The sequence below is a fragment of the Umezawaea sp. genome (genome assembly GCF_057122925.1).
Map to the genome: position 1 here is coordinate 1 of NZ_DBNGPQ010000008.1, position 56,019 is coordinate 56,019.

Genomic DNA, 56,019 nt, shown 5'->3' on the forward strand with positions numbered 1-56,019 from the left:
GGCCAGCAGCACCTTCTGCTGGTTGCCGCCGGACAGCTCCGACACGAGCTGGTCGGGGTTGGACACCTTGATGCGCAGCCGCTTCACGAAGGTGTCGACGATCCGGTCCTGCTTCTCCCTGCTGACCACGCCGAAGCGGGACAGCTGGGGCAGCGCGGCGAGCACGATGTTCTCCCGCACGGACAGGTTGGGGATGATCCCCTCGGCCTTGCGGTCCTCGGCCAGCATGTTGATGCCCGCGCGCATCGCCGCGCCGACGTCACCGGCCTTCAGCGCCTTGCCGCCGACCAGGACCGTGCCGCCGTCGAGCGGCAGCGCGCCGACGATGGCCCGCGCGGTCTCGGTGCGGCCGGAGCCCAGCAGCCCGGCGAGGCCCACGACCTCGCCGGGCCGGATCGACACCGACACGTCGGTCAGCCGCACCCCGCTGGACAGGTTCTCCGCCCGCAGCAGCGGTTCCTTCCCGGCGTTGTGATCCTCGCCGAACGCGGTCGCGCCGTGCTCGCGGATGTCGCTGACGCTGCGGCCGAGCATCAGCGCCACCAGCTCGATGCGCGACAGGTCGTTCAGCGGTCCGGTGTGGACCATCTTCCCGTCCCGCAGCACGGTGACCCGGTCGCAGATCCGGTACAGCTCGTCCATCCGGTGGCTGACGTAGACGACCGCGATGCCCTTCTCGTGGAGCCGTTCGACGACCGAGAACAGCGTCTCGACCTCGCGCGGCTCCAACGACGACGTCGGCTCGTCCATGATCACCACGTCGGCGTCGGTCGAGACCGCCCGCACCAGCGCGACCATCTGCTGCTCGCCGACGCTGAGCGTCCCGAGTGGACGCTTCACGTCGGTGTCGATGCCGTAGCCCGACAGCAGCTCCTCGGCGTCGCGGTTCATCTTCGCCCAGTCCACGAGCCCGAACCGGGTCCGGGGCTCGCGGCCGAGGAACACGTTGCCCGCCACGCTGATCAGCGGGACGAGGTTGACCTCCTGGTAGATCGTGGAGATCCCTGCCTCCTGCGCCCGCACCGGGCGGTCGAAGGACACCACCTCGCCCCGCAGCCGGACCTCGCCGGAGTCGGGGCGGTGCACACCCGTGAGCACCTTGATCAGCGTGGACTTGCCCGCGCCGTTCTCCCCGACCAGGGCGTGCACCTCCCCCGGCCGCACCGTGAACGACACCCCGTCGAGCGCTCGCACGCCGACGAACTCCTTCACGACGTCCGTCACCTCCAGCACCGGTTCCACGTCAGTACGCGTTCCCGAGCTTCTGGCTCGCGTTGGTCTCGTCGTACTGGTCGTCGGAGATCACCACGTTCTCGCTGATCTCCTTGCCGTCGGCGAAGTCCTGGAGCACCTTGAACGACAGCGGGCCGAAGCGCGGGTTGGACTCGACGACCGCGTTGTAGCTGCCGTCGGCGACGAGCTGCACCGCGTTCTTGGTGCCGTCGATCGAGACGATCTTGACGTCCTTGCCGGGCGTCTTGCCCGCGCCCTTGAGCGCGGTGACGGCGCCGATGCCCATCTCGTCGTTCAACGCGTACACGGCGGTGATGTCCGGGTTGCTCTGGATGAGCTGCTCCATGACGGCCTGGCCCTTGGACCGGTCGAACTCGCCGGTCTGCTCCGCGACCACGGTCAGGCCGGGGGTCTTGGCCAGCTCGTCCTTGAAGCCCTTGGCGCGGTCGGTGGTCACGTTGTTGCCCGACGAGCCGAGCAGGATCGCGACCTTGCCCGTCCCGTTGGTCACGCGGGCCATCTCCACCGCGGCGCGCTTGCCCTGCTCGACGAAGTTGGAGCCGATGAACGTCAGGTAGTCGGTGCAGGGCGTGGAGGTCACCTTGCGGTCGATCGTCACGACCGGGACCTTCTTGGCCTTCGCCGCGTCGAGCGCGGGCTGGAGGCCGTCGGAGTTGAGCGGCGCCACGATCAGCAGCTGCGCACCCCGGTCCAACATGGACTTGATGTCGCTGATCTGCTTGTTCAGGTCGCTCTGCGCGTTGGTGACGAGCAGCTTGTCCTCGGGGATCCCCAGCTTCGCCGCCTCGTCCCTGATGGACTGGGTCTCGGCGGTGCGGAACGGGTTGGCCTCCTTCTCCGACTGGGAGAAGCCGACGATCGCGGACTTCACGTCCACCTTCGGGTAACCGGTCTTGTCGAGCGTGCAGCCGGGGCCCGATGCTTGGGACGCGGCGGCGGAGGCGGCGGGGCCGGCACTGGCCTGGCCGGTGGTCTCGGCTTCGCGGCTGGTGCAGGCCGTCAGCGCGACGGTGAGCGTGGTGACCGCGAGCAGGGCGGCTTTGGTGCGGCGCACGGGCGGCGTGGACATCGGTGGCTCCTCGGTCGGACGGCGTGAGCCCCGTCACGGAGACTGGGCGACAACAGATTTACATCGTTGGTACAACGTTGTAAAGACCCAGGTGAACCGGCTAGGATTCGTCGGGTCCCCAACTACCGACGCCGATGGGAGGCCGTTGTTGGCCACGCTCAAGGACGTCGCCAGGCTCGCCGGTGTGTCGGTCAAGACGGTGTCGAACGTGGTCAACGGCTACGAGTTCGTGAAACCGGACAACCGTCGCCGGGTCGAGGAAGCTCTGGCCACGACCGGCTACCGCCCGAACATCGGAGCGCGCAACCTGCGCCGCGGCCGGACCGGCTCCCTCGCGCTGGTGCTTCCCGAGCTGAGCATCCCGTACTTCGGCGAGATGGCGGGCCTGGTCCTGGAGGCCGCCGGGGAGCACGAGTGGAACGTCCTGATCGAACAGACCCTCGGCACCAGGGACCGCGAGCGAGCCACCCTCGCGGCACTGGGCCCGCACATGATCGACGCGGCCATCGTCAGCCCGGAAGCGCTGCACGCCAGGGACTTCGACCAGCTCGACCCCGGCATCCCGGTGGTCATGCTGGGTGAGCACTCGGTGGACGTGCCGATCGACCACGTGGGCATCGACAACGTCCTGGCGGCCACCGTCGCCACCCGCCACCTGGTGGAACTGGGCCGCAACCGCATCGCCGCCATCGGCGCCCACCCGTACCGCGGCACGGCCACCCAGCGCCTGGAGGGCTACCGGACGGCCCTGACGACGGCGGGCCTGCCGGTGCGCGAGGAGTACATCGTCCAGGCCCTGAACTACCACCGCCGCGACGGCGCGGACGCGATGGCCCACCTCCTGTCCCTGCCCACCCCGCCGGACGCGGTCTTCTGCTTCAACGACCTGCTGGCCATAGGCGCCCTGCGAGCGGCGGCGGAACACGGCGTCAGCGTGCCGAGGGACGTGGCGGTGGTCGGCTTCGACAACAACGAGGAGAGCGCCTACAGCATGCCCTCGTTGACCACGATCGCCCCGGACAAGGCGGCGATCGCCCACAGCGCGGTAGACCTGATCCGCCGCAGGCTCAAGGGCGGCCAGGACCTGGAACCGGAGGACGTGCAAACCCCGTTCTCCCTGGAGATCAGGGAAAGCACCAGGTAGCGGAACCAGCGGCGGAGCGGCCCCTCCGCCCCGCCTCCGCTCGCGAGCTCTCCCGGCGGCCGGCGCGGCCGAGCGCAGGCACGCACCCCACCCCCCGCTCCCGGCACCCAGGACCGCCCCGCGGCGCGCGTCCTCCCTTCGAAGCACCCGCACCATGTGACCCATGACACACTCTTCGGAGAACCTCCAGCCCGACCGGGGCGTCTAGCGGGGTGTGGGACCGATCAGGACCGAACCGACCGATGAGGAGCACCTCGTCAGGCTGGTCGCCAAGGGCGACCGGGCCGCCTTCGAGGAGCTCTACCGGAGAACCTCGCCGTGGATCGCGGTCCGCCTGCGCCGACGGTGCTCGGACGACCAGGTCGTCGCCGAGGTCATGCAGGAGACCTACCTCTCCGTCTGGCGGGCGGCGGGTGCCTTCGCGGGCGCGGGCGCCGGTGGCACCGCGGTCGGCTGGCTCTGGACGATCGCGGCCAGACGCCTGATCGACGCCTTCCGCAGACGCGCGCACCACGCCGTCCCGCCCGCCGCGGCGGCGCCGGAACCCGCCTCCGCCGCGGCGGAGGACGAGGTGCTCGCCCACGTCGTCGGCGACGAGGTCGGTGACGCGCTGCGGCGGCTCGCGCCGGAACTGCGGCAGGTGCTCCAGGCGATGGTGCTCGACGGGCTGACCGTGCGGGAGACCGCGGTCCTGCTCGGGGTGCCCGAGGGCACCGTCAAGACCCGCGCTCGGCGGGCACGGATCGCGATGCGGGAGGCGCTGACATGACCGTGGAACACCCCAGTGAGCGGCTCGTCGGCCGCTACGCGCGGGGCGAGGTGGACATCCCGGCCGACGAGGTGTGGGCCGTCGAATCGCACCTGGAGTCGTGCGCGGCGTGCCGGGCCCGGCTCGCGACCGCCGTCGAGGGGTCGACGTCCGCGCTGCTCGACGCCGTCTGGACGGACCTCGAACCGCGGCTCGTGCCGCAGCCCCGACCGAGGCGGCACCGGCTGCGCGGGCTCGCGGGCTGGATCAGCCCGACGATGGTGCCGTGGCTGGTGATGACGATGGCCGTCACGCTCCTGGCGGTGCTGCTCGACACCTTCGCCGGGTGGAACACCGGGCCGAGCGGCGACGAGCTCCCGCTGGTGCTGCTCGTCGCGCCGGTGCTGCCGGTGCTCGGCGTCGCGGCGGCGTGGGCCAAGGCGCTCGACCCGATGCACGAGGTGGTCGCGTCGACCCCCCGCGCGGGCCTGTACCTGCTGCTGCGGCGCACGGTCTCGGTGCTGGTGGTGGTGATCCCGACGCTGTTCGTCGCGGGGTGGGGCTCCTCCACCGCGCTCTGGCTCGTGCCGTGCCTGGCCTTCACCACCGGCACGCTCGCGCTCAGCGGCCTGGTCGGCATCACCCGCGCCGCCGCCGGGCTGATCGCGGTGTGGGCCGTCGTGATCGTCGCGCCCCCCGTGGCGCTGGACCAGCCGTCCGTCGTCCTGCACGAGAACGGACTTCCCGTGTGGGGCGCGCTCTTCGTGCTCGGGGGACTCGTCGTGGCCGTCCGCAGGGGCGCCTACGCGGACCTGGGCGCACACCGATGAAGGGGAACAGGATGACCAACGCGGTGGACACCGCACCCACGACCTACGCGTGGGAGATCAAGGCGACCGGGCTCGTGGTCCGCGCCGGGGCGCGCAAGGTCGCCGTCGACGGGCTCGACCTGTCGCTCGGGACCGGCGTGCACGGCCTGCTCGGCCCCAACGGCGCGGGCAAGACCACCCTGATCAGGGCACTGGCGACGGTGCTCCGCCCGGCCGGTGGCGCGCTCGAACTGCTCGGCACGGCCGTCGGGGGACGTGCCGACCAGCGCGAGGTGCGCCGCAGGCTCGGGTACCTGCCGCAGGAGTTCGGGTACTACAAGCGCTTCACGGTCCGCGAGTTCGTCGAGTACATGGCGTGGCTCAAGGAGATGCCGAAGCGGGACGTCGCCGCCGCGGTGCAGCGGGCCATCGAGCGGGTGGGCCTCGCCGACCGCGCCGACTCCAGGATGAAGACCCTGTCCGGGGGCATGGTGCGGCGGGCCGGGATCGCGCAGGCCATCGTCAACGACCCGACGGTCCTGCTGCTCGACGAGCCGACGGCGGGCCTCGACCCGGCGCAGCGGCTGCGGTTCCGCGAACTGCTCCAGGAACTCGGCACCGACAGCTGCGTCGTCGTGTCGACCCACCTGGTCGAGGACGTGGCCACCGCGTGCACCGACGTCGTGCTGTTCGCCGAGGGCAAGCTCGTCTTCCAGGGCACCCCGGCGCAGCTGGCCGCGGCGGGCACGTCCGAGCACGTCGGCGACAGCCCCATCGAACGCGGCTACACCGCGCTCCTCAACCAGGGAAGGGGTGGCTGGTGAACCGGCGGATCCTCGGTGTCGAACTGCGGCGCTCGGTGGCGCCGTGGATCAGCGCGCTCGTGCTGCTGCTCACGCTGGGCCTGTTCTACCTGCTCAGCGCGCCGTGGACGAAGGGCTCGGTGGCGTGGGACGAGCAGTTGTACGCCACCACCCGGTGGCTCCGGTTCATGCTGGTGTTCCTGTGGCCGCTGGCGGTCGGCGCGGGCGCCCTCCAGGGTTTGCGCGACCACCGCTCGCGCATGGTCGAACTGCTCACCTCCACCCCCCGACCCGCCCTGCACCGGACCGCCGGGACCGCGGGCGCGATCGGTCTGCTGCTGGCCACCGCGTACCTGCTGCTGACCGCGATCGGCGGCGTGCAGGCGCTCGCGGGTGACGGCTACCTCTCCGCCACCTGGGTGCCCACCGCGCTGGTGGGGGTGCTCGGCCTGGTCGCGGGGGCGTGGCTCGGCCTGGGCATCGGGCGGACGATCCCGTCGCCGCTGGTGCCGCCGCTGCTGTCCGTGGTCGCGCTGGTGGCGATGATCCCCCTGTCGATCGAGGACAACGGCATCCCCTACCGGGTCTCGCTGCTCTCCCCCTCGCTCGCTCCGTTGGACAACGTGTTCACCGCGGTCGCCCCGGCCGCGAACGCGGGCCAGGCCCTGTGGCTGGCCGGGCTGGCGGCGACCGGCGTCCTGCTGGCGACCGCCTCCACGGTGCGCACCCGCCTGGCGGCCCTGCTGCCGGTGGCGCTGAGCGCCGCGCTGGCGACCGCCGTGCTGCCGTCCACCGCCTCGGAGACCTACGTCGTCGACGCGGCGGCGGCCGAGCAGGTGTGCGACGGCGACGTGTGCGCGTCGCGGGTGCACGAGGCCCGGCTGCCGCTCCTGGCCGGACCGGGCGAGGACGCCCTGCGGCTGCTGGCGAAGCTCCCGGACGCGCCGACCACCGTCCGCGAGCACACCGGGGAGGTCCCCCGGATAGGCCCCCGTCCCCGCTCCGCCGACGCCGTGACCTACGTGTTCGACGAGTGGCGGTTCGCCAAGCCCACCGGCACCGACCTCACCCGCATCCTCGTGGCGGGCGCGGGCCTCCCCCCGTGCTACGGCCTGAACACCGCCGGGGTCGTCGTGCAGCGCGAGCACGTGGCGCGCCTCGTGACCGCGGCCTGGTTCACCGGCGAGCTGAAGCCGCTGGTGGGCAGCAACTACCTCAACGGCGGCGCGATGGCCGACGCCGAGCGGACGTGGGCCACCTTCCGCACCCTGCCCGGGACCGAGCAGCTGGCCCGCGTCCAGGCGGCCCGCCGGATCGGCGTCTCGTGCGAGGGCGACCAGTGGGAGGCGTTGACCGGATGAGGTGGCTGACCCTCTACGCCCGCTCCCGCCAGGTCCCGGCGACCCTGGTGGCCGCCCTGGTCACGACGTTCGCCGTGTGGGCCCTGGCCGACCCCCCGGACCCGCACCTGGCGGCACTGTCGCTGGTCGCCGCCGTCGCGGTCCTGGCCACCGGTCTCAGCGGCCAGGACCCGCACCTGGACCGCACGGCGGCGATCCGCTGGCTCCCCCGCCGCCTCGCGCACGTGGTCCTCATCGCCGCGGTGTCGGCCGCCCTCCTGCTGGTCTTCACCACCGACCTGGCCCCGGTGTCGTTCGTGCTCCGCGACAGCGCGGGCCTGGCGGGCCTGACCGCCCTGGCGGCGGCGGTGTTCGGCGGCCACCACGCCTGGACCCTCCCCCTGGGCTGGCTCGCCGTCGCCCTCTTCATCCCGCGGACCGACGACGTGGGCACGCGGGTGCTGACGTGGATGCTCCAGGAACCGGACACCCCGGTGGCCTCGTGGACGGCGGGTGTGCTGGCCGTGGTCGGCACGGCGACGTACGCGGTGCTCAGACCGAGGCGCTGAACTCGCGGCGGTGCCAGGCGAAGTACTGCTCCGACTCCGCCCGGTGGGCGGTGCACCGACGTCCGTGCAGGCGGCGGAGGTGCTCGCCGACGAGGCCGGTCAACTCGGTCTCGGCGGGCGTGGCCACCAGCGTGCCCGTGGCGTCGACCGTCACGTGGCCCGCCTCGTAGAGGTGGTCGCAGCCGAACACGCAGGCCAGCATCGCGACGTTCCGCACGTCCGCGCGCTCGGCGGGGGAGCACTCCGACCGGCGCTTGACGTGGGCCGCCACCAGGAACTCCGCCGGGACCAGGTGGCCGCAGAGGTCGCACGGCGCCTGGACCCGGTCGCCCAGGAGCGCCCGCCGCAGCCTGCCCTGCTCCCGGCGGTACGGCCGCAGGGCGACCCCGTCGAGGCCGTCCAGCCGCGGGTCGTCGGGAACGGGGACGTCGACGGGCCCGGTCAGGGTGATCCTGGCCGGGCGCGTCGACGCCGCGGCACCCGGCAGCGTGGCCAGCACGGCGCCGACGAACGCGCTGCGGTAGCCCAGCTCCCGCACGGTGACGCCGACGGAACCGTCGCGCCGCAGCAGGTCGAGCCCGTTCTGGACCATGAGCACCGGGACCGGTTCACCGTCCGGTGACGCGTCGGTGGCCACGACCGCCACCGAACCCCTCAGCGCCAGCACCCTGTTGGGGGCGCCGGTCACCGTCCGGATCTCCTGGCCGACCAGCGGTTCGATGATCTCCAACGCGGTCGGCAGCACCGAGTCGCAGCCCGACAGCCCCACCTCGGCCAGCAGCCCGTCGACGTCGACGACCACCGACCGGTCGCGGACCACGTCGACCACCTGCGCCCGCAGCACCCGGTTCCGCAGCAGACCGGCCACCCTCCGGGTGAACCCGGTCCCCTCCCACAGGTTCGCGCCCACGAGGCTCTGAACGGCCTCCTCGGGCGTGGCCCCGTCCGGGCCGAACCGGGCGAGCACCCTCCTCGCCCCACGGCGGAACTCCGCCGGGTCGAAGTGCCGGTCGTGTCCCACGACGAGTTGACCGACGGCCCACAGCAGGACCACCGATCCGACCGGCGTGAGGTCGTCGACGGACACCAACAGGCTCGGCACGACCACGTCGACCGCCGCATCCCCCGCTCGCACACCGCACACAGTGACACATGGTCAACAACCACGACACCGCCCACCGTCAACGACCATCCGGGTGACCCCCTCGCACGCCACCCGACAAAGCAAATCCCCCCGTCAACGAACAGACCACACAGTCCTTTCATTCACACCAGCCGGGACACGGCGTTTCCCGCGAGTGAGAAGAGATGGGCTGCTGGGTTCCGTTCGTCGACGTGGACGACGGCGCGCGTTCGCCGCACTGGCCTGCGCGGTGGTGGCCGGGTTCGGCACCGTCGTCGCGACCCCCTCCACCACGGCGGCCCCCGCACCGGCCGCGAGCCGGTGCGGCCCGCTGGACGTGGCGTTCGCGCTGGACGACACCGGCAGCACGGGCGGCACCATCGCCACCATCAAGACCGGCGTCAACAGCATCGTCAACGACGTCGTGGCGGCGTCGGGCGGCGACCACCAACTGGGCCTGGTGACGTTCGAGGACACCGTGTCGGTGGTGAACGACCCGGCGCCCGGCAACGCGGGCCCGGTCGTGCACCACGTGACCGACGTCCTCGCCGCGAGCGCGGGCGGCGGTGAGCCTGAGGCGTCGGACGAGGTCGTGAACACGACCAGGCGTCCGACAGCGGGGTCGAGCCGAACCCGAACGGGTCGGTGTGGAGCAGCCCGGACGCCAAGGTGTGCCCGACGGCGGCGGACTGCTCACCGCGGTGGCGGCGGGATCGACTCGATGCCGGGTGCCTGCTCCGGCCACACCAGCAGCACCGGGCACGGGGCGTGGTCGACGACGAAGCGCGTGGCGTGACCGAGGCTCCTCGGGCCGAGGCGGTCGCGGTCGCCGTCGCGGGCGACGATCAGCAGGCCCGCGCCCTCCGCCGCGGCGACGACCTCCTCCTCGGGGCGGCCGTGGCGGTTCACCGCGGTGGCGGGCAGCTCCAGCTCCGCGGCGGCCACGTCGAGCAGGTGCCGCGCGGCGACCTCGGCGAACTCCTCCACCTGGAGACCGGGATCGCGTTCGGGGTGGCCCCTGCCGAGCAGCCCCGCGAACGCGCCGTGCGCCGCACCCGGCACGTCCGGCGCGGTCACGTGCAGCAGCACGACCCGCGAGCCGGGCGGGGTGAGGTTCCGCGCGGCGTGCACGCAGGCCCGCCAGGTGCCCTCGACGACCCAGACGACGACGTCCACCTCAGCCTCCGATCACGGTCAGCCCCACCCAGAGTCCCAGGACGGAGAGCACGAGGGACACCGGCACGGTGAGCAGGCCGAGCCGGGTGAACTCGGCGAGGTCGGTGCTCGTGTCGTGCTGGTGCAGGATGCGGCGCCACAGCAGGGTCGCCAGCGACCCCACGTAGGTCAGGTTGGGGCCGATGTTGACGCCGATGAGGACGGCCAGCACCGCGCCCGTCCCGCCCGAGGCCGCCAGCGGCAGCAGCACCAGCACGGCGGGCAGGTTGTTGATCAGGTTGGCGAGGACCGCGGCGACGGCCGCCAGGCCGAGCAGCGCGAGCAGCGAGCCGCCGCTCGGGACGAGGTGGCCGACGGCGTCGGACAGCCCGTTGTCGACGACCGCGCGGACGACGATCCCCAGTGCCAGGACGAAGAGGAGGAACGGGACGCTCGTGGACCCGAGCAGCGCGCGGGGTGCGGTCGTGCGGCGCACGAGGGCGCGCACGGCCAGCACCAGCGCCCCGCCGAACGCCGCCCACGCCGGGTCGACGCCGAGCGGTGAGGTGACCGCGAACCCGATCAGGGTCAGCGCCAGCACGACGAGCACGAACCGCGGCGCGGGGCGGGCGGGCACCGGCAGGCCCGCGTCGGCGCCCGCCGCGAGGTCGGTGGCGAAGAACAGCCGGAACACCGCGTACTCCACGGCGATGGCGGCGAGCCACGGCAGCGCCATCAGCCCGGCGAAGCGGGTGAACGAGATGCCCGCCGCGGTGAAAGCCAGCAGGTTCGTCAGGTTCGACACCGGCAGCAGCAGCGACGCCGAGTTGGCCAGGTGCGTGCACGCGTACACGTGCGGCTTGGGCCGTGCGCCCAGCCTGGACGCGGTGGCGAACACCACGGGCGTCAGCAGCACGACCGTGGCGTCCAGGCTGAGCACGGCCGTGATGGCGGCGGCGACGCCGAACACGGAGCCCAGCAACCGCTTCGGGCTCCCCGCGCACAGCCGGGCCATGAGCGACCCGGCCGCCTCGAACAGCCCCTCGTCGGCGCACAGCCGGGCGAGCACCAGCACCGCGGCGAGGAAGCCGACGACCGGAGCCAGCCGTTCGACCTCCGCGACCGCGTGCGGCACCGAGATGGCGCCGGTCGCCAGCACCACGAGCGCCGCGGGCACCGCCGCCACCGCCTCGGGCCACCCCCTCGGCCGGACGACGGCGAACGCCAGCACCGCCACCAGCAGCACCACGGACACGACGGTGTTCAGCTCGCACCTCCCCGCACGACGGACATCATCCAGCGCGGGTGGCCGACCGGCAGATCAGCTGCCCCAGAAGGCGTCCTCGACGTCCTGGTCCGAACCGAACAGCCACGCCTCCGCGATCACGCCGTCGGCGATCCGCAGCAGGTCCACCCCGTCCAGCGCGAGCGACGCGCCGTCGCGCTCGGCCACGAAGTGGATGGTGGCGGCGACCAGGTCGCCGTTGCCCATGAGGTGGTCGACGCGGTCGATCCGGAAGGTGCCGCGGCTGCTCTCCACCATCCCGCCGATCATGGCGAAGACCTCGCCCGCGCCGGAGCGGGTGCCGGAGAAGCGGTTCGCGCCCGGCTGGTGCCAGACGACGTCCGGCGACAGCAGCGCGCCGACGGTGTCGAGGTCGCCCGCGGCGAGCGCGTCGAAGTACTTCCGGACGACGGCGGTGTTCTGGTCGGACATGTGGAGCCTCCCTGTTGTCGTTGCAGGGAGCTATGGTTTCTTTTGGTAATCAATTACCTCAAGGTAACCATTGGACGGATGCGAGCCATGTCACACACTCCGCGCTGGGACGTGCTGACCAGGACGTGCCCGTCGCGCACGTCCCTGGCCCGCATCGCGAACAAGTGGACGGCGATGGTCGTGATCACCCTGGCCGACGGGCCCCGGCGGTTCGGCGAGGTCCGCGAGGCCCTGGACGGCATCAGCGGCAAGGTCCTCACCTCGACGCTGCGCGACCTCGAACGCGACGGGCTGCTGCGGCGCACCGCCCACGCCGAGGTGCCGCCCAGGGTCGAGTACGAGCTGACCCCGCTCGGCCGCACGCTGCGCGGTCCGCTGGAGGCGCTCTGCCGCTGGGCGGAGGAGCACATCCCGGAGGTGCTGGAGGCGCGGGACGAGTTCGACGCTCAGGCGGACCGGGGGTAGAGCGCCGCCACGCCGCCCGAGAGCCGCGACTGGACGGCGCGGCTGCGGTCGTCGGCCACGATCTCGGGCTCCCCCGCCTCCACGCCGTCCAGCGCGAGGGCCGCGATGACGGCCGGGTCGCTCTTGGGCGCGTCGACGTGCCCGACCATGTCGGTGTCGAGGAACCCGACGTGCAGCGCGCTGACCCCCGTGCCCTGCCCGGCCAGTTCGATGCGCAGCGCGCTGGTGAGCGACCAGGCGGCCGACTTCGCCGCCGCGTAGGCGCTGAAACCGGGCCTGGTCACCCAGGACAGGACCGAGAGCACGTTCAGCACCGCGCTCTCGTCGTGCTCGGCGAGCTGCGGCGCGAACGCCCTGGTGACCAGCAGCGTGCCGAAGTAGTGGGTGTCCATCTCCAGCCTGATGTCCTCCAGCGAGCCGTCGGCCAGCGACGCCCCGGTGAACGACCCTGCGTTGTTGATCAGGATCGAGACTCCCGAGGTGGCGCGTGCCGCGGCGGCGACCGACTCGGGGTCGGTCACGTCGAGCGCGATCGGGACGGCTCCGGGGAGGTCGACGGACGCAGGGTTCCGAGCACCCGCGTAGACCGTGGCTCCCCTCTTGATCAGCTGTTCGGCGAAGTGCCGCCCGAGTCCGCGGTTGGCACCGGTGACGAGTGCGGTGCGGCCTGCGAGGTCCATGTCGACTCCCATCCGAGTTGGTGGTTCCACCGTACTCCCTGGATTGGAAGTTCCGACTCAGGTGTAGCCCGGATCTCACGCGAGCGGTGGGACGGGGTGCGTCAGCCCGCGGGCTGGTGCTGGTCGAGCAGCCGGTTCGTGATCAGCCGGACGGAGGGGAGCTTGAGCTCCTCCAGGATCGCCAGCGCCCGCAGCCACGCCTCCCGCGCCCCGGACCGGTCCCCCGCCTCCATCATCGTGTCGCCGAGCTCCACCAGCTCCTCGGCCTCGTACACCGGGATGTTCGCCTTCCGGTACAGCTCGACGGCCCGCCGCCGGTACGCGATGGCCCGGTCGAACCGGCCGCGCAGCCGGTAGGACTCGGCCAGCACGACCCAGCAGTTGCCCTCGCCGTTGCCGTCCTCCAGCTCCCGGAAGATCGTCATGGCCTTCCTGGCCAGCGCGACGGCCTCGCCGTGCTCCCCGAGGTGGCTGCGGGCCCAGGCGATGCCCTGCAACGAGTTCGCCTGGCCGTGCAGGTCGCCCGCCTCCGCGTAGAGCGCGAGGGCCAGCTCGTGGTGGTGGGCGGCCTCCGCGAGCCTGCGGCCGCGGGAGAGGATCGACCCGAGCCCGCTGTGCACGTGGGCCTGCTCGTAGGTCAGCCCGAGGAGGCGGAAGATCTCCTGGGTGCGGTTGAGCAGCGCGATGGCCTCGGCGGGCCGGTCGAGGTAGTGGCGGGCCCCGGCGAGGCTGCGCATGGCGAGGGCGCGGCCGAGCTGGTCGCCCTCGATCTCGGACACGGCCACCACGACGGACATGATCGAGTCCCACTCGTGCCACAGGCCCTGGTACTGGAGGTACTGCTGCATCGACAGGGCGAGACCCCTGGCGTAGGCGGGACGGCCCGTCGTGGCGGTGTGCCGGACGACGGCCATGAGCACCTGGTGCTCGGCGGCCATCCAGCGGGTCGCCCGGTCGTCGTCCTCGACGGGCTCCGGGCGCACGCCGGGCAGCGGTTCGCCGGGGCTCTCCGGGATCATCCTCGGCCTGAGCAGCACGTTGGCCCGGTGCGCGGTCTGCCGGTAGTGGTCGAGCAACCGGTCGAGCGCCTCCGCGCGGTCCGAGTCGGAGTCCAGCTCCCGGCTCAGCTCGGCGGCGTACACCTGGATGAGCTCGTGGGCGGCGTACCGGCGCGGCACGTGCTCGGTGACCAGCCTGCCGCGGACGAGTTCGTACAGCAGGCGGCGGGTCTCCCTGGCGTCCGCGCCGAGCAGGCTCGCGGCGGCGGCGAGCGAGACGTCCGGTCCGGGGTGCAGCGACAGCAGGCGGAACAGCCGCGCGGCGCGCTCGCCGAGCATCCGGTACGACCAGGAGAAGACGGTCCGCACGTCGCCGCTGCTGCCGTCGTCGAAGGCGTCCAGGCTGCCCTCGCTGTCCTTCAGCTCGTCGGCGATCGCGGCCAGCGGGAACTCCGGGCGGGCGGCGGCCCGCGCGGCGACGAGGCTGAGCGCGAGCGGCAGGCCCGCGCAGAACCGGACCACGTCGTCGACCGCGTGCGGTTCCGCGCCGACCCGGCGGGCGCCGATCCGGCGCACCAGGTTCTCCCTCGCCTCCGCGGCGCCCAGCACGTCGAGCGACACGAGGTGCGCCCCGTCGGTCGCCATCAGCCCGGTCAGCCTGTCGCGGCTGGTGATGACCACCAGGCAGGTCGCCGAGCCGGGCAGCAGGGGGCGGACCTGGTTGGCGTCGCGCGCGTTGTCCAGCACCACGAGCATCCGCCTGCCCGCAGTGAGGCTGCGGTACAGGCCCGTCTGCTCGTCCACGGTGGACGGCATCCTGGTCGGCGGCACGTCGAGCGCGCCCAGGAACCCGCGCAGCGCCTCGCCGGGGTCCAGCACCGCTCCGCTGCGGTCGAACCCGCGCAGGTTCACGTACAGCTGCCCGTCGGGGTACAGCTCGGACACCGCGTGCGCGAAGTGCACCGCGAGGGTGGTCTTCCCGGTGCCGGGCATCCCGTCGATCGCGCAGATCACCGTGGACGGCGAGGCGGCCGGGTCCTCGGGCACCAGCGCGCGCAGCGCCTCCAGCTCCGGGCGGCGACCGCTGAACGAGGGCAGGTCGGCGGGCAACTGGGCGGGCCGGATGCCGACGCGGAACACCGACGGCGCCTCGGACCGCGCGGGTGCCCGCACGACGGGCGCGACCTCCTGCGCCAGGACCCGCTGGTGCGCCTCGCGCAGCGCGGGACCGGGTCCGATGCCCAGCTCCCCGGACAGGCGCGTGCGCACGGTCTGGTAGATCCCCAGCGCCTCCGCCTGGTGGCCCGCCGCGGCGAGCAGCAGCATGACCTGGGCCTGGAGCGCCTCGTCCAGCCTGGCCCGCGCCGCGACGGACCGCAGGGCGGGCAGCAGCTCCTCGGCCATCCCGGCCTTGCGCGCGGTCTCGGCGGCGGTCCTGGCCAGTGCGAGCCGCTCGTTGTCGATCGCGGCGAACAGCGCGAGCGCGCGCGACCCGGCGACGAGCCCCTCGGCGCTGCGGCCCCGCCACAGCGCGAAGGCGCGGGCGAACAGCGGCACCGCGGCGGCGTGGTCACCGGCGGCGGCCAACCGCCCGGCCTCGGCGGCCAGCGCCCGGAACCGCAGCAGGTCCAGCGAGTCCTCGTCGACCCCGAGCTGGTAGCCCCCGGCCTTGCGGAGCAGCCAGGCGCCCGCGGCCCTCGGCGGCAGACCCGGCTCCAGCATCCGGCGCAGCAGCCCGACGGACCGGTGCACCACGTTGACCGCGCTGCTCGGCGCGTTCTCGTCCCAGAGCAGGTCGACGAGTTCGCCCAGACCCACCGGTCTACCCCCGCGCGCCAGCAGGAACGCCAGCACGAGGCGCTGCTGCGGTGCGCCCAGATCGATCTCGACGTCGTCCCGCCACGCCCGGACGGGCCCCAGCACGGTGAAGCGCACCAGCGCGGCACCGCGTCCCGTCAACTACCGGCCTCCTCGCCGCTCACGGCGCGTCACCCCCCGACGAAAACGGGGTTATCACACGGTACCAAAGAGCGGGGGCGGCTTCGGCCGATCGACCGACTCGATTGCGTTCCGAGCAAGTTTCTGCCCGAACGGGCACACCGGACCACTTGCGGCAGAGGTCTGGTCCCGTTCGCGGACAACGGGAAAGACCGACCCGGACCGCCGCGCCCGCCGGACGACGAGACCCATCAGTCCACTGTGGACCCAATGGTGCCGTCAGCCCTCCAGCGCGGCCTCCAGCGTCGGGTAGACCTCCAGCAGGTCGTCCAGCGCGGTGAGTTCGAGCGGTCGCGACACCGCGCGGTTCGCGACGACGAGGCGGAACCCGCCGCCGAGCAGCCCCCGCCGGTGGCAGCGCACCAGCGCGCTGAGCCCGGTCGAGTCGAGGAACGTCACGCCCGCCAGGTCGAGGACGAGCGGAAGGTCCTCCCGCACGACCGCGTCGATCCGCTCCTCCAGGTCCGGCACCGTGACCACGTCGACCTCGCCCGCGACGGCGACCACCACCGCTCCCCGCTCCTCCCGGTGGTCCACGCCCAGCCACGAGACGCCCGCGTCGGGGTCCTGTCCGGGAACCGTGCGCATGACGATCTCTCCTCGCCTGGGTGGCCCTGGGGCCTCGTCCCGGAAATCTACAGCGGCGATAGTAGACATTGATCGACGATCCGCATAGAGTTTGTTTTCCAGCGGGTTGAGCTACGCTCCCGCGCCACTCGGAAAGGCCCTATGGACCCGACACCCGGCACACCCGACCAGGACGCGAACAGCAGGTTCGACGACGAGGACTACCCGGCCTACTCGATGGGCCGCGCCGCCGAGATCCTCGGCGTGACCCAGGTCTTCCTGCGCAGCCTGGACAGCGCGGGACTCATCACCCCGCAGCGGTCCGAGGGCGGCCACCGCCGCTACTCCCGCTACCAGCTGGAGCTCGCGGGCCGCGTCAGGGAACTGCTGGACCGGGGCACAGCGGTCGACGCCGCGTGCCGGATCGTCGCCCTGGAGGACCAGCTCGCCGAAGCGTTGCGGGCCAACGAGGTGCTGGAGCGGTCGCGACGGGAGGGACCGGGGTGAGCCACGACCGTCACGGACCACCCCGACGTGGCACGATGGCCCCCACAGGCTCGTGCCGATCCCAGGAATGGACGCCGCCGTGATGGTTCCCGCCGCACCGGCGATCGACGTCCTCCTGATCGAGGACGACCCCGGCGACGCCCTCATCACCGAGGAGGCGTTCGAGCGCCACCGCATCGTCAACCGGCTGCACCAGGTGCGCGACGGCGTCGAGGCGCTGGCGTTCCTGCGCAAGGAGGGCGAGTACGCGGACGCGCCCCGGCCCGACCTGATCCTGCTGGACCTCAACCTCCCCCGCATGGCGGGCCACGAGGTCCTCTCGGAGATCAAGCAGGACGCGGACCTCCGCCGCATCCCGGTGGTCGTGCTGACGACGTCCGGCGCCGAGGAGGACGTGCTGCGCAGCTACCAGCTGCACGCGAACGCGTTCGTGACCAAACCGGTCGACTTCGACGCGTTCGTGACGGCCATTCAGCACATCGACGACTTCTTCATCACCGTGGTCGCCCGCCCGCGGTAGTGGACGCCGGGCCGCGCGGTCACCTCGACCGCCACCGGCACGCCCGCGCTGCCCCACGGGTGCGGCACCGCGTGGCGGAACGACCGGTCCGACCTCGGCGGCGTCGGCCAGTACGCCGTCGACGTCACGCCGGTGTCGAAGCGCGCGGCGATGCCCGACGTCGTCCACGCCTCGAACACCGTGACCGGGGCGGTGAAGGGCCTGACCAACGCACCGGTCACGCCCTAGTCCCGCGCGCGACCGGGCCCGGCGGAGGTCAGGAGCCCGGTCCGCGGTCACTCCCGCTCCGCCGCCCACACCACCGACGGCTGCACGTCCCAGTTCTCCGCCACGTCCGGCTTGCCGAACAGGTACCCCTGCGCGTAGTCGCAGCCCGCCGCCCTCAGCCACTCGGCCTGGGAGGGGGTTTCGATGCCCTCGGCGACCGCCACCGCGCCCAGGACCCTCGTCAGGTCGATGATGCAGCGGACGACGCCCGCCGTGCGGCCGGACTCGCCCAGTTCCGCGGTGAACGACTTGTCGATCTTCACGACGTCGAACGGGTAGCGCTGGAGGTAGCTCAGCGACGAGTAGCCGGTGCCGAAGTCGTCCAGCGCCACGCGCACGCCCGCGTCGCGGACGGCCATCAGGGTGCGCATGGCGACCTCGTCGGCCCACACCGACTCGGTGACCTCGATCGTCAGCCCGCCGGGGCGCAGGCCGGTCGTGGTGAGCACCTGGTCGAGGGTGTCGAGGAAACCCGCCTGGGAGAGCTGGCGGGTGGACACGTTGACCGTGACGCCGATGGACCGCTCCTGCCAGCGCACGGCCTGCTCGCAGGCGTCGAGCAGCACGCGGTTGCCCAGCGGCACGATGAGGCCGGTCTCCTCGGCGAGCCCGATGAACTCGACCGGGCTCAGCAGGCCGTGGCCGGGGCGCTGCCAGCGGACGAGCGCTTCGGCGCCGGTCACGCGACCGCTCGCCAGGTCCACGATCGGCTGGTAGTGCAGGACGAGCTGGCCGCTGTCGATGGCGGCGCGCAGGTCGACCTTGTCGCGCTGCCGCGCCAGCGCCTGCTCGCCCATCTCCGGGTGGAACAGCCGGTGGCGGGCGCCGCCCTCGCGCTTGGCGACGTACATGGCGGTGTCGGCGTCGCGCAGCAGGTCGGCCGCGACGCCGTCGCGCTCGGCCACCGCGATCCCGACGCTGGCGCGGATCACCAGCTCGTAGCCGAACGCGGACAGCGGCTCGGCCAGCGCGTCGAGGATCCGGTCGGCGAGCCGGACGCCGGCGGCGGTGTCGTGGCCGGGGGCGAGGACGGCGAACTCGTCACCCCCTATCCGCGCGGCGACCGCGCCGGGGCCGACGGCCGAGTGGATGCGGTCGGCGGCCGACACCAGGTACTCGTCACCGGCCTCGTGGCCCTCGGTGTCGTTGATCTCCTTGAACTGGTCGAGGTCGATGACCAGCAGGCCGACGGGGCCGCCGTCGCCGGGCACGGCCTGGTCGACGAGGTGCAGGAAGTGCGCGCGGCCGACGAGCCCGGTCAGCTCGTCGCGCTCGGAACGGGTGCGCAGCGCCTCCTCGCGGCGGGACCGGGCGCTCACGTCCACCACGGCGACCAGCGTGCGGTCCGGGTCGACGGGCGTGGGGTGCAGCGCGAGCACCCCGGTCCGGCCGACCCGGACCTCCACCGGGTCCGACGCGGTGCGGCAGCCGTGGTCGCAGGCGGTGATGTCGGGGCCGTGGGGGCACGGCACCGCGCCCGGCTCCGACCAGTCGAGCAGGGCCCGCGCGCGGTCGTTGTGCAGCCGCGGCACGCCGTCGCGGCCGAGCAGCACCAGGCCGACGGGGCTGGCCTGCACGACCGCCGAGAGGGTCAGGTGGGCGGAGTCGGCGGCCTCGGCCGCGCCCACGACCTTGTACAGCGCCCCCGAGCCGATCACCAGGCCCACGAGCGGCATGAGGCTGCCCACCAGCGCGTCGATGCCGTGCGGCTGCGAGTCGAGACCCAGCCCGATGGCCGCGCCGAGCCCGACCACGTACCCCAGCAGCGCGGGTGTCGCCTTGAGCGGGAACCACGCCGTCCCGCCGCGCAGCGACCGCCGGACGGTCACGCCGAAGAGGAACCCGATCACCGGCTGCGGGCCGGGCAGCGCGAGGAACGCCGACACCGCGACCACGCCCTCCGCGACGGCCACCCACCACGCGTCGCCGTCCGGGCTCACCACCCACGTCGTGAGCACCACGACCGCGAGCGCCACCAGCGGGTGGTGCAGCGGCCCCTGCCCCGTGCCGACGAGCGCCGCCAGCAGTGCGAGCCCGCCCATCCAGGCGAACGCGCTGGTGAGCAGGCGTACTCCCCGTAGTTCAACCTTGTCCCGCGCTGTCGCCACCTCGTCCACCGGTTCCGCGGTCGGCGCCGAAACCCCCAGGTCGTGGCGCGGCCGACACCTTTCGTGCGAAGGCTCGCAAGGTGCAATCGTCGCACGACCGGGACAACCGCCACCAGGGTGATCGAACGACCGGTGACGACCGGAAGGACCATCCTTTGTAGACCAGAAGTGCGGCGGAAGGCCCGTTGGCCAGGCCTTCCGCCGCGGCGGACTAGTGACCGCGACCGCCTCGACCCCACCGGCCGGAACCGTGACCACGACCGGGGCCGTGGGGCCGTCCGTCCGCGCACACCTCCCCGGTCTCCTCGTCGACCCGCACGTCGTGGCGGCGTCCGTCCTGCCCCTCGATCCGCACGTGCCACACCCACCGGCCGTGCTCCCACTCCCGTTCGGAGCGCTCCACGCGCCCCCCGCCCACCTCGTCGAGCGCCTTCCGCTCCGCCTCCTCCGCCGTCAGCCCCGCGGCGGCCGACGGGGACGGGGCGGCGGAGGAGGTCGACGTGGACGGCGGCGCCGACGCGGTGGTCGACCTGACCGAGGTGGACGTCCCGCCGGTGGTCGCGACGGTGCCGTCGGAGCCCGTGAAGGCCGCCGCCGCGGTCCCCGCGGTCACCAGCAGCGCGAGCGTTCCGCCCACGAGGGCGGCCCTGTTCCAGTTCGACACGATCGGCCCCTTTCCGTTGTGGCTGGACAGGAGCGACGGTGCCGGGCGGAGGCCTAGCGGCGCGCTGCCGCGGGGTTAACGGGTTCCTAAGGGGGCGGTCCGAGGTCGACGGTCACGAGCAGACCACCGTGCTCCGACGGGCCGATCCGCAGCCCGCCGCCCGCCTGCTCCGCGGTGCGCCGCACGATGTCGAGCCCCAGCCCGCTGGACCCCGACCCGCTGCTCCCGCGACGCACGGCGGCGGCGTCGGTCCCCGGCCCGGCGTCGGCCACCTCCAGCCTGGCCCCGCCGTCCTCACGGGCCAGCAGCGCGACGCGGAAGTCCGTGCCGTCCGGGGTGTGCGCGAACACGTTGCCCAGCAGCGCGTCCACGCCCGCTTCGAGGTCGGCCTTCGCGACGGCGACCGGGAGCGGCCCCTCCGGCACGTCCACGCCGACCCCGCGGTCGGTGTCCTCGGCGAGCACGAGCCAGAACGCGACCCGCTCCCGCACCACCTCGGCGGCGTCGCAGCCGCCCGCCGGGTCGACACCGCGCCGCCGGGCCTGCTCGATCACCTGGGTCACGGCCCGCTGCACCGCGTCGACGCCCGCCCCGATGCGGTCGGCGTCGGCGGGGTCGCCCAGCGCCTCGGCGTCCAGCCGCAGCGCCATCAGCGGGGTCCGCACCCGGTGGGACAGGTCGGCGATGGTCTCCCGCTCCTCGCGCAGCAGGTCGGCGATGCGGCCCGCGAGCCCGTTGAGCGCGGTCGCCACGACGCCGATCTCCCCCGGCGCGTCCGGATCGGCCCTGGCGTCCAGCTCACCGCGCGCCAGCCGGTGCGACACGGCGGCCAGCGAGATGGTGGCCCGCACCAGCGACCTCGCCAGCCGGTCGGCGACCACGAGGCTGACCGCGAGCAGCGCCACGGCGAGGCCGACCAGCAGCAGCCACGCCCGGTCGACCCCGGCCGTGAGCCGCGCGTCGGGCACGAACGTGCGGATCACCCCGATCGTGCCGGTGGGGCCCGCCACCGCGAACACGATCTCCCGGCCGCCGGGCACGTCACCGGTCGCGCTGGTGCCGCGGAAGGCCAGCTCCACCAGCGAGGTGCGCCGCGCGGTCGCGCCCAGCGTGCTGCCGTCGGCCAGGAAGACCGTGGCGTCGGTGTCGACCTGCCGCACGCTCAGCGACAGCGCGGCGGCGTCGGTGGTGGCGACCAGCGCGCTGAGCGACTGCGCCCGCACGGTCGCCGCCTGCACGGCCCGGTCGGCGGCCACGTCGCGGATCAGCAGCGCCAGCGGCAGCAGGAACGCCACCAGCACCAGCGAGGTGGTCGCGCCGACCAGCAGCAGCACCCGTCGTCGCACGGGCGGTCACTCCCCCGGCGCGCTGAGCCGAACCCCGACCCCGCGCACGGCGTGCAGGTAGCGGACGTCCTGCGCGGTCTCGCCGAGCTTGCGGCGCAGCCAGGACAGGTGGACGTCGACCGTCTTGTCCGGGCCCCCGTAGGGCAGCCGCCACACCTCGGTCAGCAGCTCGCGCTTGCCGACCACCTCGCCCGCGCGGTTGGCCAGGTAGAGCAGCAGGTCGAACTCGCGGGGCGTCAGGTCGAGCGCGCGGCCGTCCAGGCTCGCCCGGCGCGACCTCGGGTCGATCCGCAGCCCGCCGACCACGACCGCGCCGTCCTCGGTGTGCTCGCCGCCGCGCCGGAGCACCGCCCGGACGCGGGCGTCGAGCTGCGCCGCGCCGAACGGCTTGACCAGGTAGTCGTCCGCGCCCGCGTCGAGCACCGCGACGATCTCGTCCTCGCCGTCCCGCGCCGTCGCGACGACGACCGGCACCCGGCTCACCCCGCGCAGCATCCGCAGCACGGTGACGCCGTCCAGGTCGGGCAGCCCGAGGTCGAGCACCACGAGGTCCGGGCGGTCGCCGACGGCCCGCTCCAGGCCCGCGAGCGCGGTCGGCGCCCAGGTCACGGCGTGGCCGCGGTCGGAGAGCCCGCGGATGAGCGCGGTGCGGATCCTCGGGTCGTCCTCGATCAGCAGCACCTGTGCCATGCCCGGAACGGTAGGGCACCCGGTGCCCCCGCGCGGGTGCCTTAGGAGTCCGTTAGGAGCGCCTTAACGGGCGGGGGCGGTTTACTGGTCCGGTGTCCCGTCACTGGTCCGGCCGCACCCGAGCGCTCACGGTGGTGCTCGCCTGGGCGGTCGCGCTCGGAGCCGCGACGGTCGTCGGGACGACCGCCGTGGACGCGATCGGCAGCGGCATCGTCGGCGCGGGCCAGGAGCCGCTCAGCCAGGCCGAGGTGGACGCGCGGCTGTCGGCGACGCCCGCCGCCCCCACCCCGCCGACCACGTCCTCGTCCGCACCGGCCCCGACGACGACCACCACCGCGACGGCCGTCGAGCCGGTGGTCCTGACCAGCCCCGGCGGGTCGATCATCGCCCGCTGCACCGGCGGCGAGGTCGAGGTCGTCTCCGCCATGCCCGCCCAGGGCTTCCAGACGCGGCCCGACCCCGGTGCCCACCACCCGTCGATCAGGTTCTTCTCCGGCCGCGCCAGGGTGGAGGTCCGGCTGCGCTGCGTGGACGGCGTGCCGAAGGCCGAGGTCAGGCACCGCTGACCGGCGGCACGCCCAGCGCCAGCACGGCGGTGTCGTCGTCCAGCCCGGTGCCGAACCCGGTCAGCAGCCCGCGGACCGCCTTCACGGTGTCCGCCGAGCCCATCGGGGCGATGGCGGCGGCGAAGTCCAGCAGCGCCTCGTCGCCGTAGCGGGAGCGGTCGGCGGCGATCCGCGCCTCGGTGAGGCCGTCGGTGTAGAACAGCAGCGTGTCGCCCGGCCCCAGGGTCACGGTGCGGGCCACGAAGCGGGCGTCCGGCAGCACGCCCACCAGTTGGCCGCCGACGAGGTCCTGCGGGTGCGCCGTGCCGTCCGCGCGCAGCAGCAGCGCCGGGGGGTGCCCGCCACCGGCCAGCGCGACGGTGCAGCCGTCGGCGGTGCGCGTGAGCACGCCGAACACCACCGTGCAGAACCGGCGGCCGTCCTCCTGCCGCAGCACGGTGTCCAGCGTGCGCAGCACGGCGCGGGGATCGGAGTCGTGCACGGCGGCGGCCCGCAGCGTGTAGCGGGCGATCGACGTCACCGCCGCGGCCCCTGCTCCCTTGCCGCACACGTCGCCGAGGAACAGCCCCCACCGGTCCTGGGCCAGCGGGAACAGGTCGTAGAAGTCGCCGCCGACCTCGTCGACGGACGCCGGGTGGTAGTACGCGGCCACCTCCACCCCCGGCACGTGGGCCAGGGCGGGCGGCAGCAGCGACCGCTGGAGGGTCGTGGCGAGCCGCTGGTACCGGTCCCGCTCGCGGTCGGCCTCCCGGCGGGCCCGCAGCAGCTCCTGCTCGTAGGTCCGGCGGTCGCGGGCGTCGAACAGGGTCGTCCGGATCACCACCGGCTCGCCGTCCTCGTCGCGGCGGACCACGGACGTGGCCAGCACGGGCAGCCTGCGCCCGTCGGCGGCGACCAGCTCCAGCGCGACCCCGCCGATCTCGCCCTGCATCCGCAGCAGCGGCGCGAAGTGCGTCTCGTGGTAGATCCGGCCGCCGACGGTCAGCAGGTCGGTGAACCGGCGACGGCCGACGACCTCCTCGCGGGAGTAGCCGAGCCAGGACAGCAGCGTCGCGTTGACCCGCGCGATCCGCCCGTCCAGCGACGTGGACAGGTACCCGCACGGAGCGTTCTCGTAGAGGTCCTCCAGGCTCTCGCGCGGCAGCGCCGTGGTGGGCTCCCCGGTCATCCGCTCGCTCTCACGGCGAAGGGGATGATCGCCGCGGCGGTCGCCTCCGGCGCGCTGAGCTGCGGGCAGTGCCCGGTCGCGTCCAGCGTGACCAGCTCGCTGCCGCGGATCCGGTCGTGGACGAACGCCCCGACCTCCGGTGGCGCGATGGCGTCGTGGGCGCACTGGACGACCAGCGTCGGCACGGTCACGCGCTCCAGGTCGGCCCGGTTGTCCGACAGGAACGTGGTGCGCGCGAACACCCGCGCGATGCGCGGGTCCGTCCGGCAGAAGCTGTTCTCCAGCTCCTCACCCAGCTCGGGGCGGTCCGGGTTGCCCATGATCACCGGGGCCATCGCGGCGGACCAGCCCAGGTAGTTGCTGTCCAGCGAGTCCAGCAGCTCGTCGATGTCCGCCGCGCTGAACCCGCCGCGGTAGTCGCCCTCGTCGACGTAGCGGGGCGACGGGGTGAGCAGCACCAGCCCGGAGAACAGCTCCGGCTCCGCGACCGCGGCCAGCACGCCGATCATGGCGCTCACCGAGTGCCCCACCAGCACGACCGGGCCCGCCCCCAGGTCGCGGCAGACCCCCACCACGTCCTCGGCGTACCCGTCGAGCGAGGAGTACCGGCGCTCGTCCCAGGCCGCGAGGTCCGACCGGCCTGCCCCGACGTGGTCGAACAGCACCACCCTGAAGTGCTCGCCCAGCGCGGGGACCACGAGCCGCCAGAGGTTCTGGTCGCAGCCGAAGCCGTGGGCGAGCACGAGCACCGGTCCGTCCTCGCGACCCTTCACCACGACGTTGTTCCTCGCGCGTACGTCCACGACTGCATCCTGCCACTCCCCCTCGTGGTGCGCGTGGTCACAGTCCGGAACCGGCGGGCCCCCGCCCTCGACCGGTTGTCGTGCGCGCACTGTTCAGGGCTTCGGGTTGGTTCGCGGCGGCGGCCGTGGTCGTCGTGGTGGTCGCGGTGATCGGCGGCGACGGGCACGCCGCGCTCGGCGACAGCGATCCGGGGGCGCTCGTCCGGTACGCCACGGCCGTGGCGCGGCTGGTGGCCGACGCCACGGGCGCGCTGTGCGTCGGGGCGCTGGTGTTCGCCGCCTTCCTGGTGCCACCGGGCCGATCCGGGGTGCTCGACGTCGGCGGGTACGCGGCGCTGCGCACCGCGGGACGGGCCGCGACCGCGTGGTGCGCCGCGGCGGTCGCCCTGGTGCCGCTGGGCGTCGCGGACGCGTCCGGCCAACCTCTGTCCGAAGTGGACGGTGCACTGCTCGCCGCGCTGGAGGGTCCGAAGGCCTGGGCCGTCACGGCGGCGGTGGTGCTGGTGGTCGCCGTGGGCTGCCGGGTGGCGCTCACCTGGCCGACCGCGGTGGCCCTGCTGGCCGGGGCGGTGTTCGCGCTGCTTCCCCCGGTCGTCACCGGTCACGCGTCCGTCGGCGAGGACCACGACCTCGCGTCGAACGCGGCGGCGGCGCACGTGGTGGCGGCGGCGGTGTGGCTCGGCACGCTGGTGGTGCTGCTCGCGCACGTCCGGCGCGGTACCGGGCACGCCGACCTCGCCCGCCGCCGCTACCGCGCGGTGGCCGCGGCCTGCTGGGGTGTGCTGGCCCTCTCCGGCGTCGTGCAGGGCCTCGTGCTGGTGGCTCCCGCCGACCTGCTGACGACGCTGTACGGCGGGCTGCTGCTGGGCAAGGTGCTGCTGCTCGCGGCGCTCGGGCTGGTGGCCGTGGCGCTGCGCCGCCGCGCGACCCGCCCGGTGCACCTGGCGGGCGTCGACCTCGCCCTGCTGGCGGTGAGCGTCGGCGTGTCCGTCGGTCTGGCCCGGCAGCCGCCGCCGGAGTTCTTCGCCGACCCGGCGACGGCGGTGGACACGCTGATCGGCTACGACCTGTCGACGCCGTTCGACCCGTTCTCGGTCCGGTTCGACCTCGTGCTCGGCACGGCGGCGCTGGTGCTGGCGGCGGGGTACCTGGTGGGCGTGCGGGTGCTGCGCCGCCGGGGCGACGCCTGGCCGGTCGGGCGCACGACGGCGTGGCTGCTGGGCTGCGCGGTCCTGCTGCTCGCCACGTCGTCGGCGATCGGCCGGTACGCGCCGGGCGTGTTCAGCGTGCACATGGTGGCGCACATGGCGTTGACCATGACGGCACCGGTGCTGCTGGTGCTCGGCGGACCGGTGACCCTCGCGCTGCGGGCGCTGCCGACGGGTGAGCACGGTCCGCGCGAGTGGCTGCTCGCGCTGCTGCACTGCCGGGTGTCGCGGGTGCTCACGACGCCCGCGGTGGCGTGCGTGCTGCTGGTCGGCTCCTACTACGGGCTGTACCTGTCACCGCTGTTCGGCGCCGCGCTGCCGTTCCACTGGGCGCACGTCCTGATGAACACGCACTTCCTGGTGACCGGCTACCTGTTCTACTGGACGGTGATCGGCATCGACCCCGGTCCGCGCAGGCTGCCGCACCTGGGCAGGCTCGGGATGCTGTTCGCGGTCATGCCCTTCCACGCGTTCTTCGGCGTGGTGCTCATGTCCGCGCGAGAGGTCATCGGCGCGAACTTCTACCGCTCGCTGGACCTGCCGTGGGTCGCGGACCTCCTGGCGGACCAGCGCCTCGGCGGCGGCATCACCTGGGCGTCCGGCGAGCTGCCGATGCTGGTGGTGGTGATCGCCCTGCTGGTGCAGTGGTCGCGGGCGGACGACCGGGAGGCCCGCCGGTCCGACCGGCACTCCGACGACGACCTGGCCGCCTACAACGCGATGCTGGCGAGCCTCGCGGAGGCCCGTCGGGGGTGACGGGCCTCCCGGCCCGTCACCCGACCAGGTCCGCGAGCCAGTTCGCGTTCGAGATGTCCACGAGCGCGCCGCCGCTGGCCACCGTCGGCGTGCCGAAGTAGGACTGGCCGCCCTGGGTGCGCTGCAACGCGGGATCCGTGCTCGCCGCCTTGTACGCGGTCTTCACGGCCTCGTCGAACGCGCCGCCCCGGACGTCCTGCTCGAAGCTGCCGCCCACCTGGAGGTCCTTGCCCAGCGCGACGATCTGGTCCGCGGTGTAACCGGGACCGCCCTCGCGCGGCTGGGCGGCGAAGAGGCTGGCGTGGAAGTCGGCGAACCTGTCGGGGCTGTTCTTCGCCACCGACAGCGCGGCGCTCGCCGACAGCAGCGAGTAGCCCGCGGGCTTCGACTGCGCGTCGAGCAGGTTCACGACGTGGTAGCGCACCTTGATCTTCCCGCTGGTCAGCGCCTCGTCGATCTGCTCGTCGTACTGCTCCTCGAACGTGCCGCAGATCGGGCACAGGAAGTCCTCGTAGACGTCGACCACGACCGGAGCCCCGGCCTTGCCGAGCACGACCGTGCCGGTCCGCTCCTCCAGCACCGCGGGCACGCCCGACAGGCCCGCCGAGACGACGGGGATCCCGGTGCCCCTCGTCTGGGCGGCCTCCTCCTTGCCGGAGAAGATCACGGCACCGACCACGACGGCCGCGAGCACCGCCACGACCACCACACCCGCGATGACCGCGACCCGGTTGCCCCCGGCTCCCCTGGCCTGCGCCACGGCCTTGCTGCCACGCTTCCGCGTGGCGTTCTTGCTGCTCATCTGCTTTCCCGCTCTCCTGTTCTCGCCTACCCCCACCGGTCGGCCCGACGGCGCCCGAAGTTCCGGGGAACTCCGGCGGGTCCGCACCCGACCTGTGGTGGACCCGACCGGCGAACCCGAAGGCACCACCGTGGACACCATCCAGGAAAGCACGACCCGGCAGGTCGAGTTGGCGATCGGGGGGATGACCTGCGCGGCCTGCGCGTCGAGGGTCTCACGGAAACTCAATCGGGTGAACGGGGTGGTCGCCGTGGTCAACTACGCCACCGAGCGGGCCACCGTGACGGCTCCGTCCGATGTGGACCTGTCGCGCCTGGTCGAGGTCGTCGCCGACGCCGGGTACACCGCCTCGCCGGTGTCGGCCCCGCCGCCGGACCCCAGCCGGGCGCTGTGGCGGCGGCTGGTGGTGGCCGTGGTGCTCACGTTCCCCCTGGGGGACCTGTCGCTGGTGGTGTCGCTGGTGCCCGGCGCGCGGTTCCCCGGCTGGCAGTGGGTGTGCCTGGCGCTCGCGCTGCCGGTCGTGACGTGGTCGGCGTGGCCGTTCCACCGGGCGGCCGCGCGGAACCTGCGGCACGGGGGCGCGTCGATGGACACGCTGGTGTCGCTGGGGGTGCTGTGCGCGTTCGGGTGGTCGCTGGTCGGGCTGTTCGGCGGTGGGCGGGGCATCTACCTGGAGACCGCGGCCGGGGTGACGACGTTCCTGTTGGCGGGGCGGTACTTCGAGGCGCGGGCCAAGCGGACGGCCGGTGACGCGCTGCGGGCGCTGTCGCTGCTGGGGGCGTCCTCCGTGGCGGTCCTGCGGGACGGCGTGGAGGTGCGGCTGCCGGTGGAGCACCTGGCCGTCGGGGCGCTGTTCGTGGTCCGGCCGGGCGAGCGGATCGCGGCGGACGGGGTGGTGGAGGACGGACGCTCCACTGTGGACGTGAGCATGATGACCGGCGAGTCGCTGCCCGTCGAGGTCGAGGCGGGGGCCGCGGTCGTCGGCGGCACGATCGCGCTCGACGGCCGGGTGGTGGTCAGGGCCACCGGGGTGGGCGCGGACTCCTACCTGGCCAGGATGGCGAAGGTGGTGGAGGAGGCCCAGTCCGGCGACTCCCGCGCCCAGCGGCTGGCGGACCGGGTGTCGGCCGTGTTCGTCCCGGTGGTGCTGGTGCTGGCGCTGCTCACGCTGGTCGCCTGGCTGCTGCTCGGGAACCCCGGCGTGGACTCGTTCGGCGCGGCGCTGGCCGTGCTGATCATCGCCTGCCCGTGCGCGCTGGGGCTCGCCACGCCCACCGCGCTGCTGGTGGCCACCGGCCGCGGCGCGCGGATGGGGATCCTGATCCGGGGGCCGCGGGCGCTGGAGGCCACCCGAGGGGTGGACGTGGTGCTGCTGGACAAGACCGGGACGGTGACCACCGGGCGGATGGTGGTGCGGGAGGTCCTCGGTGACGTGCTGCGCGCGGCCGGCGCGGTGGAGGCCGCGTCCTCGCACTCGATCGCGCGGGCGGTCGTGGCCGCGGCCGGTGCCCCGCTCCCCCCGGTGTCCGGGTTCCGGGCGCTGCCGGGGCTGGGGGCCGTCGGGGTGGTCGAGGGGCGCGAGGTGGTGGTCGGCCGGGCGTCGCTGTTCGACGGGTGGGTGTTCCCCGCCGAGGTCTCGGCGGTGGCCGCGGGGTGGGAGTCGGCCGGGTGGACGGTCGTCGTCGTGGGGTGGGACGGGCGGGTCGAGGGGCTGGTCGCGCTGAGCGACCAGGTGAAGCCCGGTGCCGACGCGGCCGTGCGGTCGCTGCGGGCGCTGGGGGTTCGGCCCGTGCTGGTCACCGGGGACAACGAGGGCGCGGCCCGGTGCGTCGCGGACGCGATCGGGGTGGACGAGGTCCACGCCGCCGTCCTGCCGGAGGGCAAGGTCGCGCTGGTCCGGTCGTTGCGGGCCGCCGGGCACCGGGTCGCCGTGGTCGGGGACGGCGTGAACGACGGGCCCGCGCTGGCCGCCGCCGACCTGGGGCTGGCGGTGGGCGCCGGGACGGACGTGGCGCTGGCCGCCGCCGACGTGATCCTGGTGCGGGAGGGCCTGGACGCCGTGCCCGACGCGATCCGGCTGGCCCGGCGGACGCTGCGCGTGATCCGGGAGAACCTGGTGTGGGCCTTCGGGTACAACGTCGCCGCGCTGCCCGTGGCGGCGCTGGGGCTGCTGAACCCGTTCATCGCCGGGGCGGCGATGGCGCTGTCGTCGGTGTTCGTGGTGTCCAACAGCATGAGGCTGCGGACGTTCGAGTGAGCGGCCCGACCACCCCCGCTCGGGTGGCCGGGCCGCGCGGCTACAGCATCTTGTCGATCGTGATGGGGAGGTCGCGGATCCGCCTGCCGGTGGCGTGGTGCACGGCGTTGGCGACGGCCGCGGCCACGCCCACGAGCCCGACCTCGCCGATGCCCTTGACCCCGGTGGGGCTGAAGCGGTCCGGCCCGCCGACGAACGTGACGTCGATGTCGGGCACGTCGGCGTTGACGGGCACCAGGTAGTCGCCGAAGGTCGCGTTCGCCACGCGGCCGGTGTCGGCGTCGAACACCGTGTCCTCGAACAGGGCCATGCCGATGCCCATCACGACGCCGCCGACGACCTGGCTCCGCGCCGTCTTCGCGTTGAGGATGCGTCCTCCGTCCACGACGGACACCACGCGGGCGACGCGCAGCACGCCCAGGTCCTCGTCCACGTGCACCTCGACGAAGTGGGCGGCGAACGCCCCGGCCGCCGCCAGGCCCGACGTGCGCGCGGCCTCGGTGAACTCGACCTCGCCGTGCGCGGTCAGGACGTCCAGCCCGTGGCGCGCCAGGACGTCGGCGTACTTCTCGCCCGTGCCGGGGTCCGCCAGCAGGTGCAGGCCCCCGTCGGCGGCGCCGACCTCGTCCGGACCCCTGCCGCGCAGCGGGGACTCCCCGTCGTCGGCGACGAGGTCCAGGAAGGCCCGCACCAGGTTGTCCGCCGCCGCCTGGACAGCGCCGGACAGTGCGGCGGCCAGCCCCGACCCGCCGGACTGCGGTGCGGGCGGCAGGTCGCTGTCGCCGATCTCGACGCGGACCTGGTCCACGCCGAGGCCGAGCAGTTCGGCGGTGAGCTGGGCGGAGACGGTGTACGTGCCGGTGCCGACGTCCGTCGCGGCGCTGCGGAGCACGGCCGTCCCGGCGGTGGTGATCGACAGGGTGGCCTCGCAGGCCGCCGCGTACCAGCCGAAGGTGACCCCGGCCATGCCGTACCCGACCAGCCGGTCGCCGTCGCGGGTGGAGCGCGGCTCGGGGTCGCGGTCGTACCAGCCGAAGCGCTCGGCGCCGACCCGGTAGCACTCCCGCAGCGCGTTGCTCGACCACGGCAGACCGGACCGCGGGTGCGCGTCGGCGTGGTTGCGCAGCCGCAGCTCGACCGGGTCGACGCGCAGCCGGTGGGCCAGCTCGTCGAGCGCGGACTCGACGGCGAAGTTGGCCTCGGCGTGGCCGGGGGCCCGGAGGAAACCGGGGTTCGGGATGTTCAGCCGCACCTGCCGGTCGTGCGTGGCCACGTTCGCGCAGTCGTAGGCGTGCGCCGTGCCCATGACGATCGCCGAGAAGTTCGCCTCCTCCGCGCCGAGCGCCGCGACGGAGTCGTGGTCGATCGCGAGCAGCCTCCCGTCGGCGGTCGCGCCGATCCGCAGCCGCTGCCGCGACTCCGCCCGGTGGCCCACCGAGGTGAACATCTGCGGGCGGGTCAGCACCAGCTTCACCGGCCGGTCCACCACCCGCGCGGCCAGCGCCGCCAGGATCGTGTGGGCCCACGTGCGCAGGCCAGCGCCGAACCCGCCGCCCAGGTAGGGCACCAGCACGCGCACGTCCCGCTCGGCGAGGCCGAACACCCCGGCGAGCGTGCGGCGGGCCATCATCGGCCACTGGGTGGAGTCGTGGACGACGAGGCCGCCGTCCCGCCACTGGGCGACCGTGGCGAACAGGCCCAGCGGGTTGTTGGTCTCCGCGGCGGTGGTGAACGTCTCGTCGTGGACGACCTCGGCGGTGGCCAGCGCGCCCTCGGCGTCGCCGTGGTCGACCTCCACGCCCCAGGCGTTCCGCTCGACCGCGGCCGACGGGTTGTCCAGTCCCAGCACGGGTTCGACCCGCTCGTACTCGACCTCCACCAGTCGGGTCGCCTCAGCCGCCCGCTGCGGCGTCCCGGCGACGACGACCGCGATGTGCTGTCCGAAGTGGACGATCCGGTCGTCGGCCAGCGGGAAGCGCGGCGGCGGCCCGAGCGCCGTGGGGGGCGCGTCGGCCAGCTCGGGCGCGTTCTCGTGCGTGATCACCGCGAGGACGCCCGGCGCGGCCAGCGCGGCGGAGGTGTCGATCCGGCTGATCCGGCCCGCGCCGACGGTCGAGCGCACCAGCGCGGCGTGCGCCTGACCGGGCAGCGACACGTCCGACGGGTACCGCGCGGCCCCGGTGACCTTGACCGGTCCGTCGACCCGGTCCAGGGGGAGCCCGACGAGTCCACCGCTCACGACCGCACCCCCGAGACCGTCGACAGGACCCGCACCACCGTGCGCTTGGCCAGCTCGACCTTGAACTCGGTGCCCGGAACCGTGAACGGGTCGTGGATCGCGGCCTCCGCGGCCGCCCGGAACGTCTCGACGCTCGCGGGGGCGCCGACCAGCACCGCCTCCGCCTCCACGGCCCGCCAGGGGACGGTGCCCACACCGCCCAGCGCGACCCTGGCCCGCTCGACCGTGCCGTCCACGACCAGCAGGGCCGCGGCGGCGGAGGTGAGCGCGAACTCGTAGGACGCGCGGTCGCGCACCTTCAGGTAGCCCGACGCCGTGCCCGCGGGCAGCAGCGGCAGGTCCACGTGCGTGACGACCTCGCCGTGCGCCAGCACGTTCTCGACGTCCGGCCGGTCGCCCGGCAGCACGTAGAACCGGGTGAGCGGCACGACCCGCCGTCCGTCGACGCCCTGGACGTGCACCTGGGCGTCGAGGGCCGTCAGCGGCACGCACAGGTCCGACGCGTGCAGCGCGACGCAGTTCGCGCTCGCGCCGAGGATGGCGTGCATCCGCGCCGCGCCGGTCACCGCCGCGCACCCCGACCCCGGCGCGCGCTTGTTGCACGCGGGCACGTCCGGGTCGCGGAAGTAGCGGCACCGGGTGCGCTGGAGCAGGTTCCCGCCGATCGTGGCCATGTTCCGCAGCTGGGTGGAGGCCCCGGCCAGCAGCGCCTCCCGGACGAACGGCAGCCGGGCCGCCAGCACGGGGTCGGCGGCCAGTTCCTCCATCGCGGTCAGCGCGCCGACCCGCAGCCGGTCGCCGTCGAGGGTCGTCCCGCGCAGCGGCAGCCTGCCGATGTCGACCAGGCGCGACGGGTGCACGACCCGGTCCTTCAGCACGAGGTCGAGCTGCGTCGTCCCGCCCGCGAGGTAGGCGGCACCGGGGTCACCGCTCACCAGGGCGACCGCGCTGTCGAGGTCGTCCGCGCGGACGTACTCGAACCCGCTCACCGCCGCTCACCGTCCACCCGCGCGACCTCGCGGATCGCCGCGACGATGTTCGGGTACGCCCCGCACCGGCACAGGTTGCCGCTCATGAACTCGCGGACCTCCTCGTCCGACCCGGCGCGGCCCTCGTCGAGCAGCGCGACCGCGGACATGATCTGACCGGACGTGCAGAACCCGCACTGGAAGGCGTCGTGGCGCACGAACGCCTCCTGGACGGGGTGCCTGCGCCCCCGCGCGCCGAGGCCCTCGACGGTCGTCACCTCCCGGCCGTCGCACTGCGCCGCCAGCACCAGGCACGACACCACGCGCTTGCCGTCGAGCAGGACGGTGCACGCGCCGCACGCGCCCTGGTCGCACCCCTTCTTCGTACCGGTCAGGTCCAGGTGGTCGCGCACCGCGTCGAGCAGGGTCACCCGGTTGTCCAGCTCCAACTCCGCCACCCGTCCGTTGATGGCGAGCCTCACGGTGACGTCCATGGGTAGTTCTTCCTCCGCTGCCTGGGAATCGGTACCCACGATTCGATCATCGCGGGGCGCGGGGCGTGTAGACCAGCGCTGCCAATCCCTTGCACGATCCTGCCGGCGCCGCGAGTACCGTGCCCGGTTGTGGAACCGCTCCCCGAACTGCGCAGGCTGATCGAACGCCACGTCGACCACCCCGAGCGGTTGGCGGCACTGCCCGACGTGACGCTGATGGCGTCCTCCACGCCGACCGACCCGCTGGGGGTGATCTGCGAGACCGCGCTCGCCGTGGTCGTGCAGGGGTCCAAGCGCACGGTGCTGGCCGACACGGTGTTCGACTACGGCGCGGGGCAGTACCTCGTGGTGCCGGTCGAACTGCCGCTCACGGCCCACATCGTCCACGCCACGCCCGACGAACCGTTCCTCGCGTTCGGCCTGTCGCTGCGTCCGGCCGCCGTCGCCGAACTGCTGCTGGCTCAGCCCGCCGACCGCGCCAGGGGACGGGGAACAGCGCGCATCACCCTGACCGACGCGCCCACCGACCTGCTGGACCCGATCGTGCGCCTGCTCCGGCTGGTCGACCGCCCTGCCGACATCCCGGTGCTGGGCGGGGCGATCCAGCGGGAGATCCTGTGGCGGCTGCTCAACGGTGAGCAGGCCGAGATGGTGCGCCAGATCGGCCTCACCGACAGCCGCCTCGCCCAGATCGCCAAGGCGGCCAAGTGGATCCGCGCGCACTACGCCGACCAGCTCCGGGTCGAGGACCTGGCCAGGACGGCGGCGATGAGCGTGACCTCGTTCCACCGCCACTTCCGCGCCATCACCACGATGAGCCCGATCCAGTACCAGAAGCGGATCAGGCTCCAGGAGGCGCGCGCCCGCCTGGTCGCCGAACCGGACGACGTCGCGGCCGTGGGCCACGCCGTCGGCTACGACAGCGCGTCGCAGTTCAGCCGCGAGTACCGGCGCTTCTTCGGCGAGCCACCGGGCCGCGACGCGGCACGCCTGCACCGCGCACGGGCCACGTCCGAGTCCTGGCGGATCTGACGCCCGCCCGTGGTGGCCGGTTCCCCCTGGCGCGGGCCGTCGCGGCGCGGGTGACGGCCGAGGACGCCCCGGCGGGCAGCGTGACCGCGACCTTCCACGGGTTCGCGGTGCCGGTGACCGTCAAAGCCCCTTGGAAGCCGTCCCGCGCGGACTGCCCGCCCTGGTCGACCGTGGTGCGGCCCGGCCCGGCCCGGTGCGGTCCGGTGCGGTCCGGTGCGGTGCGGTCCGGTCCGGTCCGGTGCGGTGCGGTGCGGTGCGGTGCGGGTTGGCGCGAGTGCCGACGTGCCGCCGGTGCGCCCACCACGATTCCACGCACGCGCAGCTACCGCGCCCTGTTCCGCACCAGGGAGTTCACCCCGTTCCTGCTGTCCCTCACCGCTTTCGCCGCCGCCCAGACGATCGGCGGCCTGGCACTCGGCACGCTGGTCTGCCGAGCCACCGGTTCCCCGCTCCTCTCCGCGATCAGCATGTTCGGCCCGCAGCCGGCGCCACTGCTCGGAGGCGCGTTCCTGCTCCCGGGTGCCGACCGCCTACCGCCGCGCGCGGTCCTGTCCCCCCTGGCCGTCGCCTTCGCCGCCACCACGGCGGTGTCTGCCCTACCGGGCCTGGTGGCGTCACTGGGTGGAGGCGTGCGCGGAGGCCTGCCCGACGAGATCCTCACCAGGGACGGCTACGTCCTGGGCCGCTCGGTCTGCACCATGCTCTGGGGCCTGGTGCAGGTCACCGGCTTCGCCACGGGCGGCGCACCGCTCACCCTCCTGTCCCCACGATCCTGCCTGCTCCTCGCGGCAGCGCTCTACCTGACCTCGGCGGTCACCACCCGCCTGACCCTCACCGCCCGCCCACCCCGCTCCTCCGGCCGCCCGTCCCTGTCGGCGACCTGGCACACCAACTCCCCGCTGCGGTCCTCACGTCCCCGCCGCCTCGCCTACCCGGGTCCGTGGGTCCCCAACGGCCTGATCATCGCAAGCCCTGGTCCTGGCAGCGCTGAGCGGACGTGCGGTCGCTGACGCACGACCGCGAACGTCGACGCGCCGGGGGGTCGCTGACGAGGTCGCCCCCCGCGACTCGCGCACGGCCACGATCCACCCCGCTGGTCGCACCCCGGTGCCAGGGGATCGGCTGTGGACGGTGGTGCCCGAGGCAGCCGTTGGAAAATCCGACGACAACCTTGTCCATCCCCGCCAGGATGGCCGGTATGGACAAGGTTGACGTCGTCGTCGCCCACAGCCAGCGCGCGACGCTGCGCGTCGGCGACGTGTTCCTGAAGGTCGACAGCGACCCGGCGCACGCCGACATCGAGGTCCGGGCGATGGCCATGGTCCCGGTACCGACCCCGCCGGTCCTCTGGTGCGAGCCGCCCGTGCTCGCCATCGCCGCCGTGCCCGGCACAGCGCTAGGCGTCCTCGGCGAACCGTCGACCGCGTCACCGGCGGCGTGGGCCGCGGCGGGTGCCGCCATCAGGAAGCTCCACGACGCGCCGTTGCCACCGTGGCCGGGCCGCAGGCTGGACGACGTGGCGGCGGAACTCGACAGCGAGTGCGCGTGGCTGCTGGCCAACGCCGTCCTGCCCGCCGAGGTGATCCACCGCAACCGCGAGATGGCCCAAGCCGCCCTCCGCCCGTGGAAACCGGTGTTCATCCACGGCGACCTGCAAATCACCCACGTGTTCGTGGACGGCGACGAGGTCACCGGCGTCATCGACTGGTCCGAAGCCGCCCCCGGCGACGCCATGTCCGACCTCGCCACCCTGACGCTCGGGCACGAGGAACGCCTGGACGACCTGCTGGCAGGCTACGGCGACGACGCGGACCGAGACGTGATCCGCGCCTGGTGGTCACTGCGCAGCCTGATGGGGTCGCGCTGGCTGATCGAGCACGGTTTCGACCCGGACGCGCCGGGATGTGAGTTCGACGTGCTCAGGTCCCGGATGCGGGAACCCTAGGTCGTTCGTGGGGGCAGGACCACGGTGACGGCCCGGTTCTGCCCGATCGCGGAGCTGACCCCTGCCCGAAGCATCGTCGTGGTCACAGGGTCCCAGACGGGCGACTGGCGCTGGGGCCTGTCCTCACAGTGGGTGTGGCCGATCTGCTTTGACCTTGGGTTCGTCCGCAGGCACGGGTCGACCGACGAGCAGCGGCAGACGATCGAGCCGCTGCCGCCCGTCTCGGGCGCGCAAGGCCGTCCGCGGGCGGACGACCGTCGGGTGATCAACGGGACGCTGTTCAAGGCCACGACAGGTGTCGCCTGGCGGGACCTGCCGCAACACCACAGGCCGGGAAGACGGTCTGTGCCCCGCGTCCGGCGCTGGTCCCGTAACGGCACCCTCACCACGCTGGCCGGGGAGGTGCGGGTGATCACCGAGGCGATCGGCGAACTCGACCGCGAGGTGTCGGTGGATGCCGGCATCGTGCGGGCACACCAGCACACCAGCACGCCGCCGACGCCCGCCGCACCGGCACCACCGCGTCCCCCACCGGGGGCGGCCGGATCGTGCGTGGTGGACCAGGCGCGGCTCATGGGTCGGCTGCCGAAGTCGCGGACCGGTGAACCGGCTACACCGAGCAGCTTGATCTCGGGATCCGCGGCGTCGGTCGCCCGATGACGAGACAGTGCCCCCAAGCACGAGCGCGCCTCGATCGCAGAGGGTCTTGCCAACGGCGGTGTCCGAGCTTGCTCAGCCGGCACCCGTCAACGCAGGCACCAGCGTGGTTACGGCACAGCTCTGCTCGACCACCTCGCGATGCACGCCCAGACCGGACCCGTGCTCGACACCACGACGAGCGATCAACGGTGTGATGCCCTTGTCATGCGGCAACCGCACCGAGGGAGCCTTGTCGATCAGCGACATCAGCGGGAAGGCCGTGCCTGTCGGCGATCAGGTGGTGTGTCGCGCTGCACAGGTGGTGACCAGCGCTGTCGATTGGCCAGGAGCGCTGCGAGGTGCGGCTCCTCGGCCACCGCTGGCACCTTCCGACGCAGATGCCGCCGAAGCACCCGATCGTGGACGTCCTGGGGTCGAGGAAGGTGCGGCCGTCTCGCGCTGGTCCTGTCGGTGGTGCGAAGGCCTCCCGAACAGGCGTGGACGTCCTGCCGGCGCGAAGAGCGGCTACGCCAGGCCGCTCGACGTGAGGGTGCGGCGTACGGCGGGATCGTCGGGGCGCAGGCCGTAGCGGTGTTCGTAGACCGCCTCCACCAGCGCGCGGAGGTCTTGGCCTGTGATTGGTTCGGTCGGTGAGGTGGTCAGGTCCGCCGCCATCAGTCGTAGTGCGTGTGGTTCCTCGTCCCCGTGTGGTGGGAGGTAGGACGTCACCGGCAGGAGGAGGGCACCGTTCTTCTCGTAGAACGAGATGCGTTTGATGCGTACCTCCACCTCGGCCTCGGGTACGTCGGGTTCTGATGGGTCCTCCACGTCGTGGACCATCCTGGTGAAGCCTGCCTCGGCCATGGTCGCGGTCAGGTGTGACCACAGCAGCGAGCCGACGCCGCGGCCCCTGCTGGCCGCCACGAAGAACCGCAGGAAGACCCAGCCCGTGGACGCCAGCGGCCGTAGGACGGCGAAGCCGAGGGGGGTGTCGTCGACCAGCACGAACGCCTGGTCGGTCAGGAGCGAGTCGAACGGGGCCCGCAGGTGCGGTGGGAATCCGTCCTCGTAGATCGCCCGCACGACCTCCAGGTCGCCTGGCTCCAACGACTCCGAGGTCACGAGTTCCACCGGAACACGCCTCCCACCATCGTCCGCAGGACCGAGATGTCCTTGATGCGTGCGGGGTCCACGGTCGCCGGGTTGGCCGAGAGCACGACCAGGTCGGCCAGTTTGCCCGGTGTGATCGTGCCCTTCACGTGCTCCTGGCACGACGCGTAGGCCGACCCGTAGGTGAAGGCGCGCAACGCTTCGAGGCCGCTCACCGCCTCGGCCGGGTTGAACGGCGCCCCGGACGACGTCTCCTGGTTCACCATGTCGTGCATCCCGAGCAGCGGGGCACCGCGCACCACCGGCCGGTCCGAGCTGCCCGGCACGACGAGCCCGGCGTCGAGCAGCGACCGCTGCCGGTACGCCCACCTCACCCGCTCCGGCCCCAGCGCGGTGATCATCCCGTCGCCGATCTCGTTGACGAACCTCCCCTGCGGCACCGGGACCACGCCCAGCTCGACCGCTCGCGCCACCTGATCGGGCCGCGCGACGCCGAAGTGCTCGATCCGGTGCCGCGGCGCGGACCGGGGGAACCCGACCGCCGCCGACTCGTACGCGTCCAGCACGAGGTCGATCGCCGCGTCGCCGATGGCGTGGGTGGCGACCCGCCAGCCCGACCGGTGCGCCGCGATGATCGTCGCCGTCAGGTCGGCCGCCTCGCCCTGGAGGTAGCCGCGGACCCCCGGTGTGTCGGCGAAGTCCTGGCACATCGCGGACGTGTGCCCGATCAGCGAGCCGTCGGAGAACACCTTCACCGGCCCGATGCGCAGCCAGTCGTCCCCGAACCCGCTGCGGATCCCCAGGTCGAGACCCAGCGACAGGCCGTCGGTGGCGTGCGCGGTCAGCGACCGCAGCGCGTCGACCGCCACCATCAGCTCGACCCGGACGTGCAGGCGCCCCTGGTCCCGAGCGGCCTGGTAGGCCGCGACCTCCACCGGGGACTTGCCGATCCAGCCGCCGCCGATGCCCGCTTCGACGCAGCTCGTGATGCCCTCGGCGAGGTACTGCCGCCCGGCCAGGTCGATCGCGTCCACCAGCGTGTCCACCGGGTACGGCAGCACCAGCGAGTTCACCAGCTGCTGCGCCTGCTCCTCCAGCAGCCCGGTGTCGACGCCCACGACGCCACCGACGACCTCGACCGGCCCGGACGTGATGCCCAACGCCTCCAGGACCGGCGTGTTCACCACGCACATGTGCCCGGAGGTGTGCTTCAGCCACACCTTCCGCCCCGGCGCGACCCGGTCCAGCTCCGCTCGCGTCGGGTGGCCGCCGATCTTGTTCTGGTCGTACCCGGCTCCGACGACCCACTCGCCGGGCTCGACGGTCCGCGCCTTCTCCCCCACCACGCGGTACAGCTCGGCCAGGTCACGCACCCGCAGGTCCACTTCGGACAGCGTGAGCCCGAACCACGCCATGTGGTTGTGCGCGTCGTGGAACCCCGGCACGACCACGGCCCCGCCGAGGTCCACGACCTCCCGCGCGGGAACGTCCTCCAGCGCCACGATCCGGTCGCCCAGGATCGCGACCGACCGCGCGTCGGGACCGTCCAGGGTCACGACCTCGGCGTTCGTCAGCAGCAGATCGGCCTCGATCACGACTGGTTCTCCAGGAAGGTCTCGCGGTACCAGTCGCTCCACGGCATAGGCCTGCCCGTCGCCGGATCCGTCTTCACGATCACCCGGTACCCCTTCGCGTACGTCACGTCGTCGCCACCGCAGCGGAACCCGTACACCGCGCTGGTGGTCCCGATCCGGTCGAACGTCAGCTCCACCCGCATCGGCCCCGGCGCGGTCACCGCCGCCAGGAACTCCACGTGCAGTTCCCGCACCGCGTAGTGCAGGTCCGGGTCGCGGTCGCCGAACCGCGCCCACCCCTTGCCCAGTTCCTCGAACAGCGCCGACTGGGCGCGTTCGACGTGGACGGCGAACCGCGAGTTGTGCAGCGTCCCGTTCAGGTCGAGTTCGTCGAAGAACACGGGGCTGTCCCACGAGAAGGTCACGGCGCGCTCCGATCCAGCAGGTGCTTCGCGACCCGTTCGGACGGTGTCCTCGGCAGGTCGTCGCGGAACTCCCAGTAGCGCGGCACCTTGAACGACGCCAGCCGCTCCGCGCAGTACGCCGACAGCTCCTCCTCGCCGACCGCGCCGACCACGAACGCCTTGACCTCCTCGCCGCGGATCTCGTCCGGCACGCCGACCACGGCCGCGAGCGCGACGGCGGGATGGCTCAGCAGCACCTCCTCCACCTCTTGCGCCGCGATGTTCTCGCCGCTGCGCCGGATCATGTCCTTGATCCGCCCCAGGTGGTAGACCCGCCCCTGCTCGTCCAGCCGCGCCAGGTCGCCGGTCGGGAACCAGCCGTCGCGCAGCACGCTGGGCAGTCCGAGGTAGCCGTCCATCATGCCCGGCCCGCGCAGCAGCAGCTCGCCGTCGACGATCTTCACCTCGCGGTGCGCCGCGGGCCGCCCGAGGCAGCCGGTGCCGACCAGCTCGTCGTGCTCCTCGGCGCCGACGCGGATGTCCGCGCCGGTCTCCGTCATCCCGAACGCCTCGTACCAGCCGACGCCCCAGCGGGCCTCCAGCACGGCGTGCAGCGACGGCGGGATCGCCGAGCACTGCACCGCCCGCACCCGGTGCTCCCGGTCGAGCGGCGACTCGGGCATGCGCAGCAGCAACGTCGGCATCGCACCGAGGCAGTAGAAGTAGGTGACCCCGTGCTCGCGCACCCTGTCCCAGAACGACGAGGGGTGGAAGCCGTCCAGGACCACGAGTTCCGCGCCCGCCAGCAGCGCGGAGACGACGTTCCACTGCGGGTCGATGTAGTAGAACGGCTGGGCGGTCAGCATCACGTCGGCCGCGACCAGCCGGGGGAACTCCTCGACCAGGCTGGCACCGAGGGTGGTCCAGTACCGGTGCGACAGCACGCAGCCCTTGGGCGACCCGGTGGTCCCGGACGTGTACTGGATGTTCACCGCCGCGCCGGGGTCGACCGGCTGCTGCTCGAACCCCTCCACCGGCGCCAGGTCCTCCAGCGGCAGCACCGCGACGCCGAGCGACTCGACCAGGGGCCGGAACTCCTCCGTGGTCACGACGGCGACCGCGGCCGAATCGCGCAGCAGGTGCTCGGCGTCGACGGTCCGGTAGCGGGTGTTCACCGGCACCATCGCCGCGCCCAGCCGCGCCAGCGCCAGCCACACCAGCGGGAACTCGGGCTGGTTGCGCAGCAGCACCGCGACCCGGTCGCCCGCGCCGACGCCCCTGAGCCGCAGCGCCTGCGCGTACCCGGCGCTGAGCCGGTCCACGTCGCCGAAGGTGAGGCGGACACCGGGGTCGAACGTCCACGCGATCCGCTCCGGCCACAGGTCGGCCGCCCGGCGCACGGCGGCGACGAGATCAGTCACGTCCGAACTCCTCACGCGGCGCGTCCCCTTCCCCGGACAAGCTGGTCAGCAGGGCGTGGTCGACCTCCGTGGCCAGCGCTTCCTCAAGGGTGGCGTCGAGCCCCAGGTCCAGCACCCGCTTGGCCAGGCTCACGGCGACCCTCGGCCGGGCGGTGATCCGACCCGCCAGGTCCAGCGCGACCTTCTCGTGCTCGCCCGCGGCCGCGACCCGGCTGATCAGCCCGATGGCCTTGGCCTCGCCCGCGGGCACGCGCTCGCCGAGCAGCAGCAGGTCCTTCGCCTTGGCCAGCCCGACCAGCCGCGGCAGCAGCAGGGAGATCCCCCCGGTCACGCTCAGTCCCACGCTGACCTCGGGGAACCCGAACTGGGCGTGCTCGTCCGCCACGACCAGGTCGCACGCGAGCGCGAACTCGCAGCCCGCGCCGAGCGCGTACCCGTGCACGGCGGCGATCACGACGCCGGGGAACCGACGGACCAGCCGTGTGACGTCCTGGATGGCCTCCAGCCGCGCCCTGGTCTCCAGCACCGTCTCGACCGGCTCGGGCTCCTTGAGGTCGTGCCCGGCGCAGAACGCGCGACCGCGACCGGCGAGCACCACGGCCCCGGCGCCGTCGGCCGAGGCGCGGGTCAGCGCGGCGACCAGCCCGTCGGTGAGCGCGGGCACCACGGCGTTGAGCCGCTCGGGCCGGTTGAGGTGGATCAGCGCCACTCCGTCGCGGCACTCGTACTCGACAACCACGGAACGCTCCTCCAGGCCGGCTCCCGATCGATCGATCGATCGGGCATACTGGGGACCGTAGGACGACTCCGCCGACGTGGTCAAGAGGTGCGCTGTGATTCCCACCGGAACGAGGGTCAGGGATGCCGCGATCGAGCTGTTCGCCGAACGCGGCTTCCACGGCACCGGCATCCGCGACCTGGCCGAACGCGCGGGCCTGTCCTCCGCGACGCTCTACCACTACATGGGCACCAAGGAGGACCTGCTCGTCTCGATCATGACCGAGAGCCTGGACCGCCTGTTCAGAGCAGGCGAGCGGCTCACCGGGGCCGACCCGTCGAGCCGGATCACCGGCCTGGTGGAGCTGCACGTCCTCACGCACGCGACGCACCGGCTGGAGACGCGGGTCGTCGACGACGAGATGCGTTCCCTGTCCCCCGACCGGCGGGCCGCCGTGGTCGCGCTGCGCGACCGCTACGAGGCGCGGTGGCAGGACGCCATCGACGCCGGGTGCGCGGACGGCTCGTTCCACGTCCGCGCACCGAGGGTCGCCAGGCTCGCGCTGCTGGAGATGTGCGGCGGCATCGCCCGCTGGTACGCTCCCGACGGGCCGATCCCCCTGGAGGACCTGGCCCTGCGCTACGCCGAGATGGCGCTCGGCGTGCTCGGCGCCGCGGGCCCGCCGCCGGTCTTCAAGGTCGACTCCGTCCGGCGGATCAGCGCCATCGTCGACGAGATCTGGCCCTAGAGCACGCGTCCGAGGAAGCCCCTGGTGTACCCGGCCACCGCGTCGAGGTGGCTCTCCAGCAGGAAGTGGCCGCCGTCGAGCAGGTGCACCTCGGCGTCCGGCAGGTCGCGCCGGAACGCCCGCGCGCCGTCCGGGCCGAAGATCTCGTCGTTGCCGCCCCACACGGCCAGCAGCGGCACCTGGCTCGCGCGGAAGTACTCGTGGAACCTCGGGTACAGGTCGACGTTCGTCCGGTAGTCCAGGAACAGCGCCATCTGGGCCTCGGCGTTGCCCGGCCGCGACACCAGCGCGTGGTCGTGCGCCCACGTGTCCGGGCTGACCAGGCTCACGTCCGGCACGCCGTGGGTGTACTGCCAGCGGATGGCCTCCAGGCTCAGGGCCGCGCGCACGGGCGCGGCGGTGTCCGGGTTCGGGTCCGCCCAGTACGCCTGGACCGGCGCCCAGAACTCCGGCACGAGGCCCTCGGTGTAGGCGTTGCCGTTCTGCGTGACGATCGCGGTGATCCGGTCCGGCCGCCGCACGGCGAGCCGCCAGCCCACGGGCGCGCCGTAGTCCTGCACGTAGATCGCGGTCCGCTCGACGCCGAGGTGGTCGAGCAGCCCCTCGGTGAGGTCGGCGAGCGCGTCGAACGCGTAGTCGAACTCGTCCGCCGACGGCGCGGCGGAGTGGCCGAAGCCGAGCAGGTCGGGCGCGATCACGCGGTAGCGGTCGGCGAGCAGCGGGATCAGGTGGCGGAACATGTGCGAACTGGTCGGGAAGCCGTGCAGCAGGACGATCGCGGGCGCGTCGACCGGGCCCGCCTCGCGGTAGAAGAGCGACCGGCCGTGCACGGTGGCGGTGCGGTGGTGGACCGAGGTCATGCCTAACCCCTTCACATGGTTTGTCTGGTTAGCCTGGCCGCCACATCGGAGCACGCCACGATCTAACCTGTCAAGCTAACCAGTGTGGTTAGATGTGGGGGTGGACGACGTGGACGCGCTGCTCGCGCTGCTCAACAGCACCCCGGTGGTCGACGGCGTCCCGACCGACGCGTGGGCCGACGACACCGCCGCCGAGGAGTGGGCCCGCGAGCACGGCGGAGGCGGCGCGCGGGCAGGCGACCTCCGCCGGATCCGCGACCGGCTCCAGGCCGTCGCACGCGGGGCCGCGGACCCGTCGGTGCTGGTGGACGCCCTCGACGGCGTGCACCAGGTCCCCCGGCTCGACCACGAGGGCGTGACGTGGGCGCTCGTCGGCGCGGACCTGCCCGCCCGGATGGTGCTCGCGTGGGCGGCCGTCCAGGAGGCGTTCCCCGGCAGGCTGCGCCCGTGCGGCAACGACGAGTGCCGCCTGTTCCTGCTCGACCGCAGCCGCGCCAACCGCGCCCGCTGGTGCTCCATGGCCACCTGCGGCAACCGCCTCAAGGCACGACGCCACCACCAGCGCGCTCAGGCGCGGGAGGCGTGACGGCGGCGGTCCCGACCCGGAGGACTGGAGCGTCCGGCCGCTCCGTCGCGAGGGGGTTCCACCGTGACACCGAAGGAGATCCTCGAACGGCACGTCCACGCGGGCCTGACCCGGAACGCCGAGGCGCAGGCCGCGCCCGACGGCGACCCGATGGCCCTCGTGCGGGTCTTCCGGCCGCGCGACGGCGAGAGCGCGCTGACGCGCGACCGCTTCTCCCCCGACACCGTCCGCCGAGGACGGATCCGGTCGGCGGGCCCCCGACAGGCCCGCCGACCGGGGGTCCTACTTGGAGAAGACGTTCTTGATCTTCTCGACGCCGTCGCCGACGGCGTCCTTCACGTCCTCCACGACGCCCTTCAGGCCCGCCGAGGCCTGGTCGGCCCGCCCCTCGGCCTTCAACTCCTCGTCGCCGGTCACGCCGCCCGCGGTCTCCTTGGCCTTGCCGCCGAGCTCCTCGGCCTTGTTGCTGATCTTGTCGCCCAACGACATCGCGTCTCTCCTCCGACCCTCGGCACCCGGCGGGTGACCGTCTCGCCACGAGGACACGGGACCCGGCGGGTTCGTCACGCCACGATCGGGTCTCCACCGGGTGACGGCGATCACCGTCACCGATCCTGGGTGGGGCCGTGACGTTTTCGCCCCGGCCGTGTCCTCACCAGAGCCGTGGGAAAGGAACTCGCCGATGCCGTGCGCAGTCGGAGGTCGTGGATGACGCACATCGAGGTCGTCAGCGCACCGCTGGACGACGCCACGCTCGTCACCCGTGCCAGGGATGGCGACGTGCGCGCCTACGAGGTGCTGGTGCTGCGCTACCAGGGCCGGATGTACCGGTTCGCGCAGCGGATGCTCGCGAGCCGGCCGGACGCCGAGGACGTGGTGCAGGAGGTGTTCCTGACCGCGTGGCGGAGGCTGGACCAGCTCCAGGACGGGGCGGCGTTCGTGTCGTGGCTCTACAAGGCCACCACGAACCGGTGCCTCAACGTGATCCGCGCCCGCAAGCCGCGGACGGAGGTGGAGCCCGATGAGCACGAGGCCCCTGGTCCGCTGCCGGAGCGGTCGGCCGAGGTCGGCGAGCAGATGGCCGCGCTCGGTCGGGCGCTGCTCCAGCTCACGGACGAGCAGCGCGCGTGCTGGCTGCTGCGCGAGGTCCACGGCCGGTCCTACGACGAGATCGCACAGCACATCGGCAGCGGCGTGACGGCGGTGCGCGGCCGGATCGCACGCGCACGGGTGCAACTCGCGGAGGTGATGGCGCCATGGCGATGAACGAGACCGATCAGGGCTACCTGCTGCCCTGCGGTCGTGACGTCGAGGCGGTGTGGGACCGGCTCGACGAGATCGACGCGCACGAACTGGAGTGCCCGCACTGCCTGGGCGCCCGCGAGAGCCTGCGGGCCCTGCGCGCCGCCACCGAGGAGATGGCGCTCGACACCGAGGAGCCGTCGCGCGCGCTGTTCGGCCGGATCATGTCCGCGGTCAGGGCCGAGGTCCGGCGGGGCGAGGTGCTGCCGGTGCCGAGCGACGACGCGGGTCCCATCCACGTGAGCGGGCGGGCCATCGCGGCCGTGCTGAGGTTCGCCGCCGACACCGTCCCGGGGGTCCGGGCGCGGCACTGCCACGTCGTCGCGCGGATCGACGTGATCGACGTGGCGCTGAAGCTGGCCGTCAGCCACGTGAACCTCACCGTCGATGTGGTGGACGTGGTGCGCGAAAGGGTGACAGCGGCGGCGTCCGCGCGCGTCGGCGTGCGGGTGAACCGCTTGGACATCACCGTCGAAGACCTGTACGACCTCTGAGGAACGAGTGACATGACTGCGGAGCACGTGATCGCCAAACCGGTGGTGGCCGCCGTCGCCGCGCACGCGGCGAGCGGCGTCGCCGGGGTGGTGCGGCTGGAACCGGGGGTCGCGGGCCTGGTCGGCTCGGTGGCGCGTACCGCGCGCCAGCGGTTCAAGGGCCTGGAACCGGTGCCGACCGAGGGTGTGCGGGTGCGGGTGGAGGGCCGGGTCTGGGTGGAGGTCGACGTCGTGACCTCGGCCGTGGACCAGGCGGTCGCGGTGGCGCGGGCCGTGCAGCGCGCGGTCGCGGCGGCCGTCACGGAGGCCACGGGCCTGCCCGTCGCGGCGGTGGCCGTGTTCGTCCTGGACATCGAGCTGTCGTGACGACCTCTCCGGAACCGGCCGAGAAGCTGCTCGCCGCGCTGCGCGGCGTCCGGGGTCTGCGCCCGGCGACGCCCGCGGTGAAGCCCTCCACGTCGTGGGTGCCGTGGGACTGGGACACGCTCGCCGTCGACCTCCGCCCCGACGTGGTCGAGGTGCGCGTGGTCGCGACCTCCCTGCCGCTGCCGCCGCTGCTGGCCGAGGCCACCGCCGTGCTGACCGAGGTGCTGCGGCACGGCCCGTTCGCCGGGGCCGCGCTGCGGATCGTGGTGACCGACCTGGACGCGTCGGCACTGCGGAGTGAGACCCGCGCCACTCGATCGGGGCCGTGACGTTCCCGTCCGAGCCGGTGTCCTAGCAGGAGAAGCCATCCACGACCCGAGGAGCGCGACGATGAGCAAACCGACCGCCACCACCAGTCCGACGGCCGCCGTCGTCCCGGCGAGCGGCACGCTGGTGACGGAGCACGGCACGACCACCGTCGCCGACACCGTGGTGCAGAAGATCGCGGGCCTGGCGGCGCGCGAGGTCAGCGGCGTGCACGCCCTGGGCAGCGGCACGTCCCGCGCGTTCGGCGCCATCCGCGAACGCATCCCCGGCGCGTCGGCCAGCGCGGGCCAGGGAGTGTCCGTCGAGGTCGGCGAGAAGCAGGCGGCCGTCGACCTCCAGCTGCTCGTCGAGTACGGCGTCCCGATCGCCGACCTGGCGCGGTCGGTGCGCCGCAACGTGATCACCTCGATCGAGCGGATGACCGGGCTGGAGGTCGTCGAGGTCAACATCGCCGTCGTGGACGTGCACATCCCCGGCGACGACGACTCCCCCACCTCCGAGCCCACCACCTCCCGCGTCCAGTAGCCGCACCGTCCGGCAGGGCCCGACGCACCGCCGATCCCAGGAGGACACGGTCAGATGACCGCCACCGCACTCGGACTGCTGTTCGGCCTCGCACTCGGCTTCGCCGCCGCGTTCGGCGGCTTCAGCGCCTTCCTCATCGTGCTCGCCTTCGGCGCGCTGGGCCTGGTCGCGGGCCTCGTGGCGGACGGCAAGCTCGACCTGTCCCAGCTGACCACGAGGGACAGGGGATGACCCTCGCCCTGGAGCGGGGCACGACCACCGTCTCACCGCGGGCGGTCGAGAGGCTCGCCGCGCGAGCGGTGTCGGAGGTCGACGGCGTCAGCGGTGGCGGTGCGACCCACCGCGTACTGGGGGTCGCCGTCGGCTCCGACGAACCGGTCCGGGTCACCGCACGCGTCACCGGGTCCCGCGCCGTGCTGACCGTGCGCCTGTCGGTCGACTACCCGCGCTCGGTGGCGGCGACCACCAGCCACGTCCGCGCCCACCTGATGACGCGGGTGGAGGAGCTGACCGGCCTCACCGTGTCCGGAGTGGACATCACCGTCACCTCGCTGCCCACCACGACCGCACCGGGTCCCGGGGTCCGGTAGCACCGGGCGCCACCGTCCACTCCGGACGCTACACCGACAGGCGGTCGCGCAGGAACGCGCGCAGCGCCTCGACGTCGGTGTCCTCCGCGACGTCGACCGGGTAGGCGCCCGGCACGAGCGACCCGCGTCCGTCGCCGTCCGACGTGTCCACGTCGAGCAGGTGCTCCCGCGTGGTCAGGATGCCCGGCTTGATCGCCTCCGCCACGGCGACGGCGTCGTGCACCAGGATGCCGTCGATGCCGTTCGCCTCCAGGTAGAACTCGCGGTACCGCGTGGTGAGGCCTTCCAGGGTGGTGCCCACCTCACCCGTCAGCGACTCCAGCCACGCGCCGTCCACGGCGCACCTGCGCGTCAGGTCGATCGGGACCAGCACGGGGCGTTCGGCGAGCACCCGCCGCGCGGCGTCCGCGTCGCTCCAGATGTTGAACTCCGCGGTGGGCGTGACGTTCCCGCCCGCGATGCCGCCGCCCATGACGACCAGCCTGCCGATCCGGCCCGCGTGCGTGTCGAGGAGGCGGGCGATGTTCGTGAGCGGGCCGATCGCCGCGACGGTGACGGGCTCGGCGCTGGCGTCGATCGTGTCGCGGAGGAACTCCACGGCGTCGCGGGCGTCGATCCGGTCGTTCACGGGCAGCGTGAGCGCCTTGCCCGAGAGGCCGTCGTCGCCGTGCACGAGCCGCGCGTCGGGCCTGCTGATCTCGCCCATCGCCCGGTCGGCTCCCCTGGCCACCGGGGCGGTGCTCCCCAGGAGCGCGAGCAGTCGCTGGGCGTTGCGGGTGGTGTGGTCGATCGACACGTTGCCGAAGACGGTCGTGACCCCGAGCAGGTCCACCTCGGGGCTGCGCACCGCGAGCGCCAGCGCGAACGCGTCGTCCACGCCGGGATCGGTGTCGATGATCAACGGGATCGTCATGCCCCCAGTCTGCTGCACCCGGCGTCGGGCCGGTGGTCCCGCCGTTCGAGTCGACTCCACCCACTGGGCCCTGTACAGACCCGGCACCTGGCCCTATGTTTCTGGGAGCGCTCCCAGAAACGGGGCGCTCGCCGTCAGAGCGGACGGCACGGCACCCCTGCACGACGTGCCGCGGTTCGAGGAGATCACTACATGGCACCCCACTCGCCACGGCGATGGCGCCGTGCGGCCAAGGCGGTCACCATCGCGTTAGCGCTGGTCGTCAGCGGCAGCACCGGCTACGCGGCCCACGCGGCCGACTACGAGCGGTTGGTCAACGGCACCTTCTCCGGCGGCTCAGCCGACCCCTGGTGGAACGGCGCGGGCACGTCCGGTCGCGTCACCGACGGGGAGTTCTGCACCGCCGTCACGGGCGGCACGACGAACCCCTGGGACGCCCTGATCGGCCAGAACGGCGTGCCGTTCGAGGCGGGTCAGTCCTACACGTTCGCGTTCGACGCGCGCGCGACGACACCGCAGCGGGTCTCGGCGGTGGCGGGCGAGGGCGTGGCCCCGTACCGGCAGATCGCGAAGCAGGACTTCGACGTCACCGCGGCCTCGCAGCGGTTCACCTACACGTTCACCTCGACGCTGGACTTCCCCGACGCGGGCAGCGGGCAGGTCACCTTCCACCTCGGCGGCCAGTCGTTCGACAACACGGTCTGCGTCGACAACGTCTCCCTGATCGGCGGCGTGGTCCCGCCCGGCGGCGCTCCCGGAACGCCGACGAAGAAGATCCAGGTCAACCAGGTCGGCTACCTGCCCGACCTGCCCAAGCACGCGACGCTGGTCAGCGACTCGACCACGCCGGTGGCCTGGACCCTGCGCGACTCCTCCGGCGCCACCGCCGCCACCGGCCAGAGCAGGCCGCAGGGCGCCGACGCCGCGTCGGGCGACAGCACGCACGTGATCGACTTCTCGTCGTTCACGACCGCGGGCACGGGCTACACGCTGGCGGTCGGCGACGAGGAGAGCTTCCCGTTCGACATCACCGCCGACCCGTACGCGAAGCTCCGCCGCGACTCGCTGGCGTTCTACTACCACCAGCGCAGCGGCACCCCGATCGAGGCGCGGTACGTCGGCGACACCTACGCCAGGCCCGCGGGCCACGTGAACGTCGCCCCCAACCAGGGTGACGACGCCGTGCCGTGCCGCGCGGACCTGAACTGCGGCTACACGCTGGACGTGCGCGGCGGCTGGTACGACGCGGGCGACCACGGCAAGTACGTCGTGAACGGCGGCATCTCCGCGTGGCAGGTGCTCGACACCTACGAGCGCGCGGTCGCGTTCGGCGACGCGGACGCGCTGGGCGACGGGACGCTGGCGATCCCCGAGCGGGCCAACGGCGTGCCGGACGTCCTGGACGAGGCGCGCTGGGAGGTCGAGTTCCTGCTGAAGATGCAGGCGCCGAGCGGACTGGTGCACCACAAGATCCACGACGCGAACTGGACCGGTCTGCCCACGCTGCCCGACCAGGACCCGCAACCGCGCAGGCTGTCCGCCGTGAGCACGGCGGCGACGCTGAACATGGCCGCGGTGGCCGCCCAGTCGGCCCGGATCTGGAAGACGATCGACCCGGCGTTCGCCGCGAAGAACCTGGCCGCGGCCAAGAAGGCCTACGCGGCGGCGAAGGCGAACCCGAACCTGATCGCCGATCCCAACGACGGCACGGGCGGCGGCAGCTACTCCGACGCCACGGTGTCCGACGAGTTCTACTGGGCCGCGGCCGAGCTGTTCACGACGACCGGCGCCGACGCCTACCGCGCCGACGTCACGGGCTCCCCGCACTTCAGGGGCGCGAGCCTCAACACGCGGGGCTTCGACTGGGGTTCGACCGGCCCGCTCGGCGACATCACGCTCGCGGTGGTGCCGAACGGCCTGCCGCGCGCGGACGTCGCGGCGATCCGGTCGGCGTTCACCACGACGGCGGACGCGCACCTGGCCCAGATCGCGACGCAGGGCTACCCCGCGCCGTACCGGACCACCGACGGCTCCTACGACTGGGGCTCGAACGGCCTGGTGGCGAACAACGCGGTGGTCCTGGCGCTGGCCAACGACTTCACCGGTGACGCGAAGTACCGGGAGGGCGTCTACGAGACCATGGGCTACCTGCTGGGCCGCAACCCGACGGGCTACTCCTACGTCACGGGCTACGGCGACCAGCCGGTGCGCAACGTGCACCACCGGCACTGGGCCAACCAGCTCGAACCGTCGCTGCCGACGGCGCCGCCCGGCGTGCTGTCCGGCGGTCCGAACAGCGCCCTCCAGGACCCGATCGCGGCCCGGCTGCTCCAGGGCTGCAAGCCGCAGAAGTGCTTCGTGGACCACATCGAGGCGTACTCGCTCAACGAGGTGACGGTCAACTGGAACTCCGCGCTCGCGTGGGTCGCCAACTGGGCCGCGGAGAAGTCCGGGGGAGGGTCCGGCTGCGAGGTCTCCTACCGGTCGACGAAGTGGGCGTCCGGCCAGACGGCGAGCATCGAGGTGAGGAACTCCGGCGACGAGGCGTGGGACGGCTGGACGCTGGGCTTCGGCTTCCCCGGCGGCCAGAAGATCACCAACGGCTGGTCGGCGACCTGGCGGCAGGAGGGTGCGGAGGTCACCGGCACCAGCCTGTCGTGGAACGGGAAGCTGGCTCCGGGCGCCTCGACCCACCTGGGCTTCGTCGCCTCGGCGGGTGCGGGCGACGCTGATCCGGCGACGTTCCGGATCAACGGGAAGGTGTGCTCGACGGGCTGACCGACCGGCTTCCGGCGGAGACCACCGGGTCTCCGCCGGACGCCGCGGGCGCCGGGGCTACCGGGCCCGCGGCCCGAAGCGCAGCCGGAACGAGACGACCGACAGCCCCAGGAACGGTTCGCGGCCGTGCAGCCAGCCCAGGGGCCCGTCGGGGGCGATCCTCCAGCGCACACCGGCGAACCGCCCCCGGCCCCTCGCCCGCACCGGGGTGCGGGCGAGCGCGCCGTCCAGCGCCTGGAAGACCGGCCCCGAGACGAGCACCGGCACACCACGACCGCCCGAGGTGTGCCGCGCTTCGCCGATGCCGGTCGCGGCGGCGCTGAACGCGGGTGCGGGGACGATCGTGAGGTCGGCCAACTCCTTGGGGATGCCCCACAGCCGCCGACCGCCCGCCCTCGACTCCGGGCTGTCGACCCAGATGTGCGTGATCGACAGCCCCGGCCGGGCGCCGCGCCGGACGAGGACGCCCGCGAGCAGCTCGTGGTAGGGCAGCAGGCTCCCCGGCAGGTAGTCCACGAACGCCGTCGTCACGAGCGCGCGGCCGAACGCCGTGACCGGTCGGACCCCGTCGGGCAGCGCGGGCAGGTCGCGCACGCGCACGGTCCACAGCGACACGCAGCCGTGCCCGTGCAGGTCCCACGGCTCGGGCGGGTAGTCGACGTCCACGGAGGGTCCTCACTTCGGGGTCAGGGGAAGGCGCAGCGCGCCGGGAGCGGTGCGCGGCACGACCGGGTGCCGGGGCGCGACCGGCGCGACCCGGACGTACGGCGAACCGGGTGCCGGACGCGGGTCGGGCTCGCCCAGGTTGGGCCACAGCGACGCCGCGCGCTCGGCGAGCGCGGTGATCGTCAGCGACGGGTTCACGCCGGGGTTGGCGGGAATGGTCGACCCGTCGACCACGTGCAGGCCGTCGTACCCGTGCACCCGGTGGTAGGGGTCGACCACGCCGGTCGACGCGGTGGCGCCGATGACGCAGCCGCCGATGAAGTGGCCGGTCATCGGGATGTCGGCCAGGTCGGTCCACGCGCCGCCGGGCACGCCGTCGATCTTCGCCCCGACGCGGCGGGCCACGTCGTGCCCGGCCGGGATCCACGTCGGGATGGGGTCGCCCTCGCCGGGTGAGCTGGTCAGCCGCCTGCCGAACACCCCTCGGCGGGTGCGGGTGGTCAGCGAGTTGTCCAGGTCCTGCATCACCAGCAGCGCCACCGTCTGCTCGGACCAGCGCTTCGGCCCGAGGAGCCTGCGCAGGTCGTGCCGCCGCCGCAGGAGTTCCCGCGCGCCGAGCCGCCAGCGGGGCGTGCCGGGTTCGGCGTCCACGAGGACCGTCATCAGCAGGCCCATGAGGTTGCTGCCCCGCCCGTAGCGGACGGGTTCGACGTGGGTGTGCTCGTCCGGGTGCATCGAGGACGTGACCGCGACGCCGCGCGAGTAGTCGACGCCGTCGGTGCGGGCCCGCACGCCCAGCACGGCCTCGGAGTTGGTGCGCGCCAGCACGCCCAGCCGGGTCGACAGCCCCGGCAGGCTGCCCCGGTCGCGCAGGTCGTGCAGCAGCCGCTGCGTGCCGAGGGACGCCGCGGCGAACACCACCTGCCGCGCGGTGAACGCCTTCCGCCCGCCGGGCAGGACGCCGGTGGCGCGCGTGTCGACGCGGTAGCCGCCGCGGACCGGCCGGACGTCCACCACCGTCGTCAGCGGGTGGACGACCGCGCCCGCCCGTTCGGCGAGGTGCAGGTAGTTCTTCACCAGCGTGTTCTTCGCGCCGCGGCGGCAGCCGGTCATGCACTCGCCGCAGTGCGTGCAGCCGGTGCGCTCCGGTCCGACACCGCCGAAGTACGGGTCGGGCACCCGCCTCCCCGGCTCACCGAGGAACACGCCCACGCGCGCCGGGTGGCTGCGGACGCCGAGGTCGTCGGCGACGGCGCGCAGCACGTCGTCGGCCGGGGTGGCGCGCGGGTACTCGGCGACGCCCAGCATCCGGCTCGCCTGGTCGTACCAGGGCGCGAGTTCGGCCCGCCAGTCGGTGATCCCGCTCCACCTCGGGTCGCGGTAGAAGGGCTCCGGCGGCTCGTAGAGGGTGTTGGCGTAGACCAGCGAACCGCCGCCGACCCCCGCTCCGCTGAGCACCAGCACGTCGCGCAGCAGGTCGATCCGCTGGATGCCGAGGCACCCGAGCCGGGGCGCGAACAGGTAGTCGCGCAGCCGCCACGAGCTGGTGGCGAACTCGTCGTCGGCGAACCGCCGCCCGGCCTCCAGCACGCCGACCCGGTAGCCCTTCTCGGTCAGCCGCAACGCCGTGACGCTGCCGCCGAACCCGGAGCCGATCACCAGCACGTCGTAGTCGCTCATCACGCGCCCCCGTGGTGGAAGTCCCGGTGGTCGACCCGCGAGGTGCGGCGGCGGTACTCCCACACCGAGCCGGGCCAGTTCGTGACGACGCGCCCGGTGGCGTCGCGGTACCAGTTCGCGCACCTCGTCCACACCGTGCGCGCCAGGCGGTCCTGCGTCTCGGCGTCGAACCGCTCCGCGACCTCCCGGCGCACCTCCACGGTGGGCACCGACGCCAGGTGCCGCACCGCCTGCCGGACGTACTCGCACTGCGACTCGATCATGTACACGATCGAGTTGCCGCCCAGGTTCGTGTTGGGCCCGTACAGGACGAAGAAGTTCGGGAAACCCGGCACGGTCATGCCCAGGTGGGCCCGTGCGCCGCCCGCCCACTCGTCGGCCAGCTCCCGGCCGCCGCGACCGCGGATCCGCATCGGGGCGAGGAAGTCGGTCGCCGCGAACCCCGTGCCGTACACGACCACGTCCACCTCGTGGTCGACGCCGTCGGCCGTGCGCACGCCGGTCGGGGTCAGCTCGGTGATCTTCTCGGTGACCAGGTCGACGTTGGGCTCGGCCAGCGCGGGGTACCAGTCGTTGGAGAACAGCAGCCGCTGGCAGCCGACCCGGTGGGCGGGCACGAGCCGCGCCCGCAGCACGGGGTCGGGCACCTGGCGGCGCAGGTGCAGCCGGGACAGGCCCGCGACCAGCACACCGAGCGGCTGGACCGAGGTGAGGGCCGCCGTGAGGAGTTCGCCGACGAGCCAGGTGCCCAGCCGTCCCGCGCGCTGGGCGGGCGGCGCGGTGCGGAACAGCCGGTGGTGCCACGGCCGGTACAGCCGGTCGGGTTTCGGCACGACGTGCGGCGCCGTCCGCTGGAACACCGTGAGCCTGCCCGCGAGGGGTTGCAGGCGCGGGACGAACTGGACGGCGCTGGCGCCGGTGCCGATGACCGCGATCCGCTTGCCCCGCAGGTCGTGCCGGTGCTCCCAGCGGGCGCTGTGGAACGCCGGGCCGCGGAACGAGGCCGCGCCGGGCAGGTCGGGGACGACCGGCCGGGAGAGCTGGCCCACGGCCGAGACCAGCACGTCGGCCTCCACGACCTCGCCGCCCGCCAGCTCGACCCGCCACACCGTCGCGGCCTCGTCGAACACCGCGGCCACGACGTCGGCGCCGAACCGGATCCGGTCGAGCACCTCGGCCCCGACCCGCTTCAGGTAGGCGTGGATGTCGGGTCCCTCGGCGTACCGGCGCGGCCAGGCCGGGTTGGGGGCGAACGAGTAGGAGTACAGCGACGACGGCACGTCGCAGGCCGCACCGGGGTAGGTGTTGTCCCGCCACACGCCGCCCAGGTCGTCGGCGCGTTCCAGCACGGTCACGTCCACGCCGTCGCGCCGCAGGGCCAGCGCCACGCCGATGCCGGAGAAGCCCGCTCCGATGACGACGACACGGGGACGTGACGAGTGGTTCACCCGATCGACGCTAGGGAGCTCCACCCGGCCGGCTCAAGACAGGAGCGGACGCGGAATCGACAATGGCGGCCATGACGTCTCTCGCGGAACC

At 73.4% G+C, this 56,019-nt stretch carries 59 protein-coding genes and 1 pseudogene (1 of these 60 only partly in view); 28 read left to right on the forward strand and 32 right to left on the reverse strand.

Annotated elements, in window-relative coordinates:
- Both AC156L_RS00680 and AC156L_RS00685 read right to left on the reverse strand, forming a co-directional pair.
- The coding region (locus AC156L_RS00680) for a sugar ABC transporter ATP-binding protein (RefSeq protein ID WP_484406506.1) at window positions 1-1,242 on the reverse strand (1,242 nt) is incomplete at its 3' end.
- 1 nt (window position 1,243) lies between these two features.
- Entirely contained in the window at window positions 1,244-2,323 is a 1,080-nt protein-coding gene (locus AC156L_RS00685; protein WP_330881281.1) for an ABC transporter substrate-binding protein, read from the reverse strand.
- A gap of 145 nt (window positions 2,324-2,468) precedes the next feature.
- On the opposite strand from AC156L_RS00685, the gene AC156L_RS00690 reads away from it, so the two are divergent.
- The 6 genes from AC156L_RS00690 (at window position 2,469) to AC156L_RS00715 (ending at window position 7,736) form a co-directional block, all read left to right on the forward strand.
- Window positions 2,469-3,467 carry a LacI family DNA-binding transcriptional regulator gene (locus AC156L_RS00690; protein WP_330881283.1) on the forward strand — a complete coding sequence of 333 codons (999 nt, stop codon included), beginning with the start codon at window positions 2,469-2,471 and terminating at the stop codon, window positions 3,465-3,467.
- Between the two features lie 214 nt (window positions 3,468-3,681).
- Window positions 3,682-4,236 (forward strand): RNA polymerase sigma factor, encoded by a 555-nt coding sequence (locus tag AC156L_RS00695; protein ID WP_330881285.1) that lies wholly within the window; start codon window positions 3,682-3,684, stop codon window positions 4,234-4,236.
- A complete protein-coding gene (locus AC156L_RS00700; RefSeq protein ID WP_330881287.1) occupies window positions 4,233-5,045 on the forward strand; it encodes a zf-HC2 domain-containing protein in 813 nt (270 codons plus the stop codon). Before AC156L_RS00695 ends, AC156L_RS00700 begins: the two co-directional genes overlap by 4 nt.
- Before the next feature lie 11 nt (window positions 5,046-5,056).
- Window positions 5,057-5,848, forward strand: coding sequence for an ABC transporter ATP-binding protein (locus AC156L_RS00705; protein WP_330881289.1), 792 nt, complete (start codon window positions 5,057-5,059; stop codon window positions 5,846-5,848).
- Window positions 5,845-7,188 (forward strand): hypothetical protein, encoded by a 1,344-nt coding sequence (locus AC156L_RS00710; protein ID WP_330881290.1) that lies wholly within the window; start codon window positions 5,845-5,847, stop codon window positions 7,186-7,188. The genes AC156L_RS00705 and AC156L_RS00710 overlap by 4 nt, the downstream gene beginning before the upstream one ends.
- On the forward strand, window positions 7,185-7,736 hold the full coding sequence (locus tag AC156L_RS00715; protein WP_330881291.1) for a hypothetical protein: 552 nt from the start codon (window positions 7,185-7,187) through the stop codon (window positions 7,734-7,736). Before AC156L_RS00710 ends, AC156L_RS00715 begins: the two co-directional genes overlap by 4 nt.
- On the opposite strand, the gene AC156L_RS00720 is transcribed toward AC156L_RS00715, so the two are convergent.
- Window positions 7,720-8,871 carry a phosphorothioated DNA-binding restriction endonuclease family protein gene (locus AC156L_RS00720; RefSeq protein ID WP_330881292.1) on the reverse strand — a complete coding sequence of 384 codons (1,152 nt, stop codon included), beginning with the start codon at window positions 8,869-8,871 and terminating at the stop codon, window positions 7,720-7,722. The genes AC156L_RS00715 and AC156L_RS00720 overlap by 17 nt on opposite strands.
- A 163-nt stretch (window positions 8,872-9,034) precedes the next feature.
- Between AC156L_RS00720 and AC156L_RS00725 the strand changes: the two genes are divergently transcribed.
- Window positions 9,035-9,655 carry a vWA domain-containing protein gene (locus AC156L_RS00725; RefSeq protein WP_330881293.1) on the forward strand — a complete coding sequence of 207 codons (621 nt, stop codon included), beginning with the start codon at window positions 9,035-9,037 and terminating at the stop codon, window positions 9,653-9,655.
- Here the strand turns inward: AC156L_RS00725 and AC156L_RS00730 are convergent.
- The 3 genes from AC156L_RS00730 to AC156L_RS00740 all read right to left on the reverse strand — a co-directional run bounded on the left by AC156L_RS00730 (window position 9,553) and on the right by AC156L_RS00740 (window position 11,731).
- Window positions 9,553-10,035: a universal stress protein gene (locus AC156L_RS00730; RefSeq protein ID WP_330881294.1), complete on the reverse strand. Its 483-nt coding sequence runs from the start codon at window positions 10,033-10,035 to the stop codon at window positions 9,553-9,555. The genes AC156L_RS00725 and AC156L_RS00730 overlap by 103 nt on opposite strands.
- Window position 10,036: 1 nt before the next feature.
- Window positions 10,037-11,269, reverse strand: a complete 1,233-nt coding sequence (locus AC156L_RS00735) for an SLC13 family permease (protein ID WP_484406507.1) — start codon at window positions 11,267-11,269, stop codon at window positions 10,037-10,039.
- A gap of 66 nt (window positions 11,270-11,335) precedes the next feature.
- Window positions 11,336-11,731: a nuclear transport factor 2 family protein gene (locus tag AC156L_RS00740; protein WP_330881296.1), complete on the reverse strand. Its 396-nt coding sequence runs from the start codon at window positions 11,729-11,731 to the stop codon at window positions 11,336-11,338.
- Window positions 11,732-11,818: 87 nt separating this feature from the next.
- On the opposite strand from AC156L_RS00740, the gene AC156L_RS00745 reads away from it, so the two are divergent.
- A complete protein-coding gene (locus AC156L_RS00745) occupies window positions 11,819-12,196 on the forward strand; it encodes a winged helix-turn-helix transcriptional regulator (RefSeq protein ID WP_330881297.1) in 378 nt (125 codons plus the stop codon).
- Here AC156L_RS00745 and AC156L_RS00750 read toward each other — a convergent pair.
- From AC156L_RS00750 to AC156L_RS00760, 3 genes are all read right to left on the reverse strand, one after another.
- Window positions 12,178-12,876, reverse strand: coding sequence for an SDR family oxidoreductase (locus AC156L_RS00750; protein WP_330881299.1), 699 nt, complete (start codon window positions 12,874-12,876; stop codon window positions 12,178-12,180). The two genes, AC156L_RS00745 and AC156L_RS00750, sit on opposite strands and share 19 nt — an antisense overlap.
- 101 nt (window positions 12,877-12,977) lie before the next feature.
- Complete coding sequence (locus AC156L_RS00755) at window positions 12,978-15,833, reverse strand: AfsR/SARP family transcriptional regulator (protein WP_330881302.1); 2,856 nt, start codon at window positions 15,831-15,833, stop codon at window positions 12,978-12,980.
- Window positions 15,834-16,091: 258 nt separating this feature from the next.
- Window positions 16,092-16,460, reverse strand: a complete 369-nt coding sequence (locus tag AC156L_RS00760) for an STAS domain-containing protein (protein WP_330881304.1) — start codon at window positions 16,458-16,460, stop codon at window positions 16,092-16,094.
- A 141-nt stretch (window positions 16,461-16,601) separates the two neighbouring features.
- On the opposite strand from AC156L_RS00760, the gene AC156L_RS00765 reads away from it, so the two are divergent.
- Together AC156L_RS00765 and AC156L_RS00770 are read left to right on the forward strand one after the other, a co-directional pair.
- Window positions 16,602-16,946, forward strand: coding sequence for a helix-turn-helix domain-containing protein (locus AC156L_RS00765; RefSeq protein ID WP_330881306.1), 345 nt, complete (start codon window positions 16,602-16,604; stop codon window positions 16,944-16,946).
- A 67-nt stretch (window positions 16,947-17,013) separates the two neighbouring features.
- On the forward strand, window positions 17,014-17,466 hold the full coding sequence (locus AC156L_RS00770; protein WP_330881308.1) for a response regulator: 453 nt from the start codon (window positions 17,014-17,016) through the stop codon (window positions 17,464-17,466).
- Here AC156L_RS00770 and AC156L_RS00775 read toward each other — a convergent pair.
- From AC156L_RS00775 to AC156L_RS00795, 5 genes are all read right to left on the reverse strand, one after another.
- Complete coding sequence (locus AC156L_RS00775; protein WP_330881310.1) at window positions 17,418-17,687, reverse strand: hypothetical protein; 270 nt, start codon at window positions 17,685-17,687, stop codon at window positions 17,418-17,420. The two genes, AC156L_RS00770 and AC156L_RS00775, sit on opposite strands and share 49 nt — an antisense overlap.
- 54 nt (window positions 17,688-17,741) lie before the next feature.
- On the reverse strand, window positions 17,742-19,841 hold the full coding sequence (locus tag AC156L_RS00780; protein ID WP_330881312.1) for a putative bifunctional diguanylate cyclase/phosphodiesterase: 2,100 nt from the start codon (window positions 19,839-19,841) through the stop codon (window positions 17,742-17,744).
- A gap of 211 nt (window positions 19,842-20,052) precedes the next feature.
- Entirely contained in the window at window positions 20,053-20,505 is a 453-nt protein-coding gene (locus AC156L_RS00785; protein ID WP_484406508.1) for a PepSY domain-containing protein, read from the reverse strand.
- A gap of 86 nt (window positions 20,506-20,591) precedes the next feature.
- Window positions 20,592-21,851, reverse strand: a complete 1,260-nt coding sequence (locus AC156L_RS00790) for a sensor histidine kinase (protein WP_330881315.1) — start codon at window positions 21,849-21,851, stop codon at window positions 20,592-20,594.
- Window positions 21,852-21,857: 6 nt separating this feature from the next.
- Window positions 21,858-22,541: a response regulator transcription factor gene (locus AC156L_RS00795; RefSeq protein ID WP_330881317.1), complete on the reverse strand. Its 684-nt coding sequence runs from the start codon at window positions 22,539-22,541 to the stop codon at window positions 21,858-21,860.
- Window positions 22,542-22,633: 92 nt separating this feature from the next.
- Between AC156L_RS00795 and AC156L_RS00800 the strand changes: the two genes are divergently transcribed.
- Entirely contained in the window at window positions 22,634-23,107 is a 474-nt protein-coding gene (locus AC156L_RS00800; protein WP_330881320.1) for a hypothetical protein, read from the forward strand.
- On the opposite strand, the gene AC156L_RS00805 is transcribed toward AC156L_RS00800, so the two are convergent.
- A complete protein-coding gene (locus AC156L_RS00805; protein WP_330881322.1) occupies window positions 23,094-24,275 on the reverse strand; it encodes a PP2C family protein-serine/threonine phosphatase in 1,182 nt (393 codons plus the stop codon). The two genes, AC156L_RS00800 and AC156L_RS00805, sit on opposite strands and share 14 nt — an antisense overlap.
- On the reverse strand, window positions 24,272-25,078 hold the full coding sequence (locus tag AC156L_RS00810; RefSeq protein ID WP_330881324.1) for an alpha/beta fold hydrolase: 807 nt from the start codon (window positions 25,076-25,078) through the stop codon (window positions 24,272-24,274). The genes AC156L_RS00805 and AC156L_RS00810 overlap by 4 nt, the downstream gene beginning before the upstream one ends.
- 80 nt (window positions 25,079-25,158) lie before the next feature.
- On the opposite strand from AC156L_RS00810, the gene AC156L_RS00815 reads away from it, so the two are divergent.
- Window positions 25,159-27,042, forward strand: a complete 1,884-nt coding sequence (locus tag AC156L_RS00815; protein ID WP_330881326.1) for a cytochrome c oxidase assembly protein — start codon at window positions 25,159-25,161, stop codon at window positions 27,040-27,042.
- A gap of 16 nt (window positions 27,043-27,058) precedes the next feature.
- Here AC156L_RS00815 and AC156L_RS00820 read toward each other — a convergent pair whose 3' ends face one another.
- A complete protein-coding gene (locus AC156L_RS00820; RefSeq protein WP_330881328.1) occupies window positions 27,059-27,844 on the reverse strand; it encodes a DsbA family protein in 786 nt (261 codons plus the stop codon).
- A 130-nt stretch (window positions 27,845-27,974) separates the two neighbouring features.
- Here AC156L_RS00820 and AC156L_RS00825 point away from each other — a divergent pair, with 130 nt between their 5' ends.
- Entirely contained in the window at window positions 27,975-30,101 is a 2,127-nt protein-coding gene (locus AC156L_RS00825) for a heavy metal translocating P-type ATPase (RefSeq protein ID WP_330881330.1), read from the forward strand.
- Between the two features lie 40 nt (window positions 30,102-30,141).
- Here the strand turns inward: AC156L_RS00825 and AC156L_RS00830 are convergent, their stop codons facing one another.
- The 3 genes from AC156L_RS00830 to AC156L_RS00840 are packed head-to-tail and all read right to left on the reverse strand — an operon-like array spanning window position 30,142 to window position 33,802.
- On the reverse strand, window positions 30,142-32,340 hold the full coding sequence (locus tag AC156L_RS00830; RefSeq protein ID WP_330881332.1) for a xanthine dehydrogenase family protein molybdopterin-binding subunit: 2,199 nt from the start codon (window positions 32,338-32,340) through the stop codon (window positions 30,142-30,144).
- Window positions 32,337-33,329 (reverse strand): FAD binding domain-containing protein, encoded by a 993-nt coding sequence (locus tag AC156L_RS00835; protein ID WP_330881334.1) that lies wholly within the window; start codon window positions 33,327-33,329, stop codon window positions 32,337-32,339. Before AC156L_RS00835 ends, AC156L_RS00830 begins: the two co-directional genes overlap by 4 nt.
- Window positions 33,326-33,802 carry a (2Fe-2S)-binding protein gene (locus tag AC156L_RS00840; RefSeq protein ID WP_330881336.1) on the reverse strand — a complete coding sequence of 159 codons (477 nt, stop codon included), beginning with the start codon at window positions 33,800-33,802 and terminating at the stop codon, window positions 33,326-33,328. The genes AC156L_RS00835 and AC156L_RS00840 overlap by 4 nt, the downstream gene beginning before the upstream one ends.
- Before the next feature lie 129 nt (window positions 33,803-33,931).
- Here AC156L_RS00840 and AC156L_RS00845 point away from each other — a divergent pair, with 129 nt between their 5' ends.
- From AC156L_RS00845 to AC156L_RS00860, 4 genes are all read left to right on the forward strand, one after another.
- Window positions 33,932-34,834: an AraC family transcriptional regulator gene (locus AC156L_RS00845; protein ID WP_330881338.1), complete on the forward strand. Its 903-nt coding sequence runs from the start codon at window positions 33,932-33,934 to the stop codon at window positions 34,832-34,834.
- Between the two features lie 50 nt (window positions 34,835-34,884).
- A complete protein-coding gene (locus tag AC156L_RS00850; protein ID WP_484406509.1) occupies window positions 34,885-35,844 on the forward strand; it encodes a hypothetical protein in 960 nt (319 codons plus the stop codon).
- Window positions 35,845-36,032: 188 nt separating this feature from the next.
- Window positions 36,033-36,779, forward strand: coding sequence for a phosphotransferase family protein (locus AC156L_RS00855; RefSeq protein ID WP_330881342.1), 747 nt, complete (start codon window positions 36,033-36,035; stop codon window positions 36,777-36,779).
- Between the two features lie 24 nt (window positions 36,780-36,803).
- Window positions 36,804-37,439, forward strand: a complete 636-nt coding sequence (locus AC156L_RS00860) for a transposase (protein ID WP_484406510.1) — start codon at window positions 36,804-36,806, stop codon at window positions 37,437-37,439.
- Window positions 37,440-37,550: 111 nt separating this feature from the next.
- On the opposite strand, the pseudogene AC156L_RS00865 reads toward AC156L_RS00860, so the two are convergent.
- The 6 genes and pseudogenes from AC156L_RS00865 to AC156L_RS00890 form a co-directional block, all read right to left on the reverse strand.
- Window positions 37,551-37,640, reverse strand: a pseudogene (locus AC156L_RS00865) (IS5/IS1182 family transposase); the annotation flags it as partial.
- 303 nt (window positions 37,641-37,943) lie between these two features.
- Window positions 37,944-38,549: a GNAT family N-acetyltransferase gene (locus AC156L_RS00870; RefSeq protein WP_330881346.1), complete on the reverse strand. Its 606-nt coding sequence runs from the start codon at window positions 38,547-38,549 to the stop codon at window positions 37,944-37,946.
- Complete coding sequence (locus AC156L_RS00875) at window positions 38,537-40,123, reverse strand: amidohydrolase (protein ID WP_330881348.1); 1,587 nt, start codon at window positions 40,121-40,123, stop codon at window positions 38,537-38,539. The genes AC156L_RS00870 and AC156L_RS00875 overlap by 13 nt, the downstream gene beginning before the upstream one ends.
- The gene (locus tag AC156L_RS00880) at window positions 40,120-40,527 is read right to left on the reverse strand and encodes an acyl-CoA thioesterase (protein ID WP_330881350.1); all 408 of its coding nucleotides are present in this window, start codon (window positions 40,525-40,527) and stop codon (window positions 40,120-40,122) included. Before AC156L_RS00880 ends, AC156L_RS00875 begins: the two co-directional genes overlap by 4 nt.
- Window positions 40,524-41,927, reverse strand: coding sequence for an AMP-binding protein (locus AC156L_RS00885; protein ID WP_330881352.1), 1,404 nt, complete (start codon window positions 41,925-41,927; stop codon window positions 40,524-40,526). The genes AC156L_RS00880 and AC156L_RS00885 overlap by 4 nt, the downstream gene beginning before the upstream one ends.
- On the reverse strand, window positions 41,920-42,666 hold the full coding sequence (locus AC156L_RS00890) for an enoyl-CoA hydratase/isomerase family protein (protein WP_330881354.1): 747 nt from the start codon (window positions 42,664-42,666) through the stop codon (window positions 41,920-41,922). The genes AC156L_RS00885 and AC156L_RS00890 overlap by 8 nt, the downstream gene beginning before the upstream one ends.
- 97 nt (window positions 42,667-42,763) lie before the next feature.
- Between AC156L_RS00890 and AC156L_RS00895 the strand changes: the two genes are divergently transcribed.
- Complete coding sequence (locus AC156L_RS00895) at window positions 42,764-43,393, forward strand: TetR/AcrR family transcriptional regulator (RefSeq protein WP_484406512.1); 630 nt, start codon at window positions 42,764-42,766, stop codon at window positions 43,391-43,393.
- Here AC156L_RS00895 and AC156L_RS00900 read toward each other — a convergent pair.
- Window positions 43,390-44,253 (reverse strand): alpha/beta fold hydrolase, encoded by an 864-nt coding sequence (locus tag AC156L_RS00900; RefSeq protein WP_330881356.1) that lies wholly within the window; start codon window positions 44,251-44,253, stop codon window positions 43,390-43,392. The two genes, AC156L_RS00895 and AC156L_RS00900, sit on opposite strands and share 4 nt — an antisense overlap.
- Window positions 44,254-44,353: 100 nt before the next feature.
- On the opposite strand from AC156L_RS00900, the gene AC156L_RS00905 reads away from it, so the two are divergent.
- Window positions 44,354-44,839, forward strand: coding sequence for a CGNR zinc finger domain-containing protein (locus AC156L_RS00905; protein ID WP_484406511.1), 486 nt, complete (start codon window positions 44,354-44,356; stop codon window positions 44,837-44,839).
- Window positions 44,840-45,121: 282 nt separating this feature from the next.
- On the opposite strand, the gene AC156L_RS00910 is transcribed toward AC156L_RS00905, so the two are convergent.
- Window positions 45,122-45,328: a CsbD family protein gene (locus AC156L_RS00910; protein ID WP_330881358.1), complete on the reverse strand. Its 207-nt coding sequence runs from the start codon at window positions 45,326-45,328 to the stop codon at window positions 45,122-45,124.
- Window positions 45,329-45,547: 219 nt separating this feature from the next.
- Here AC156L_RS00910 and AC156L_RS00915 point away from each other — a divergent pair, with 219 nt between their 5' ends.
- The 7 genes from AC156L_RS00915 (at window position 45,548) to AC156L_RS00945 (ending at window position 48,443) form a co-directional block, all read left to right on the forward strand.
- Window positions 45,548-46,105 carry an RNA polymerase sigma factor gene (locus AC156L_RS00915; RefSeq protein WP_330881360.1) on the forward strand — a complete coding sequence of 186 codons (558 nt, stop codon included), beginning with the start codon at window positions 45,548-45,550 and terminating at the stop codon, window positions 46,103-46,105.
- Entirely contained in the window at window positions 46,102-46,635 is a 534-nt protein-coding gene (locus tag AC156L_RS00920; RefSeq protein ID WP_414720103.1) for an Asp23/Gls24 family envelope stress response protein, read from the forward strand. Before AC156L_RS00915 ends, AC156L_RS00920 begins: the two co-directional genes overlap by 4 nt.
- 12 nt (window positions 46,636-46,647) lie before the next feature.
- Window positions 46,648-47,001 carry an Asp23/Gls24 family envelope stress response protein gene (locus tag AC156L_RS00925; protein ID WP_330881364.1) on the forward strand — a complete coding sequence of 118 codons (354 nt, stop codon included), beginning with the start codon at window positions 46,648-46,650 and terminating at the stop codon, window positions 46,999-47,001.
- Entirely contained in the window at window positions 46,998-47,330 is a 333-nt protein-coding gene (locus AC156L_RS00930; protein WP_330881366.1) for a hypothetical protein, read from the forward strand. Before AC156L_RS00925 ends, AC156L_RS00930 begins: the two co-directional genes overlap by 4 nt.
- Window positions 47,331-47,391: 61 nt before the next feature.
- Entirely contained in the window at window positions 47,392-47,853 is a 462-nt protein-coding gene (locus AC156L_RS00935; RefSeq protein ID WP_330881368.1) for an Asp23/Gls24 family envelope stress response protein, read from the forward strand.
- Window positions 47,854-47,907: 54 nt separating this feature from the next.
- The gene (locus tag AC156L_RS00940) at window positions 47,908-48,084 is read left to right on the forward strand and encodes a hypothetical protein (protein ID WP_330881370.1); all 177 of its coding nucleotides are present in this window, start codon (window positions 47,908-47,910) and stop codon (window positions 48,082-48,084) included.
- Entirely contained in the window at window positions 48,081-48,443 is a 363-nt protein-coding gene (locus AC156L_RS00945) for an Asp23/Gls24 family envelope stress response protein (protein ID WP_330881372.1), read from the forward strand. The genes AC156L_RS00940 and AC156L_RS00945 overlap by 4 nt, the downstream gene beginning before the upstream one ends.
- 28 nt (window positions 48,444-48,471) lie before the next feature.
- On the opposite strand, the gene AC156L_RS00950 is transcribed toward AC156L_RS00945, so the two are convergent.
- Entirely contained in the window at window positions 48,472-49,356 is an 885-nt protein-coding gene (locus AC156L_RS00950; protein ID WP_330881374.1) for a nucleoside hydrolase, read from the reverse strand.
- A gap of 192 nt (window positions 49,357-49,548) precedes the next feature.
- On the opposite strand from AC156L_RS00950, the gene AC156L_RS00955 reads away from it, so the two are divergent.
- On the forward strand, window positions 49,549-52,134 hold the full coding sequence (locus tag AC156L_RS00955; protein WP_330881376.1) for a glycoside hydrolase family 9 protein: 2,586 nt from the start codon (window positions 49,549-49,551) through the stop codon (window positions 52,132-52,134).
- Between the two features lie 57 nt (window positions 52,135-52,191).
- On the opposite strand, the gene AC156L_RS00960 is transcribed toward AC156L_RS00955, so the two are convergent.
- The 3 genes from AC156L_RS00960 to AC156L_RS00970 are packed head-to-tail and all read right to left on the reverse strand — an operon-like array spanning window position 52,192 to window position 55,952.
- Window positions 52,192-52,800 (reverse strand): acetoacetate decarboxylase family protein, encoded by a 609-nt coding sequence (locus AC156L_RS00960; RefSeq protein ID WP_330881379.1) that lies wholly within the window; start codon window positions 52,798-52,800, stop codon window positions 52,192-52,194.
- Between the two features lie 9 nt (window positions 52,801-52,809).
- Complete coding sequence (locus AC156L_RS00965) at window positions 52,810-54,480, reverse strand: GMC family oxidoreductase (protein ID WP_330881381.1); 1,671 nt, start codon at window positions 54,478-54,480, stop codon at window positions 52,810-52,812.
- Window positions 54,480-55,952, reverse strand: a complete 1,473-nt coding sequence (locus AC156L_RS00970; RefSeq protein WP_330881383.1) for a flavin-containing monooxygenase — start codon at window positions 55,950-55,952, stop codon at window positions 54,480-54,482. Before AC156L_RS00970 ends, AC156L_RS00965 begins: the two co-directional genes overlap by 1 nt.
- Before the next feature lie 47 nt (window positions 55,953-55,999).
- On the opposite strand from AC156L_RS00970, the gene AC156L_RS00975 reads away from it, so the two are divergent.
- Window positions 56,000-56,019, forward strand: the beginning of a protein-coding gene (locus AC156L_RS00975) for an AraC family transcriptional regulator (RefSeq protein ID WP_330881385.1). Its footprint extends 1,000 nt past the window's final position; 20 of the gene's 1,020 nt are visible here — the first part of the coding sequence; its start codon is at window positions 56,000-56,002; its stop codon lies beyond the right edge, outside the window.

Bases quoted from the DNA above. Each gene is read 5' to 3' on its own strand.
- AC156L_RS00955 (WP_330881376.1), top strand. From the start codon at position 49,549: ATGGCACCCCACTCGCCACGGCGATGGCGCCGTGCGGCCAAGGCGGTC.
- AC156L_RS00945 (WP_330881372.1), top strand. From the start codon at position 48,081: ATGACCCTCGCCCTGGAGCGGGGCACGACCACCGTCTCACCGCGGGCG.
- AC156L_RS00900 (WP_330881356.1), bottom strand. From the start codon at position 44,253: ATGACCTCGGTCCACCACCGCACCGCCACCGTGCACGGCCGGTCGCTC.
- AC156L_RS00940 (WP_330881370.1), top strand. From the start codon at position 47,908: ATGACCGCCACCGCACTCGGACTGCTGTTCGGCCTCGCACTCGGCTTC.
- AC156L_RS00705 (WP_330881289.1), top strand. From the start codon at position 5,057: ATGACCAACGCGGTGGACACCGCACCCACGACCTACGCGTGGGAGATC.
- AC156L_RS00915 (WP_330881360.1), top strand. From the start codon at position 45,548: ATGACGCACATCGAGGTCGTCAGCGCACCGCTGGACGACGCCACGCTC.
- AC156L_RS00750 (WP_330881299.1), bottom strand. From the start codon at position 12,876: ATGGACCTCGCAGGCCGCACCGCACTCGTCACCGGTGCCAACCGCGGA.
- AC156L_RS00760 (WP_330881304.1), bottom strand. From the start codon at position 16,460: ATGCGCACGGTTCCCGGACAGGACCCCGACGCGGGCGTCTCGTGGCTG.
- AC156L_RS00700 (WP_330881287.1), top strand. From the start codon at position 4,233: ATGACCGTGGAACACCCCAGTGAGCGGCTCGTCGGCCGCTACGCGCGG.
- AC156L_RS00770 (WP_330881308.1), top strand. From the start codon at position 17,014: ATGGACGCCGCCGTGATGGTTCCCGCCGCACCGGCGATCGACGTCCTC.
- AC156L_RS00715 (WP_330881291.1), top strand. From the start codon at position 7,185: ATGAGGTGGCTGACCCTCTACGCCCGCTCCCGCCAGGTCCCGGCGACC.
- AC156L_RS00795 (WP_330881317.1), bottom strand. From the start codon at position 22,541: ATGGCACAGGTGCTGCTGATCGAGGACGACCCGAGGATCCGCACCGCG.
- AC156L_RS00950 (WP_330881374.1), bottom strand. From the start codon at position 49,356: ATGACGATCCCGTTGATCATCGACACCGATCCCGGCGTGGACGACGCG.
- AC156L_RS00745 (WP_330881297.1), top strand. From the start codon at position 11,819: ATGTCACACACTCCGCGCTGGGACGTGCTGACCAGGACGTGCCCGTCG.
- AC156L_RS00935 (WP_330881368.1), top strand. From the start codon at position 47,392: ATGAGCAAACCGACCGCCACCACCAGTCCGACGGCCGCCGTCGTCCCG.
- AC156L_RS00925 (WP_330881364.1), top strand. From the start codon at position 46,648: ATGACTGCGGAGCACGTGATCGCCAAACCGGTGGTGGCCGCCGTCGCC.
- AC156L_RS00740 (WP_330881296.1), bottom strand. From the start codon at position 11,731: ATGTCCGACCAGAACACCGCCGTCGTCCGGAAGTACTTCGACGCGCTC.
- AC156L_RS00840 (WP_330881336.1), bottom strand. From the start codon at position 33,802: ATGGACGTCACCGTGAGGCTCGCCATCAACGGACGGGTGGCGGAGTTG.
- AC156L_RS00820 (WP_330881328.1), bottom strand. From the start codon at position 27,844: ATGAGCAGCAAGAACGCCACGCGGAAGCGTGGCAGCAAGGCCGTGGCG.
- AC156L_RS00765 (WP_330881306.1), top strand. From the start codon at position 16,602: ATGGACCCGACACCCGGCACACCCGACCAGGACGCGAACAGCAGGTTC.
- AC156L_RS00920 (WP_414720103.1), top strand. From the start codon at position 46,102: ATGAACGAGACCGATCAGGGCTACCTGCTGCCCTGCGGTCGTGACGTC.
- AC156L_RS00805 (WP_330881322.1), bottom strand. From the start codon at position 24,275: ATGACCGGGGAGCCCACCACGGCGCTGCCGCGCGAGAGCCTGGAGGAC.
- AC156L_RS00910 (WP_330881358.1), bottom strand. From the start codon at position 45,328: ATGTCGTTGGGCGACAAGATCAGCAACAAGGCCGAGGAGCTCGGCGGC.
- AC156L_RS00685 (WP_330881281.1), bottom strand. From the start codon at position 2,323: ATGTCCACGCCGCCCGTGCGCCGCACCAAAGCCGCCCTGCTCGCGGTC.
- AC156L_RS00855 (WP_330881342.1), top strand. From the start codon at position 36,033: ATGGACAAGGTTGACGTCGTCGTCGCCCACAGCCAGCGCGCGACGCTG.
- AC156L_RS00965 (WP_330881381.1), bottom strand. From the start codon at position 54,480: ATGAGCGACTACGACGTGCTGGTGATCGGCTCCGGGTTCGGCGGCAGC.